54 protein-coding genes and 1 other RNA gene (2 of these 55 only partly in view) are annotated in these 55126 nt (G+C 67.6%); 31 read left to right on the plus strand and 24 right to left on the minus strand.

From position 1 onward, the window contains the following. The 6 genes from ACPEH8_RS02505 to ACPEH8_RS02530 form a co-directional block, all read left to right on the plus strand. Positions 1–444 carry the 3' portion of an SDR family NAD(P)-dependent oxidoreductase gene (locus tag ACPEH8_RS02505; RefSeq protein WP_423665929.1) on the plus strand. The gene continues 330 nt to the left of window position 1, outside the view, so the window shows 444 of its 774 coding nt (coding positions 331–774); the start codon falls outside the window, past its left edge; its stop codon occupies positions 442–444. A gap of 87 nt (positions 445–531) precedes the next feature. Further along, positions 532–1752: an efflux RND transporter periplasmic adaptor subunit gene (locus ACPEH8_RS02510; RefSeq protein WP_017356102.1), complete on the plus strand. Its 1221-nt coding sequence runs from the start codon at positions 532–534 to the stop codon at positions 1750–1752. A gap of 161 nt (positions 1753–1913) precedes the next feature. After that, positions 1914–5084 carry an efflux RND transporter permease subunit gene (locus ACPEH8_RS02515; RefSeq protein WP_017356103.1) on the plus strand — a complete coding sequence of 1057 codons (3171 nt, stop codon included), beginning with the start codon at positions 1914–1916 and terminating at the stop codon, positions 5082–5084. Positions 5085–5109: 25 nt separating this feature from the next. Beyond that, on the plus strand, positions 5110–5847 hold the full coding sequence (locus ACPEH8_RS02520; RefSeq protein ID WP_136005904.1) for an SDR family oxidoreductase: 738 nt from the start codon (positions 5110–5112) through the stop codon (positions 5845–5847). After that, a complete protein-coding gene (locus ACPEH8_RS02525) occupies positions 5841–7271 on the plus strand; it encodes an efflux transporter outer membrane subunit (RefSeq protein ID WP_017356105.1) in 1431 nt (476 codons plus the stop codon). The genes ACPEH8_RS02520 and ACPEH8_RS02525 overlap by 7 nt, the downstream gene beginning before the upstream one ends. A gap of 170 nt (positions 7272–7441) precedes the next feature. Further along, positions 7442–7708, plus strand: a complete 267-nt coding sequence (locus ACPEH8_RS02530) for a hypothetical protein (protein ID WP_017356106.1) — start codon at positions 7442–7444, stop codon at positions 7706–7708. A gap of 11 nt (positions 7709–7719) precedes the next feature. On the opposite strand, the gene ACPEH8_RS02535 is transcribed toward ACPEH8_RS02530, so the two are convergent. The 5 genes from ACPEH8_RS02535 to ACPEH8_RS02555 all read right to left on the minus strand — a co-directional run bounded on the left by ACPEH8_RS02535 (position 7720) and on the right by ACPEH8_RS02555 (position 11084). Further along, entirely contained in the window at positions 7720–8103 is a 384-nt protein-coding gene (locus ACPEH8_RS02535; RefSeq protein WP_136005906.1) for a VOC family protein, read from the minus strand. A 98-nt stretch (positions 8104–8201) separates the two neighbouring features. Then, complete coding sequence (locus ACPEH8_RS02540) at positions 8202–9077, minus strand: endonuclease/exonuclease/phosphatase family protein (protein WP_017356108.1); 876 nt, start codon at positions 9075–9077, stop codon at positions 8202–8204. A 148-nt stretch (positions 9078–9225) separates the two neighbouring features. Next, complete coding sequence (locus ACPEH8_RS02545) at positions 9226–9894, minus strand: hypothetical protein (protein ID WP_262071942.1); 669 nt, start codon at positions 9892–9894, stop codon at positions 9226–9228. A gap of 5 nt (positions 9895–9899) precedes the next feature. Beyond that, positions 9900–10310 carry a hypothetical protein gene (locus ACPEH8_RS02550; RefSeq protein ID WP_017356110.1) on the minus strand — a complete coding sequence of 137 codons (411 nt, stop codon included), beginning with the start codon at positions 10308–10310 and terminating at the stop codon, positions 9900–9902. 312 nt (positions 10311–10622) lie between these two features. After that, complete coding sequence (locus ACPEH8_RS02555) at positions 10623–11084, minus strand: hypothetical protein (RefSeq protein WP_262071941.1); 462 nt, start codon at positions 11082–11084, stop codon at positions 10623–10625. Between the two features lie 157 nt (positions 11085–11241). Between ACPEH8_RS02555 and ACPEH8_RS02560 the strand changes: the two genes are divergently transcribed. Beyond that, positions 11242–11448, plus strand: a complete 207-nt coding sequence (locus ACPEH8_RS02560) for a hypothetical protein (RefSeq protein WP_313217795.1) — start codon at positions 11242–11244, stop codon at positions 11446–11448. A 287-nt stretch (positions 11449–11735) separates the two neighbouring features. Here the strand turns inward: ACPEH8_RS02560 and ssrA are convergent. Next, positions 11736–12138: a transfer-messenger RNA gene (ssrA, locus tag ACPEH8_RS02565) on the minus strand. Positions 12139–12298: 160 nt separating this feature from the next. Here ssrA and ACPEH8_RS02570 point away from each other — a divergent pair. Next, positions 12299–12703, plus strand: a complete 405-nt coding sequence (locus ACPEH8_RS02570; RefSeq protein WP_136005922.1) for a hypothetical protein — start codon at positions 12299–12301, stop codon at positions 12701–12703. Between the two features lie 73 nt (positions 12704–12776). Here ACPEH8_RS02570 and ACPEH8_RS02575 read toward each other — a convergent pair whose 3' ends face one another. Continuing rightward, positions 12777–13688 (minus strand): LysR family transcriptional regulator, encoded by a 912-nt coding sequence (locus ACPEH8_RS02575; RefSeq protein ID WP_136005925.1) that lies wholly within the window; start codon positions 13686–13688, stop codon positions 12777–12779. Between the two features lie 132 nt (positions 13689–13820). On the opposite strand from ACPEH8_RS02575, the gene ACPEH8_RS02580 reads away from it, so the two are divergent. Further along, positions 13821–14501 carry an isochorismatase family protein gene (locus ACPEH8_RS02580; protein ID WP_423665931.1) on the plus strand — a complete coding sequence of 227 codons (681 nt, stop codon included), beginning with the start codon at positions 13821–13823 and terminating at the stop codon, positions 14499–14501. A gap of 48 nt (positions 14502–14549) precedes the next feature. On the opposite strand, the gene ACPEH8_RS02585 is transcribed toward ACPEH8_RS02580, so the two are convergent. The 3 genes from ACPEH8_RS02585 to smpB form a co-directional block, all read right to left on the minus strand. Then, positions 14550–14909: a hypothetical protein gene (locus ACPEH8_RS02585; protein WP_017356117.1), complete on the minus strand. Its 360-nt coding sequence runs from the start codon at positions 14907–14909 to the stop codon at positions 14550–14552. A gap of 90 nt (positions 14910–14999) precedes the next feature. Beyond that, the gene (locus tag ACPEH8_RS02590) at positions 15000–15134 is read right to left on the minus strand and encodes a DUF6691 family protein (protein ID WP_316044097.1); all 135 of its coding nucleotides are present in this window, start codon (positions 15132–15134) and stop codon (positions 15000–15002) included. A gap of 25 nt (positions 15135–15159) precedes the next feature. Then, positions 15160–15663, minus strand: a complete 504-nt coding sequence (gene smpB, locus ACPEH8_RS02595; RefSeq protein WP_017356119.1) for an SsrA-binding protein SmpB — start codon at positions 15661–15663, stop codon at positions 15160–15162. A 61-nt stretch (positions 15664–15724) separates the two neighbouring features. Here smpB and ACPEH8_RS02600 point away from each other — a divergent pair, with 61 nt between their 5' ends. Further along, a complete protein-coding gene (locus ACPEH8_RS02600; protein WP_026070781.1) occupies positions 15725–16153 on the plus strand; it encodes a type II toxin-antitoxin system RatA family toxin in 429 nt (142 codons plus the stop codon). 3 nt (positions 16154–16156) lie between these two features. After that, the gene (locus tag ACPEH8_RS02605) at positions 16157–16417 is read left to right on the plus strand and encodes an RnfH family protein (protein WP_262072368.1); all 261 of its coding nucleotides are present in this window, start codon (positions 16157–16159) and stop codon (positions 16415–16417) included. 18 nt (positions 16418–16435) lie between these two features. Here the strand turns inward: ACPEH8_RS02605 and ACPEH8_RS02610 are convergent, their stop codons facing one another. Further along, positions 16436–16831 (minus strand): outer membrane protein assembly factor BamE, encoded by a 396-nt coding sequence (locus tag ACPEH8_RS02610; protein ID WP_136005931.1) that lies wholly within the window; start codon positions 16829–16831, stop codon positions 16436–16438. Positions 16832–16934: 103 nt separating this feature from the next. On the opposite strand from ACPEH8_RS02610, the gene fur reads away from it, so the two are divergent. Next, on the plus strand, positions 16935–17342 hold the full coding sequence (fur, locus tag ACPEH8_RS02615) for a ferric iron uptake transcriptional regulator (protein ID WP_005409235.1): 408 nt from the start codon (positions 16935–16937) through the stop codon (positions 17340–17342). Between the two features lie 181 nt (positions 17343–17523). Here the strand turns inward: fur and recN are convergent, their stop codons facing one another. Next, entirely contained in the window at positions 17524–19185 is a 1662-nt protein-coding gene (gene recN, locus ACPEH8_RS02620) for a DNA repair protein RecN (protein WP_136005934.1), read from the minus strand. A gap of 111 nt (positions 19186–19296) precedes the next feature. On the opposite strand from recN, the gene hrcA reads away from it, so the two are divergent. The 7 genes from hrcA to ACPEH8_RS02655 all read left to right on the plus strand — a co-directional run bounded on the left by hrcA (position 19297) and on the right by ACPEH8_RS02655 (position 27536). After that, positions 19297–20364 carry a heat-inducible transcriptional repressor HrcA gene (gene hrcA / locus ACPEH8_RS02625; protein ID WP_017357112.1) on the plus strand — a complete coding sequence of 356 codons (1068 nt, stop codon included), beginning with the start codon at positions 19297–19299 and terminating at the stop codon, positions 20362–20364. A gap of 82 nt (positions 20365–20446) precedes the next feature. Further along, positions 20447–20965: a nucleotide exchange factor GrpE gene (gene grpE, locus ACPEH8_RS02630; RefSeq protein ID WP_017357111.1), complete on the plus strand. Its 519-nt coding sequence runs from the start codon at positions 20447–20449 to the stop codon at positions 20963–20965. Between the two features lie 184 nt (positions 20966–21149). Beyond that, complete coding sequence (dnaK, locus tag ACPEH8_RS02635; protein WP_017357110.1) at positions 21150–23084, plus strand: molecular chaperone DnaK; 1935 nt, start codon at positions 21150–21152, stop codon at positions 23082–23084. Between the two features lie 161 nt (positions 23085–23245). Beyond that, positions 23246–24379: a molecular chaperone DnaJ gene (gene dnaJ / locus ACPEH8_RS02640; RefSeq protein WP_153164246.1), complete on the plus strand. Its 1134-nt coding sequence runs from the start codon at positions 23246–23248 to the stop codon at positions 24377–24379. A gap of 233 nt (positions 24380–24612) precedes the next feature. After that, complete coding sequence (locus tag ACPEH8_RS02645) at positions 24613–25452, plus strand: hypothetical protein (protein ID WP_423665933.1); 840 nt, start codon at positions 24613–24615, stop codon at positions 25450–25452. Between the two features lie 66 nt (positions 25453–25518). Beyond that, entirely contained in the window at positions 25519–26427 is a 909-nt protein-coding gene (gene pdxY / locus ACPEH8_RS02650; RefSeq protein ID WP_423665935.1) for a pyridoxal kinase, read from the plus strand. Between the two features lie 5 nt (positions 26428–26432). Further along, entirely contained in the window at positions 26433–27536 is a 1104-nt protein-coding gene (locus tag ACPEH8_RS02655) for a prephenate dehydrogenase (RefSeq protein ID WP_423666150.1), read from the plus strand. Positions 27537–27660: 124 nt separating this feature from the next. Here ACPEH8_RS02655 and ACPEH8_RS02660 read toward each other — a convergent pair whose 3' ends face one another. From ACPEH8_RS02660 to ACPEH8_RS02680, 5 genes are all read right to left on the minus strand, one after another. Beyond that, positions 27661–27855, minus strand: coding sequence for a hypothetical protein (locus ACPEH8_RS02660; protein ID WP_017357106.1), 195 nt, complete (start codon positions 27853–27855; stop codon positions 27661–27663). Positions 27856–27925: 70 nt separating this feature from the next. Beyond that, positions 27926–29692, minus strand: coding sequence for an ABC transporter transmembrane domain-containing protein (locus tag ACPEH8_RS02665; RefSeq protein WP_017357105.1), 1767 nt, complete (start codon positions 29690–29692; stop codon positions 27926–27928). Continuing rightward, complete coding sequence (locus ACPEH8_RS02670; protein WP_136005940.1) at positions 29685–30293, minus strand: IMPACT family protein; 609 nt, start codon at positions 30291–30293, stop codon at positions 29685–29687. The genes ACPEH8_RS02665 and ACPEH8_RS02670 overlap by 8 nt, the downstream gene beginning before the upstream one ends. 45 nt (positions 30294–30338) lie before the next feature. Continuing rightward, the gene (locus ACPEH8_RS02675) at positions 30339–31268 is read right to left on the minus strand and encodes a hypothetical protein (protein WP_423665937.1); all 930 of its coding nucleotides are present in this window, start codon (positions 31266–31268) and stop codon (positions 30339–30341) included. Beyond that, positions 31265–31888 carry an RNA polymerase sigma factor gene (locus ACPEH8_RS02680; protein WP_423665939.1) on the minus strand — a complete coding sequence of 208 codons (624 nt, stop codon included), beginning with the start codon at positions 31886–31888 and terminating at the stop codon, positions 31265–31267. The genes ACPEH8_RS02675 and ACPEH8_RS02680 overlap by 4 nt, the downstream gene beginning before the upstream one ends. Positions 31889–32029: 141 nt before the next feature. On the opposite strand from ACPEH8_RS02680, the gene ACPEH8_RS02685 reads away from it, so the two are divergent. Beyond that, positions 32030–34891 carry a bifunctional diguanylate cyclase/phosphodiesterase gene (locus ACPEH8_RS02685; protein WP_051008627.1) on the plus strand — a complete coding sequence of 954 codons (2862 nt, stop codon included), beginning with the start codon at positions 32030–32032 and terminating at the stop codon, positions 34889–34891. A 71-nt stretch (positions 34892–34962) separates the two neighbouring features. Here the strand turns inward: ACPEH8_RS02685 and ACPEH8_RS02690 are convergent, their stop codons facing one another. Both ACPEH8_RS02690 and ACPEH8_RS02695 read right to left on the minus strand, forming a co-directional pair. Next, positions 34963–35556, minus strand: a complete 594-nt coding sequence (locus ACPEH8_RS02690) for a TIGR00730 family Rossman fold protein (RefSeq protein WP_017356416.1) — start codon at positions 35554–35556, stop codon at positions 34963–34965. Positions 35557–35727: 171 nt separating this feature from the next. After that, complete coding sequence (locus tag ACPEH8_RS02695) at positions 35728–37224, minus strand: aminotransferase class III-fold pyridoxal phosphate-dependent enzyme (protein ID WP_017356415.1); 1497 nt, start codon at positions 37222–37224, stop codon at positions 35728–35730. Positions 37225–37436: 212 nt separating this feature from the next. On the opposite strand from ACPEH8_RS02695, the gene queA reads away from it, so the two are divergent. The 6 genes from queA (at position 37437) to fabV (ending at position 44751) form a co-directional block, all read left to right on the plus strand. Next, on the plus strand, positions 37437–38504 hold the full coding sequence (queA, locus tag ACPEH8_RS02700; protein WP_423665941.1) for a tRNA preQ1(34) S-adenosylmethionine ribosyltransferase-isomerase QueA: 1068 nt from the start codon (positions 37437–37439) through the stop codon (positions 38502–38504). Between the two features lie 94 nt (positions 38505–38598). Beyond that, entirely contained in the window at positions 38599–39729 is a 1131-nt protein-coding gene (gene tgt, locus ACPEH8_RS02705; protein ID WP_017356413.1) for a tRNA guanosine(34) transglycosylase Tgt, read from the plus strand. Positions 39730–39884: 155 nt separating this feature from the next. Beyond that, on the plus strand, positions 39885–40229 hold the full coding sequence (gene yajC, locus ACPEH8_RS02710) for a preprotein translocase subunit YajC (RefSeq protein ID WP_017356412.1): 345 nt from the start codon (positions 39885–39887) through the stop codon (positions 40227–40229). A gap of 58 nt (positions 40230–40287) precedes the next feature. After that, positions 40288–42141 (plus strand): protein translocase subunit SecD, encoded by a 1854-nt coding sequence (gene secD, locus ACPEH8_RS02715; protein ID WP_136005950.1) that lies wholly within the window; start codon positions 40288–40290, stop codon positions 42139–42141. 19 nt (positions 42142–42160) lie between these two features. After that, entirely contained in the window at positions 42161–43135 is a 975-nt protein-coding gene (gene secF / locus ACPEH8_RS02720) for a protein translocase subunit SecF (RefSeq protein WP_017356410.1), read from the plus strand. Between the two features lie 359 nt (positions 43136–43494). Beyond that, positions 43495–44751 (plus strand): enoyl-ACP reductase FabV, encoded by a 1257-nt coding sequence (fabV, locus tag ACPEH8_RS02725; protein ID WP_026070825.1) that lies wholly within the window; start codon positions 43495–43497, stop codon positions 44749–44751. Positions 44752–45000: 249 nt separating this feature from the next. Here fabV and ACPEH8_RS02730 read toward each other — a convergent pair whose 3' ends face one another. The 3 genes from ACPEH8_RS02730 to ACPEH8_RS02740 all read right to left on the minus strand — a co-directional run bounded on the left by ACPEH8_RS02730 (position 45001) and on the right by ACPEH8_RS02740 (position 48899). Then, positions 45001–47070 carry a GGDEF/EAL domain-containing response regulator gene (locus tag ACPEH8_RS02730; RefSeq protein ID WP_017356408.1) on the minus strand — a complete coding sequence of 690 codons (2070 nt, stop codon included), beginning with the start codon at positions 47068–47070 and terminating at the stop codon, positions 45001–45003. A gap of 96 nt (positions 47071–47166) precedes the next feature. Then, a complete protein-coding gene (locus ACPEH8_RS02735) occupies positions 47167–48351 on the minus strand; it encodes an NAD(P)/FAD-dependent oxidoreductase (RefSeq protein WP_423665943.1) in 1185 nt (394 codons plus the stop codon). Next, positions 48348–48899 (minus strand): YaeQ family protein, encoded by a 552-nt coding sequence (locus ACPEH8_RS02740; RefSeq protein WP_017356406.1) that lies wholly within the window; start codon positions 48897–48899, stop codon positions 48348–48350. The genes ACPEH8_RS02735 and ACPEH8_RS02740 overlap by 4 nt, the downstream gene beginning before the upstream one ends. 42 nt (positions 48900–48941) lie before the next feature. Between ACPEH8_RS02740 and ACPEH8_RS02745 the strand changes: the two genes are divergently transcribed. Then, on the plus strand, positions 48942–49832 hold the full coding sequence (locus ACPEH8_RS02745) for a pseudouridine synthase (protein WP_017356405.1): 891 nt from the start codon (positions 48942–48944) through the stop codon (positions 49830–49832). Positions 49833–50748: 916 nt separating this feature from the next. Here ACPEH8_RS02745 and ACPEH8_RS02750 read toward each other — a convergent pair. Next, the gene (locus ACPEH8_RS02750) at positions 50749–51225 is read right to left on the minus strand and encodes a YaiI/YqxD family protein (protein WP_136003791.1); all 477 of its coding nucleotides are present in this window, start codon (positions 51223–51225) and stop codon (positions 50749–50751) included. A 300-nt stretch (positions 51226–51525) separates the two neighbouring features. On the opposite strand from ACPEH8_RS02750, the gene ACPEH8_RS02755 reads away from it, so the two are divergent. The 4 genes from ACPEH8_RS02755 (at position 51526) to ACPEH8_RS02770 (ending at position 54832) form a co-directional block, all read left to right on the plus strand. After that, positions 51526–51735: a cold-shock protein gene (locus ACPEH8_RS02755; protein WP_017356920.1), complete on the plus strand. Its 210-nt coding sequence runs from the start codon at positions 51526–51528 to the stop codon at positions 51733–51735. 162 nt (positions 51736–51897) lie between these two features. Next, positions 51898–52590, plus strand: a complete 693-nt coding sequence (locus ACPEH8_RS02760; RefSeq protein WP_017356919.1) for a glutathione S-transferase family protein — start codon at positions 51898–51900, stop codon at positions 52588–52590. A 37-nt stretch (positions 52591–52627) separates the two neighbouring features. Further along, positions 52628–54193: a protein adenylyltransferase SelO gene (locus ACPEH8_RS02765; protein WP_423665945.1), complete on the plus strand. Its 1566-nt coding sequence runs from the start codon at positions 52628–52630 to the stop codon at positions 54191–54193. 102 nt (positions 54194–54295) lie between these two features. Beyond that, positions 54296–54832: an adenine phosphoribosyltransferase gene (locus tag ACPEH8_RS02770; protein WP_423665947.1), complete on the plus strand. Its 537-nt coding sequence runs from the start codon at positions 54296–54298 to the stop codon at positions 54830–54832. 24 nt (positions 54833–54856) lie between these two features. On the opposite strand, the gene dbpA is transcribed toward ACPEH8_RS02770, so the two are convergent. After that, positions 54857–55126: the end of an ATP-dependent RNA helicase DbpA gene (gene dbpA, locus ACPEH8_RS02775; protein WP_287251519.1), read on the minus strand. Its footprint extends 1107 nt past the window's final position; 270 of the gene's 1377 nt are visible here — the last part of the coding sequence; the start codon falls outside the window, past its right edge; it ends in the stop codon at positions 54857–54859.

Here is a 55126-nt window from a genome sequence, read left to right on the forward strand (position 1 = left end):
ATCGAGCGCGACCTGGTCCCGCACGTCAACGCCGCCCATCACCTGGTGCCGCTGCTTGCGCAGCGCGCGCCGGGTGCGCGTTATGTGGTCATTGGCAGCCCGTGTGGGCTGCGCCCGTGGTCCGGTCACGGCGATGCCTCGGTGTCGTCCGCCGCCATCCGCATGTTCGTGCAGGTCCTGCACGAGGAAGCGCAGGGCGTCGGCGTACGCGCGCAGATGCTGGAAGTCACTCATCCGGTGTGCACGCCAGGCAATGCCGCCAACGCCTGCGTGGAATGGCCGAGCGCGCTGGCTGTTGGCCGCCGTGTGGTGTCGGTGCTGGATGGTTGCCGCGACATGCGCCCGTTCCTCCGCTGCGACAGCACCGATGACGCGCTGCCCAAGGGACTGCTGCGCATCGATGCGCCCGCCGTGCCGTGGCGCAACTCGCTGGATATGGCTTGACCTGAACATAAGTTGAGGTCGCAGGATGCCGCACCCCGTTTTTGAACACCTCTGTTTTCCTATCGTCACCACCCCCAGGACATCGTCATGACGCACTCCCCCTCTTCGAAGAACCTTGCCCGGCGCCTCGCGCTCGGGACTGTGACCGCTTTGGCCCTGGCGGTGATTGTCGGTTGCAGTGGTGGCCACGCCGAAACCGCCGGCCCGCCGCCGCCGTCGGTCAGTGCCGCGCCCGTGCTGGTCAAGCAGGTCAGCCAATGGGATGACTTCAGTGGCCGTGTCGAAGCGGTTGAAAGCGTGGAGTTGCGCCCGCGCGTTTCCGGCTACATCGACAAGGTCAACTATGTCGAAGGCCAGGAAGTAAAGAAGGGCGACGTGCTCTTCACCATCGACGCGCGCAGCTACCGCGCCGAACTGGCCCGCGCCGACGCCGAACTGGCCCGTGCGCGTACCCAGGCGCAGGTCAGCCGCAGCGAAGCCGAGCGCGCCCGCCGCCTGTCCGACCAGCAGGCCATCTCCACCGAAACCTGGGAACAGCGCCGTGCCACCGCCGAACAGGCGCAGGCGCAGGTGCAGGCCGCGCAGGCGGCCGTGGATGCGGCGCGCCTCAATGTCGAATTCACCCAGGTGCGTGCGCCGATCAATGGCCGTGCCGGCCGCGCGATGGTCACTGCCGGCAACCTGGTCACCGCCGGCGACAGCGCCAGCGTGCTGACCACGCTGGTCTCGCTGGACAAGGTGTTTGTCTACTTCGACGCCGATGAAGGCACCTTCCTGCGCTATGCGCAGATGGCCCGCAACGGCGAACGCCCCAGCGAGCGCGACAGCGAACTGCCGGTCCGGGTCGGTCTGTCGGGTGAGGAGGGCTATCCGCACAGCGGCAAGGTCGACTTCCTCGACAACCAGGTCACCCGCAGCACCGGCACCATCCGTGTCCGCGCGCTGCTGGACAACGCAGACCGTGCCTTCACCCCGGGCCTGTTCGCCCGCGTGCAGCTGCTCGGCAGCGGCCAGTTCCAGGCCATGCTGATCGATGAGAAGGCCGTGCTGACCGACCAGGACCGCAAGTACGTGTACGTGGTCGACAAGGACGGCAAGGCGCAGCGCCATGACATCCAGCTCGGCCGCACCGCCGATGGGCTGCGCATTGTCGAGCAGGGCCTCAAGGCCGGCGACCGCGTGATCATCGACGGCGTGCAGAAGGTCTTCATGCCCGGCATGCCGGTGCAGGCCAAGGCGGTTGCGATGCAGCCGGTCGCCGCGCCGGCGGCTTCCCCGGCGGTTGCACAGGCCACCGCACTGAAGTGAAGCGCCGCCGGCTGACCATCGTCTCCACATAGCAGCCGACCCACCCTCGGCTCTGCCGTTTCTGCCATCGCCCCATGCAGGGGCACCCTGCCACCGCTGTCGCCTTCGACAGCGGCCGGGGCCCTGCACGCCGGCGTTGGTGAACACCCAGGAATCCACCAATGGACTTTTCCCGTTTCTTCATCGACAGGCCGATTTTCGCGGCGGTGTTGTCGATCGTGATCTTCGCCGCCGGCCTGATCTCCATACCGATGCTGCCGATCGGCGAGTACCCCGAAGTGGTGCCGCCGTCGGTCGTGGTGCGCACCGTCTACCCGGGTGCGAACCCGAAGGTGATCGCTGAAACCGTCGCCACCCCGCTCGAAGAGGCCATCAACGGCGTCGAGGGCATGATGTACCTCAAGTCGGTGGCCGGCTCGGACGGTGTGCTGCAGATGACCGTCACCTTCCGCCCGGGTACCGACCCGGACGAGGCGGCGGTGAAGGTGCAGAACCGCGTCGCCCAGGCGCAGGCACGCCTGCCCGAGGACGTACGCCGGCAGGGTGTCACCACCCAGAAGCAGTCGCCGACGTTCCTGATGGTCGTGCACCTGACTTCGCCCAATGGCAAGTACGACACCCTGTACCTGCGCAACTACGCCCGCCTGCACGTCAAGGACGCGCTGGCCCGGATTCCCGGCGTCGGCGATGCGCAGATCTTCGGCGGTGGCGACTACGCCATGCGCGCCTGGCTGGACCCGGACAAGGTTGCCGCGCGCGGCCTGACCGCGTCGGATGTGGTCGGCGCGATGCGCGAGCAGAACGTGCAGGTCTCGGCCGGCCAGCTGGGCGCCGAGCCGATGCCCAACAGCCAGTTCCTGACCCTGATCAATGCCCAGGGCCGCCTGCGCAGCGAGCAGGAGTTCGGTGACATCGTGCTCAAGAGCGGCGCCGATGGCGAAGTGGTGCGCCTGTCGGACGTGGCCCGCGTCGAGCTGGGGGCGGGCGATTACACCCTGCGCTCGCAGCTGGACGGCAAGAACGCCGTGGGCATCGGTATCTTCCAGGCCCCCGGTGCCAACGCGCTGGAGATCCGTGATGCCGTGATCGGCACGATGGATGAAATGCAGAAGGCCTTCCCGGCCGACGTGAAGTACGAAGCGGTGTACGACACCACCATCTTCGTGCGCGATTCGATCAAGGCGGTGGTTTCGACCCTGCTGGAAGCCATCGCGCTGGTGGTGCTGGTGGTGATCCTGTTCCTGCAGACCTGGCGCGCCTCGATCATTCCGTTGATCGCGGTGCCGGTGTCGATCGTGGGTACGTTTGCCGCACTGTACGTGCTTGGCTTCTCGATCAATACGCTGAGCCTGTTTGGCCTGGTGTTGGCGATCGGCATCGTGGTCGATGACGCGATCGTGGTGGTGGAGAACGTCGAGCGCAACATCGAGGAGGGCCTGTCGCCCACCGCAGCGGCGCATCAGGCGATGAAGGAAGTGTCCGGCCCGATCATCGCGATCGCGCTGGTGCTGTGTGCGGTGTTCGTGCCGATGGCCTTCCTGTCCGGCGTGACCGGCCAGTTCTACAAGCAGTTCGCCGTCACCATCGCCATCTCCACGGTGATCTCCGCGATCAACTCGCTGACCCTCTCGCCGGCCCTGGCCGCGCGCCTGCTCAAGCCGCACGGTGCGCCCAAGGATGGCCCGAGCCGTCTGATCGACCGCCTGTTCGGGTGGGTGTTCCGTCCGTTCAACCGCTTCTTCAAGTCCAGCTCTGAAAAGTACGAGCGTGGCGTGTCCAAGATCCTCGGCCGTCGTGGCGCAGTGTTCGTGGTGTACGCGGTACTGCTGGTGGGTACCGGCTTCATCTTCAAGCTGGTGCCGCCGGGCTTCATCCCGACCCAGGACAAGCTGTACCTGATCGCCGGTGTGAAGCTGCCGGAAGGTTCCTCGATCGCGCGTACCGATGAAATGCTGCGCAAGGTCGCCAAGATCGCCCAGGAAACCGACGGCGTGGCCCACACCATTTCGTTCCCGGGCCTGAACGCGCTGCAGTTCACCAATACGCCCAACACCGGCGTGGCGTTCATTCCGCTCAAGCCCTTCAATGAGCGCCACGGACGCACTGCCGCGGAGATCAACGCCGAGATCAACCAGAAGATCGCCGGGCTGCAGGAAGGCTTCGCCTTCGCGATGATGCCGCCGCCGATCCTCGGGCTGGGCAACGGCAACGGCTACCAGATGTTCATCGAGGACCGTGGCAACCTGGGCTATGGCGCGCTGCAGAACGCCGTGCAGGCGATGCAGGGTGCGGTGGCGCAGACGCCGGGCATGGCCTTCCCGATCACCAGCTACCAGGCCAACGTGCCGCAGCTGGATGCCGAGGTGGACCGCGTCAAGGCCAAGGCCCAGGGCGTGCAGCTGACCCAGTTGTTCGACACGCTGCAGACCTACCTTGGTTCCTCCTACGTCAACGACTTCAACCAGTTCGGTCGCACCTGGCAGGTGATCGCCCAGGCCGACGGCCAGTTCCGTGACAGCGTGGAAGACATCGGCAAGCTGCGTACCCGCAATGACCGTGGCGAGATGGTGCCGATCGGTTCGATGGTGACGGTCAAGCAGACCTTCGGCCCGGACCCGGTGCTGCGCTTCAACGGCTATCCGGCTGCCGACCTGGCCGGCGAAGCCGACCCGCGGATGCTGTCTTCGGCCGAGGCGATGAACAAGCTGACCGAAATCGCCGGGCAGGTCCTGCCGGTGGGCATGACCACCGAGTGGACCGACCTGAGCTACCAGCAGGCCACGCAGGGCAAGGCCGCCTTCATCGTGTTCCCGGTGGCGATCCTGCTGGCGTTCCTGGTGCTGGCCGCGCTGTATGAGAGCTGGTCGCTGCCGCTGGCGGTGATCCTGATCGTGCCGATGACCCTGTTGTCCGCGTTGTTCGGCGTGTGGCTGACCGGCGGCGACAACAACGTGTTCGTGCAGGTTGGCCTGGTGGTGCTGATGGGCCTGGCGTGCAAGAACGCGATCCTGATCGTCGAGTTCGCCCGGGAGCTGGAGATGGGCGGCAAGGGCATCGTGGAAGCCGCGCTGGAAGCCTGCCGCCTGCGACTGCGCCCGATCGTGATGACGTCCATCGCCTTCATTGCCGGCACCATCCCGCTGGTGCTCTCGCACGGTGCCGGTGCGGAGGTACGCTCGGTAACCGGCATCACCGTGTTTGCCGGCATGCTGGGCGTGACCCTGTTCGGCCTGTTCCTGACCCCGGTGTTCTACGTGGCCCTGCGCAAGTTCGTCAGCCGCAACGGCGGCGGCAAGCTGGTGACCCACGGCGAACCCACTCTCCACCATTGATTCCCTACCCCGCGAGGTTGTTCACATGAATACCGCTACCCAACAGATCGCCCTGGTCACCGGTGCCACCCGCGGCATCGGTCTGGAAACCGTCCGTCAACTGGCCCAGGCCGGCGTGCACACGCTGCTGGCCGGGCGCAAGCGCGACGTCGCCGTGGCCGAGGCGCTCAAGCTGCAGGCCGAAGGCCTGCCGGTCGAAGCGATCCAGCTGGACGTCGGCGATGCCGCCAGCATCGCCGCGGCGGTGCAGACCGTGACCGAGCGTCACGGCCGCCTGGACATCCTGGTCAATAACGCCGGCATCCTGCTCGACGACATCAAACTGGCCCCGTCGGCGCAGACCCTGCAGACCTGGCGCGATACCTTCGACACCAACGTGTTCGCGGTCATCGCCGTCACCCAGGCGTTCCTGCCGCTGATCAACGCGTCGCCGGCCGGTCGCATCGTCAACGTGTCGAGCATCCTCGGCTCGCTGACCCTGCACAGCCAGCCGGGCTCGCCGATCTACGGCTTTGCGGTGCCGGCCTACAACGCCTCCAAGAGCGCGGTGAACGCCTGGACCGTGCAGTTGGCCTATGAGCTGCGCGACAGCACCACCAAGGTCAACACCGTGCACCCGGGCTATGTCAAAACCGACATGAACGGTGGCGAGGGCGAGATCGAGATCAGCGAAGGTGCGCGCTCCAGCGTCGGCATGGCGCTGATCGGTGCAGATGGTCCCAACGGCAGCTTCACCTACCTGGGCGAGGTGCTGCCGTGGTGATCCGCCTGTTGACCGCGGCCGTGACCAGCGCGCTGCTGGCCGGCTGCGTCAGCGTCGGCCCGAACTACAAGGCGCCACCGGCCGAGCCGGTGACCCTGCAGGGGGCCGCCGCGCCGGTGTTCAGCGCCACCTCCCCGGTCGCCAGCTGGTGGGCGCAGTTCGACGATCCGGTGCTGGAGCAGCTGGTGCATGACGCACTGGGTGCCAACCTGGACCTGCGCATCGCGATGTCGCGGGTCCGCGAGGCCCGTGCCGTGTTCGTCGAACAACGCCTGGACCAGCTGCCGCACGTGACCAGCGGTGGCAGCTATGACCGCCGCAAGCAGCCCGACGCCACCGTGGGTGGCGAGCGGGTCTTCAGCGAGACCTACCAGCTCGGCTTCGACGCCGGCTGGGAGCTGGACCTGTTCGGCCGCCAGCGGCGGGCCGCCGAAGCGGCGCGCGCCGATCTCGGCGCCGAGCAGGACAACCTCGCCGATGCGCAGGTCACCGTGGCCGCCGAGGTGGCGCGCAACTACTTCGAACTGCGCGGTACCCAGAAGCGCATCGACGTGGCCAAGCGCACCCTGGTCAACCTGCGCGACACCCAGAAGCTGACCGAAACCCGCTGGGAACTCGGCGCGGGCAGCGAGCTGGACGTGCAGAGCAGCCGGGCGCGCCTGAAGGCGATCGAAGCAGACATCCCGCTGCTGGAAGTGGCCGAGGTGCAGTCGCGCCACCGTCTGGCGGTGCTGCTGGGTCAGCGCCCGGATGCACTGGACAGCGTGCTGCAGCCGCGCGAGGTGCCGGCGTATGCCAAGGCATTGCCGCTCGGTGATACCACCGATCTGCTGCGTCAGCGTGCCGACGTGCGCGTGGCCGAACGTCGGCTCGCCGCAGCGACGGCGCGTGTCGGCGTGGCCACCGCCGACCTGTTCCCGCGGATCAGCCTGAGCGGCTTCGTCGGCTTCCTGTCCGGCGATGCCAGCGGCCTGGTCAACGGCAGCAACAAGGCATGGTCGGTGACGCCGTCGATCAGCTGGGCCGCGTTCGACTTCGGCACGGTCAAGGCCCGTCTGCGGGCCAGCAAGGCCCAAGCCGACGGCGCCGCCGCCGAGTACGAGAAGGCGGTGCTGCTGGCGCTGGAAGACACCGAGAACGCGTTGACCCGCTACGCCAAGCAGCAGGCGCGGTTGTCGATCGTCGCCGAGCAGGCGCAGGCCGCGCGGCGTGCCGAGCAGCTCGCGCAGATCCGCTACCGCGAAGGGTCCGAGGACTTCCTGACCCTGCTCGACGCGCAGCGCACCCAGCTGGCAGCCGATGACGCGCTCGCCGAGGCCGAATCCACGGTCAACGTCAGCGTCGTCGGTGTGTACAAGGCGCTGGGCGGGTGGGGTCAGCAGCAGGCAAGCGCGGCCGTGGCAGTGGTCCCGTCGAACCGCTGAGAAGACCACGACGACCGGGAGCCCCGATGGGCTCCCGGCCGTTGTCGGGCGTAGGAATATGCCGTGATCGTGCGTAGCGGGCGTGCCGATGGCGACAGATGACGGCATTGCCTCTGCCCGCCGTGGGGGCGCCGGTGCTACAAGCCGGTAACCCTTCAGGAGTCGCCGACATGCCGCAGCCGAAACCTTCCTTCTTACAACTGGCCTATGGCGATCCCGGCCTTGCCGACGCCGGGCTGTCTCTGGGTGTGGTGGTCCTGCTGGTGGTGGGTGCCCTGGTGGTGGCCGTGGCGTTCATCCGCATGAACGACGCGCTGCTGGACATGGGGCTGCTCGGCACGGGCGTCTTCCTGGCCATCGGTGCGCGCATCTACCAGGCACGCAACCAGCACCACGCACTGCATCGCCTGATCGAGCGCAGCCTGCAGCGCCGCTGAGCCTCAGGGCCTCAGGGCCACACGGTGGCCGGCGCCCGTCCATCATCGCCGCGCATGCGCACGATGCAGAACCGATGCCCGGTTGGCGCTTCCATCACCCACCAGCGTTTGACGAAACCGATGCGGCGCGCGCCCAGTTTCTCCAGGCGCTCGGCTTCGGCATCGATGTCGTCGCTTTCGATGTCCAGATGCACGCGCGAGGCGTGCGTTACCCGCTGTACCTCGACATTCAGACCGGCCGGTGCCCCTTCCAGGTCGGCATACTCCGCGCCGTCCTCGGCACGGGCGGGTGCGGCGCGGTAGCCCAGCGCCGCCGACCAGAAGGCGGCGGCGTCATCGGCAGGGCTGTCCTGGCAATCGATGATGAATCCGGCCAGACGGCTGCGATGGGGCATGGTCCTGTCCTCGTTGGAGAATGGGGACCTCTATCGCACCGTCGCCATCGACGCGATGTGATGCCGCTGGACCGCCCGTGGGCCGTCCGGCGGGGGCGTTACCTGCCCGCGGCAGCGGTGGGCGCGGCAGCACGCAGCTCCGCCTGCACCGGGTAGTGGTCCGAGGGCAGCACGCCGCCGGGCGTCTGGTCCAGCGTGCTGAAGCGGTCCACGGTGAAGCCGCGCACCAGGATCCAGTCCAGCTCCACCGTCGGCTTGCCGGTGAAGTCGTGGAAAGTCAGGCGCGGGCCATCGACCTTGCCGGCGAGTCTGCGTGCGTCGCCGAGTGCGGCGGTGAACGTCTTGTAGGTGTCGCTGCCGGGCTCGCTGTTGAAATCGCCGGTGACCACCACCGGGATGTCCTTGGGCAGCGACGCCAGCCGCGAAACGATCAGCTTCGCGCCGAGCACCCGGCGCGGCTCATCCTCATCGCGGTAGGGCAGGTGGGTGTTGAACAGATAGAAGCGCTGGCCGTCGGCCTGCCGCTGGAACAGCGCCCAGGTCACCATGCGCGGGAACAGGTTGCCCCAGGTGATGCTGCCCGGCACATCCGGGGTATCGGACAGCCAGAAGTCGCCGGATTCCAGCACCTTCAGGCGCGCCGTGTCGTACAGCACGCCCATGTGTTCGTCGCCGTTGCCGCCGCGGCGGTCCTTGCCGAACAGCGCGTAGCCCGGCAGGTGTGCGACCAGATACTCGCCCTGTTTCCGCACCAGTTCCTGCGTACCGATCACCTCGGGCTTCTGCTCGCGGATCAGCGTGACCATCGCATCGCGACGGTCCTCCCAGCGCTTGCCCGGGTCGGTATCGGCAGGCGTACGGACGTTGAACGACATGACCTTCAACGCGGCCGGGGCCTGCGCCCAGGCAGTGCCCAGCGGGGCGGCGACCATCATCAGCGCCAGCAGCGCGGGCCGACGGAAACGAGACAGCATGTGGAATCCCTCCATTCCATGAAAACGTTCTCAAAGGGTCGCATGGAAGCAGGGAGAAAGGCTATGCGGGACATGGCGGATCGCGGGCGAACCGACCCGGACAGCGCGCATGGCCTCTGCGCCGTATCGCCGCCCACCGCCGATGCGCTCAATTGGAGAGCAGGACCATCCCGATCGTGATGTTGATCAGCGAGCCCAGCACCAGCACCCACGCGGTGGACAGGATCGTGTTTACCCAGGAGCGCTGCAGCGCCACCTTCAGCCACACGGCCTGCACCGCCACATACCAGAGCGCGGCGATCACGCCGACGGTGACGCCGAGCGTGGTCGACAGCGCGCCAGGCAATCGCACGAATACCATGCTGGTGGACAGGGCCACCGCGAACGGTGCGGTCAGATAGCACTGCATGAAGAACGGACGGCGCAGCGACTCGCGGGTCATCGGCAAGTGCTTGCGCCGCAGCAGATGCGTGGTGGTTACCAAGGGCCAGATCGCGAAGGTGATCGAGCGGTACAGCAGCAGGCTTTCCTCATTGCCGAACACTGAGCGCGACAGTACCCCGGTCCCCACGATCTGCTGGTGCATCATCAGCTCCACCCCGTGCGCCACCAGCACTGACAGCATCAGGAACATCGGCGGACTGATCGCATCGTCGAACTGCCGGTCCAGCTTCTGCGTCAGCTCGGTGTTGACGTACTGCGCCATCCGGCGCGGATGCACGACCACCCGATACAGGGTGCGCGGAAAGAACAGAAACCAGGTGCACAGCTCGTACAGGAATTCTTCAAGCGACCGCAGGAGCTTGAGGAAGTCCATCGGCGTCAGCGCACGCCGACGGTCAGCGTGAACGGCACTGTCTCACCCCGACGCCCCGACGCACGCATCTGGTAGACCTGTACCGTGTAGCTGCCGCTGGCGGGCAGGGCGCCGCGCCAGGGCATCCCGACACTGCCCTGGCCCAGTGCTTCGGCGCTGCCGGGCTGTTTGCCGGGCGCGAACACATTGAAGTTGGCATTGCTGCTGCCGGCGATCGATACGGTCATGGTCTGCCCAGCCTTGGCGACCAGCGCGTAGCGCGCATCGTCGCGCCCTGTGAACCGTCCCTTCAACGTGGCGCTGGTGGCGCCCTTGGCGAAATGGATGGGCGTGGCGGTGGGCGCGGAAGTGGGCTGCGCGGACAGCGGGGCGGCGGCAAGCAGAGTGGCGAGGGCGAGCAGGCGAAGGGCGGTCATGGCGGTTCCGGGCAGGTGGCAGGCCGCACCAGCATCATGGGTGGGGCATCAACGGGCTGTGGAGATGCTGCAACGACTGGCCGGTGATGGCGGTCATGCAGGGCACCGCCCAGCCCCCAGCCTTGAGGCTGGCAATGAACACAGCCGCATTCTCCGTAATCGACATCCGCTGCGCTACGCCGCAGGACAAGGCCTAGCGCGGCGATTGATACAGTTGTCCAGCACGAACCTGCCCGCGCGGATCAGATCAACGTGTGGGTGCAGGCCACCGCATCCCACGTGCTGCACCACGTAACGGGGGCCCCGCGTCGTTCACCTGCATGGCCGAACCGACAGGACGCTGGCGGTCACGGCGTCGATGTCCACCCGGTAGTTTGCGTGGTCGCGCCTGCGGCTGCAGATGCAGATGAAGGTACCCGGCGACGCATGCGCCGGGTGCTCGAACCATAGATAGGTGACCGCCTCGGCGTTGCCGTTGATCATGAGTTCGCCCGGCACCCTGGTGAACTTCCGCTTGTCGCCGGCGACGACGTACAGCGTCGCGTCGAGCCCTTCGGCATCGTGGCTCCACAAGACGGCCAGGTGCTGGCGATCGGGAGCAACCATGACCAGAAGCCCGAGGTGGTTTGCAAGGCGCAGCAGCTCACCTTCCCAGCGCCAGCACACCTCAATGACCTTGCTGGGTTCCCAGCCCAAGCCGATCATCCGGTCCAGGGTCATGCGTGCATCGATGACCCTGCCGTCTGCCCGGATACGCGCAAGCTCGCTGATCACAACCATTTACTCCAACAGGTGGGGGATCCGGCGGAGATCGATGTCGCCAGGGTCGGCCGGGTGCTACGGTCCAGAACTTTCGTGAGCGCCTCTGCAGCCCCCGTCGTTCCGCGCGGGCAGGCCGCCGCCATAGGGTACGCATGGCGGCCTGTTCTCGATGAATGAGCGTCGTTGCGATGCGATGAGCGATCTCCTTCAACTCGACACGCTTACTCTTCAAGTCCATGAGGTGCCGCTGCGCAGGATGCCGCATGGTCCAGGCAGGATGTTCGTGCAGACGCATGGCTCCGGCAAGCTGCTGATGAACTTTGCCGACGGTGTGAATGAGTGGGGCAAATCTCTGGCACTCACCGAAGCGCAATAGGAAGATTTGGGTCGGCAAGCGTTTCACAACGCACTGCCGGACCTGGAGCGCATCTCAACGGGACGGCTCTCATCCTGGACCAGATGGAAGGCCAATACCCCACAGTACATAGGGCAGCGTCGCTCAGCGGCATAGGGGTATCGGGTTTTGGGGTAGGGCGGACACCCTTTGGATATACCCCCAAGCATCTCATGGGGTGCAACGTACAACCCCGGACAACAAAAAAGCCGGAACCCCTTGTTTGATGAGGGATTCCGGCCTTCTGTGGCCCTTGCGGGGCCATCTGATGGTGGAGGTGGGCGGAATTGAACCGCCGTCCGAAGGCACTCCATCCCCGGTACTACATGCTTAGCTCACCGTTGGATCTCATCCTGTGGCAGCACGGTGTGCAAAGCGCACCCCAGGACCAGCCTGCTTTAGTTAAGTCGTGACTGACAGGCAGCCATCACAACCGGTTCCGTGATAATGACCCTACACCTACGAGCACGGGCACAAGTAGGTTCGGGGGTTCGCCTTAGGCGGCTGTAGAACTAAACGCTAAAGCTGTTTTTAGGCAGCGATTGCGAAGTCGTTCGAACCGTAGTTGTCGTCGTTGGCAACTAGAAGTTTGCTGCTGGATTAACGAGGAAAGCGGCCCCCTCGGCATGCACCAAGTAACTTCACAACCCCCGTCGAAACCAATGCACCCCCGGTTTCTTCAAGAACAGTAAGGTTTTCAAACCTTCGACCTTGTCCGAAGACAGCGCCGCAGGTTCACCTGACACCGCGAATCCTACGCCTATTTGGCTGAACAGTCACGTTGGGCCGTTTCCTTCTACCATGCCCCCAGCTCTTCTCCACTGGACCTCCCATGCTGCTGCCAGGACGCCGGCCCCCCTTCGACGCACGTATCAGCGCGCCGCGTGTGCCTGCCCCGTTGAGTGTGTCCCACCTGGAGCCGGGCGGCATTGTGCTGTCCGAGGGGCTGGCGCGGCAGACGATACCGTTCGATGACCACGGGCCGCGCTGCGACAACCCGGCCTTGTTCGATGCGCTGCGGAAGCTGAACGCAGACGGGATTCCGTTCCAGTACCAGCCGCAGGTGGTGGATGCGCCGGCACGGCTGATGGCTTGGTGGCAGGAGACCGGCCGGCTGGCGGACACCTTCTCGGAAATCGCCTGGCTGTCGCCGGAGCAGTGGCGCATCACCTCCATCCCGGTGCCGGTGCAAGGGGTGATGGGCTGGGACGGACGCGCAGGTCCCTTCGCGGGCTGAGTCAACAGCCGCAGCGCGGGCAGGGGCGTCCCGATGGGCGCACCGCGCGGGGGACCGCCGCGCACGCGCGCGCTCAGTCTTCCTGCAACTGCTCGAAGCGCATGGCGAGGTAGTCGATCAGTGCACGCACTGCCGGCAGCAGGCCCCGGCGTGAGGGGAATACCGCGTGCACGATGCCGTGGTGCGGCTGCCAGTCGGGCAGCAGGCGGACCAAGCGGCCATCGGCCAGTTCGTCGCAGATCATCATCGTGGGCAGCATCAGGATGCCCACGCCGGCGACGGCGGCTGCGCGCAGCGCGACCATGTCGTCGCTGACCATGCGCGGTACGTGGTGGACCAGCGCCACGGCGCCGTCGGCGGCGGTCAACTGCCAGGCATGGACCTGGTGCGCGGCGCTGAGGTCAACGCTGGGGAAGTGCGCAAGGTCGGCCGGTACGGTGGGCACCGGCGTGTGGGCGAACAGCGACGGGCTGGCCGCCACGCACCAGTTGCGGGTGGCCAGTACGCGCACGATCAGGTCGCTGTCAGCCAGCGGCGGCGGCCGGACCCGGATGGCGATGTCCAGGCCTTCGCCGATCACATCCACGCGCCGGTTGGTGGCGTCCAGGTGCAGCGAGACTTTCGGGTGTTCGGCCAGGAAGTCGGCCAGCATCACCCCCATGCGCGCATGCAGGATGGCGACCGGCACCGCGATGCGTACCGTGCCACGCGGCTCGGCGCGCGACAGGGCGATCGCCTCTTCCGCCGCTTCGGCTTCGACCAGCATCGCCTTGCAGTGCGCATAGTACTGCTGGCCCACCTCGGTGACAGAGAAGCGGCGGGTGGAGCGGTGGATCAGGCGGACACCGAGCCGTTCCTCAAGCAGGGCGATGCGACGGCTGAGTTTGGACTTGGGAATGCCCAGCGCCCGCCCGGCCGGGGCGAAGCCGCCATGCTCGACCACATGCGCGTAGTAGGAGAGGTCGTTGAGGTCGAGGGTGCTCATGTCGAGCATCGTTCATCTGGTGGGACGCTGAGGATAGAACCTGCTGGCTACCGGGTCCATCGTTCCGTGAATAGTCTGGATCGCATGGTTCGGCAGCCTGCCGGCCAGCCCCAGACACCCGAGGACCGCCAGATGAGCACCCCCGCCAACTTCAACAACGCCGCCCCCGTGATCGACCCGGCCAATGCGGCCATGCTGTTGATCGACCACCAGAGCGGCCTGTTCCAGACCGTGCACGATATGCCGATGCCAACGTTGCGCGCCCATGCCACCGCGCTGGCGCAGATGGCGACGCTGACGAAGATGCCCGTGATCACCACCGCATCGGTGCCGCAGGGGCCGAACGGGCCGTTGATTCCGGAGATCCACGCCGCCGCGCCGTATGCGCAGTACGTGGCGCGGCGCGGCGAAATCAACGCCTGGGACAATCCCGACTTCGTTGCTGCGGTGAAGGCGACCGGTCGCCGCCAGCTGATCATCGCCGGCACCATCACCAGTGTCTGCATGGCGTTCCCGTCTATCGCCGCGGTTGCCGACGGGTACCAGGTATTCGCCGTGATCGACGCCTCCGGCACCTATTCCAAGATGGCGCAGGAAATCACCCTGGCACGGGTGGTGCAGGCCGGCGTGGTGCCGATGGACACTGCCGCGGTCGCCTCGGAACTGCAGAAGACCTGGCACCGCGAGGATGCGGCGCAGTGGGCGCAGATCTACACGCAGATCTTCCCGGCCTACCAGCTGTTGATCGAGAGCCATGCCAAGGCGCAGGACGTGGCGTTGCGCCAGGAAGTGCTGGATTCGCAGCGCGGGTAGGACCCCGCGCCTGGGTGGGCCTGCCGAACACGGCCGGCCCCGACCGGCTCAGCCGCGCGGGCCGTGCTCGCGCAGGCGGCGGCTGTCCGCCTGGTGACGGGCCTTTTCCTTGCGCACGCGGTTGTGCTCGTTGCGCAGCGCCGATGCCTGCTTGCGGACTTCCGGCTCGGTCTGCTGCATCAGCGTCTGCAGTCGCGCGATCAGGACGGCCTGTTCGCGGCTGGGGGCGGCGTCGCCCAGATCGCGTCGCACGTTGCGCAGCAGGTAGGTCAGCACCTTCAGCAGGGCGGCGGGGTCCATCGTGCGGGTGAGTTCGGAAAACACGAACTCCAGGGCAGCCACATCGGCCGTGAGGTCGGCGACTGCGTCTGCCGGGTGCGCCGAAGCCTGGGTTTGTTCGAGGGTCACGCGCCGTTCCTGTGCTGTATTGAGGATGGATTCTGACACTTGTAAGGCCCGCGCAGGGGATCGGCCTGCACGGTCTCCTGCAACGCCGCCTCAACGGCGCGATTGCCAGCGCTGCACGGCCACGCCGGCCAGCATCACGGGGACGAACCACAGCGCCTCCAGCGCGCCGATGCCCAGCCGGACCAGGGCCGGTCCCGGACAGCAGCCGGTCAGGCCCCGGCCCACGCCGAACAGGGCGGCGCCGGCGGGGTCAGGCGTCGCGGTTGTGGCGGCGCATGGTGCGCGACTTTTCGCGGGCCCAGTCGCGGTCCTTTTCGGCATCGCGCTTGTCGTGGGTCTGCTTGCCCTTGGCCAGGGCGATTTCCAGTTTGATCTTGTTCTTGCTCCAGTACATCGCGGTGGGCACGATGGTGTAGCCGTCGCGCTGGACCTTGCCGATCAGCTTGTCGATCTCGCTGCGGTGCAGAAGCAGCTTGCGCTCGCGCCGGTCGTTGGCCACCACGTGGGTGGAGGCCTGGATCAACGGGGTGATCTGCGCACCGATCAGGTAGATTTCGCCGTCACGCACGTAGGCGTAGGCATCGATGATGTTGCCGCGCCCGGCACGGATCGACTTGACCTCCCAGCCCTGCAGGGCCAGGCCGGCTTCGAAACGGTCCTCGATGTGGTACTCGTGGCGGGCACGCTTGTTGAGCGCGATGGTTTTGTTGGCCGTCGCGTTCTTTGCTTTATCCTTGCCGCTGTTCTTGCTCATGTCCGTATTGTCTCCGATTCGGGCCTCCCCGGTCGATTCATCAGCACACCAGTACCGCCGCATGCCAACTATCCGCCGTAGTGCCCTGGTCGAACATTCGGCTGCCCGTATGTTCGACCTGGTCAATGATATTGACGCCTATCCGCGCCGCTTCCGCTGGTGCTCGGCCTCGCAGATCCTGGAATCCGCTCCGGATCGCCTGGTGGCGCGCCTGGACCTGGGTCTGGGTTCGTTCTCGACCTGGTTCATGACCGAGAACGCGTTGCAGCGACCGTGCAGCATCGACATGCAGCTGCGCGATGGTCCGTTCAAGCGCCTGCATGGGCGCTGGGAATTCCATGCACTTGCCGAGGATGCCTGCAAGGTGACCCTCACGCTGGAGTTCGAACCGAACTCCCGCCTGCTCGGGCCGGCGCTCGCGCTGGGCTTCCAGGGCCTGGCAGACCGCATGGTCAATGATTTCGTTCGTGTCGCCGACGAGCAGGACTGAACGATGATCCGGGTGGAGGTGGTGCTGGCCTGGCCGGACCGTGCCGAGGTCCGCGTGCTGTCCCTGTGCGAAGGGGCCACCGTCGGCGATGCGATCCAGGCGGCGGCCATCGAGGGCAGTGCGCAGTGCCCGGCGGTGGCCGTGCATGGCCTGCTGGCGACCGCCACGCAGGTGCTGCACGACGGCGACCGGGTCGAGCTGCTGCGCCCCCTGCTGGCCGACCCCAAGGACAACCGCCGCCGGCGCGCGGGCGCCGGCCGCTGATTGCCGTGCCGCGGGGCCTCAGCGGCCGCGCTGCTTCTTCTTGTCCTTGGCCAGGTTGCGGCCGAACTGGCGGATGCTGGTGCGGGCGAGTTCGGCGTCCTGGTTCGGGAAGTAGTCGCCCTCCCAGCGGGTCACCAGGTCGTTCTCGAAGAACACCGTGAAGTTCTTCACTTCAGTGTTGCCCAGCCGGTTGATGCGCTGGCTGGCGGTGTAGTCCCAGCGCTGGGCGTGGAACGGGTCGGGAATGGAGGGAGTGCCGAGCAGGGCATTGACCTGCTGCTTGCTCTGACCCACCTGCAGCTGACCGACGGCCTGCTCCCGGATCAGGTTGCCCTGATAGATGGGTTGCTTATAGATGATGCCGCAGCCCGTGGTGGACAGGGCAACGGCGGCGACCAGCAGGAGATTGCGCATCGGGAATGGCGTTTGGGGAAATCGAGTCGATGATACACTCCCGACGTGTCGCCGCGACCCAATCCGAGGCAGCTGGCGCTAAATCGCCAATGAACGGAGAATTATGGAAACCCACGACCTGCGCAAAGTCGGCCTGAAGGTGACCCATCCGCGGATGCGGATCCTTGCCCTGCTTGAGCAGCGCAACGCCCAGCACCACATGACCGCCGAGGACATCTACCGCCAGCTGCTCGAGCACGGCGACGAGATCGGCCTGGCGACGGTGTACCGGGTGCTGACCCAGTTCGAGGCCGCCGGCCTGGTCCTGAAGCACAATTTCGAGGGCGGCCAGGCCGTCTATGAACTCGATCGCGGCGGCCACCACGACCATATGGTCGACGTGGACAGCGGCAAGATCATCGAGTTCGAAAGCCACGAGATCGAGGAGCTGCAGCGCAAGATCGCGGCCGACCACGGTTACGAGCTGGAAGAGCACTCGCTGGTGCTCTACGTGCGCAAGAAGCGCAAGTAACCGCCAGACGGCTGTTACGCGGGTAGCTCCCGCAAGTAGCTCCCGCAAGGCACGGCGCAGGCGTTCCCAACGCCGCTTGCCGGCCGCCCGACCGTCGGCGGCCGTTACGGTGGCCATGCCGTCGGTCGGGGTGCAACGCAGCGACGACCGGGGGTCGTCGCCTGCCGGTTGTCAGGGCCGGTCAGGCCTGCAACAGTTTCCGCGCCGCGGCGCGGGCTTCCTTGGTGACTTCCACCCCGCCCAGCATGCGCGCCAGCTCTTCCTCGCGCGCCCGGGTGTCCAGCTTCTCGACCGCGCTCTGGGTCATGCCGTCCACCGGTGCCTTGCTGACCCGGTAATGGGCATGGCCTTTGGAGGCCACCTGCGGCAGATGGGTCACGCACAGCACCTGGCGCTTTTCGCCCAAGGCGCGCAGCTTCTGCCCCACGATGTCGGCCACGGCGCCGCCGATGCCCGAATCCACTTCGTCGAAGACCATCGTCGGCACCGCGTCCAGGCCCAGGGCAGCCACCTCGATCGCCAGCGAGATCCGGGACAGTTCGCCGCCGGAGGCGACCTTGCGCAGGGCGCGGGGAGGCTGGCCGGCATTGGCCGCGACCAGAAACTCGACGCGCTCGGCGCCGTTGGGGTCCGGCTTGGCCACGGCCTGGGGCTCGATGTCGATCAGGAACTGGCCCCCGCCCATGCCCAGCTCGCCGATCAGGTCGGTGGTGGTCTGCGACAGGGCGGCTGCGGCCTGCTGGCGGCTGGCGCTGAGCGCGGCCGCCACGGCCTGCCATTGCCCGCTCGCGCGCTGGATCTCGCCTGCCAGGGCCTGCAGGCGCTCGTCCGCGCCCCGCAGCTGTTCGACCTCGGCGTCCAGTGCGTCACGGTGTTCGCCCAGGGCTTCCATCGGCACCCGATGCTTGCGCGCCAGATCGTGCAGGCGGCCCAGCCGGCGTTCGATGTCCTCGAACTGCTCCGGATCGGCGTCGAGGTCGTCATGGACCCGGTCCAGCAGCGACAGGGCTTCATGCAGCTGGATGGACGCGCTGTCCAGCAGCGCGTCCACCTCGCCCAGGCGGGTGTCGTGTTCGGCCACCCGGGCGAGATCATGCCGGGTCTGCTGCAGCAACTGCAGGACGGACACGTCGTCGTCGCCGTTGAGGCGGCCGGCGGCCACATCGCAGGCGCTTATCAGCGCGCTGGCGTGCGCCTGCCGGCGATGGCTGCTGCCCAGCGCCACGATCGAGGCGGGGTCCAGGTCTTCGCGCTGCAGTTCGCCCAGCTGGTGTTCAAGGAATCCGATGCGGTCGCTCACGTCTCCCTGTTTGGACAGGGCCTCGGCCTCGTCCACCAGTGCCTGCCAGCGGGCCGCCGCCTGGCGGACCTGGCTGCGTTCGGCCTCGTTGCGGGCGTAGGCATCCAGCAGGGCCAGCTGCGAGGGCCGCGACAGCAGGGCCTGCTGTTCGTGCTGGCCGTGGATCTCCACCAGGGTGGCGGCCAGTTCGGTGAGCTGTGACAGGGTGACCGGCCGGCCGTTGATCCAGGCCCGCGAGCCGCCGTCGGCACGGATGATCCGGCGCAGCTGGCACTGGTCCTCGTCGTCGAGCTCGTTGTCGCGCAGCCACTGCCGCGCCGGCGCATCGGCCGGCGGGGCGAATTCGGCCGACAGCTCGGCGCGGGCGGCGCCGTGGCGGACCACGCCGCTGTCGGCGCGCAGCCCGGACAGGAAGCCCAGCGCGTCCACCATCAGCGACTTGCCCGCGCCGGTTTCGCCGCTGACCACGGTCATGCCCGGCCCGAATTCGAGTTCGGTAGCGCGGACGACTGCAAAATCCTTGATCGATAGATGTCTAAGCATGGTCTGAGGTTCGTGAGCCGCGCAAAGCTAGCATGGGCGAGGGGCGGCTCCAATGACTTGCCAACGCCGGGTCCAGCCATTATCTAAGGGGGCGTCTCACAGGCTGATTCCATGCACCCTTCCTCTCCCCATCTTGCGCCCCGTGCCCGCCATCTGCTGCGGACGCTGATCGCGCGCCATATCCAGGATGGCGAGCCGGTGGGGTCGCAGACCCTGGCGCGGCATGCGGGGCTGGATGTCAGCCCGGCCACCATCCGCAACATCCTGGCCGATCTGGAAGACCTGGGCCTGCTCAGTTCGCCGCACACCTCGGCAGGCCGGGTGCCGACCGCGAACGGCTACCGGGTGTTCGTGGACAGCCTGGTCAAGATGCAACCGCCAGGCGAGGGCGAACTGACCCGCCTGCGCAGCGAACTGGCCACCGGTACCGGCACCCAGGCACTGCTGGGCAGCGCCTCGGAGCTGTTGTCGGCGATGAGCCATTTCGTGGGCGTGGTGAGTGCGCCGCGCCGGGAGCAGTTCGCGTTCCGCCACATCGATTTCGTGGCGCTGGACGCGCGCCGGGTGCTGGCGATCCTGGTGTTCGCCGACAACGAGGTGCAGAACCGGGTGATCGAGCCGCGCCGCAGCTGGGAGCCGGGCGAGCTGGAGCAGGTGGCCAATTACCTCAATGCGCAGTGCGCGGGCCGGCCGCTGTCGGAGATCCGCGCGCGGCTGCTGCTGGAGCTGCGCGACGCGCAGTCGGAGATGGAGCAGCTGCTGGCGCACAGCATCGAGCTGGCCGAGCAGGCGCTGGTGCCGCCGGCCGATGACATGGTGCTGGCCGGACAGACCCGGCTGATGGGGGTGCAGGACCTGTCGGACCTGGAGCGCCTGCGCGAGCTGTTCGACGTGTTCGCCAGCAAGCGCGAGATCCTGCAGCTGCTGGAGCGCACCATCCAGGCCCCGGGCGTGCGCATCTTCATCGGCGAGGAGACCGGCGTGATGCCGCTGGAGAGCGTCTCGCTGGTGACCGCCCCGTACTCGGCCGGTGGCCGGGTGCTGGGCGTGCTGGGGGTGATCGGCCCCAAGCGGATGGCCTACGACCGCATGATTCCGCTGGTGCAGGCGACGGCCGAGGTGCTGGGGGCGGCGTTGGAACCGGGTGGACCGGGCGGATTGTCCCGTGAGCGGGCCTGATCGACGGTTCAGCTCTTGAAACCGGTCGGCGCGCCCACATAGGGGTGGGTGGAGGCGGGGAGTCACCGCCAGGGAAACGGAAATGAACCAAGATCAGTCAGATATCGCATCCCAGACGTCGACCGGCGAGCAGGCCCCGGCCGATGCGCTGCAGCAGCAGGTCGAGAGCCTGCACAACGAGCTGGCGCTGCTGAAGGCCGAGTCGCTGCGCGAGCGCGCCGACCTGGACAACCAGCGCAAGCGCGTGGCCCGCGACGTCGAGCAGGCGCGCCGCTTCGCCAATGAAAAGCTGCTGGGCGAGCTGCTGCCGGTGTTCGACAGCCTCGACGCCGGCCTGGCAGCCGCCGGCACCGACCCCAGCCCGCTGCGCGAAGGCCTGGAGCTGACGTACAAGCAGCTGCTCAAGGTCGCCGCGGACAACGGCCTGACCCTGCTGGACCCGACCGGCCAGCCGTTCAACCCGGACCACCACCAGGCGATCAGCCAGGTCGACGCGCCCGGTGCGGCACCCGGCAGCGTGGTCCAGGTGTTCCAGAAGGGCTATCAGCTCAATGATCGCCTGCTGCGCCCGGCCCTCGTCGTGGTCGCACGCGACGCGTGACGCCGGGCGCTCCCCGGCGGACGGGGCCGGTTCCGCCCGGCCCCATCACCGGACGCTGAACGCGTTTGGCAGCCATCGGACACTGTGTTCGGTGGATGGCTTGAAAGTCTTCCCGGCGTCCCACACATCCCATTCATAACCCGGCAGCAGCCGGATGTTCCCAGAACTTTCAGGAGTCTCCCTCATGGGCAAGATCATTGGTATCGACCTCGGCACCACCAACTCGTGTGTGGCGATCATGGACGGCGGTAAGGCCCGCGTCATCGAGAATGCGGAGGGTGACCGCACCACGCCTTCCATCGTCGCCTACACCAAGGACGGCGAAGTGCTGGTGGGCGCCTCGGCCAAGCGCCAGGCCGTCACCAACCCGAAGAACACCTTCTACGCCGTCAAGCGCCTGATCGGCCGCAAGTTCACCGACGCTGAAGTCCAGAAGGACATCGCGCACGTGCCCTACGGCATCCTGGCCCACGACAACGGCGACGCCTGGGTGCAGACCAGCGACGCCAAGAAGATGGCGCCGCAGGAAATCTCCGCCCGCGTGCTGGAGAAGATGAAGAAGACGGCCGAAGCCTTCCTGGGCGAGACCGTGACCGAAGCGGTGATCACCGTGCCGGCCTACTTCAACGACAGCCAGCGCCAGGCGACCAAGGACGCCGGCCGCATTGCCGGTCTGGACGTCAAGCGCATCATCAACGAGCCGACCGCGGCCGCACTGGCCTATGGCCTGGACAAGGGCGACAACAAGGATCGCAAGATCGTGGTGTACGACCTGGGCGGCGGCACCTTCGACGTGTCGGTGATCGAAATCGCCAACGTCGACGGTGAAAAGCAGTTCGAAGTGCTGGCCACCAACGGCGACACCTTCCTGGGCGGCGAAGACTTCGACAACCGTGTCATCGAGTACCTCGTCGACGAGTTCAACAAGGACCAGGGCATCGACCTGCGCAAGGATCCGCTGGCCCTGCAGCGCCTGAAGGACGCCGCCGAGCGCGCCAAGATCGAACTGTCCAGCGCGCAGCAGACCGAAGTGAACCTGCCGTACGTCACCGCCGACGCCTCGGGTCCGAAGCACCTGAACATCAAGCTGACCCGCGCCAAGCTGGAAGCGCTGGTGGAAGAGCTGATCAAGAAGTCGATCGAACCGTGCCGCGTGGCGCTGAATGACGCCGGCCTGCGCTCGAGCGACATCAGCGAAGTGATCCTGGTCGGCGGCCAGACCCGCATGCCGAAGGTACAGCAGGCCGTGACCGAGTTCTTCGGCAAGGAACCGCGCAAGGACGTCAACCCGGACGAAGCCGTGGCACTGGGTGCGGCCATCCAGGGTGGCGTGCTCGGCGGCGACGTCAAGGACGTGCTGCTGCTGGACGTGACCCCGCTGTCGCTGGGCATCGAGACGATGGGTGGCGTGTTCACCAAGATCATCGAGAAGAACACCACCATCCCGACCAAGGCCTCGCAGGTGTTCTCCACCGCCGAGGACAACCAGTCGGCCGTGACCGTGCACGTGCTGCAGGGTGAGCGCGAACAGGCCCGCTTCAACAAGTCGCTGGCCAAGTTCGACCTGTCCGGCATCGAGCCGGCCCCGCGCGGCATGCCGCAGGTGGAAGTGTCCTTCGACATCGACGCCAACGGCATCCTGCACGTGTCGGCCAAGGACAAGAAGACCAACAAGGAACAGAAGGTCGAGATCAAGGCCGGTTCGGGTCTGTCCGAGGACGAGATCGCGCGCATGGTCGCCGACGCGGAAGCCAACCGCGAGGAAGACAAGAAGTTCCACGAGCTGGTCCAGGCCCGCAACCAGGCCGACGCGCTGATCCACGGTACCCGTACTGCGATCAACGAGCACGGCAGCAAGGTCGGTGGTGATGTGATCGGCAAGGTCGAGTCGGCCCTGTCCGACCTGGAAACGGCGATGAAGGGCGACGACAAGGCGCAGATCGAAGCCAAGTCGAAGGTGCTGGAAGAGGCCGGCCAGTCGCTGTTCGCCGCGGCGGCCGCCGCCGAGCAGGGCGGTGCCGCTGCGGGTGCCGATGCCGGTGCCGGCAACACCAACGGCGCGCATGACGACGTGGTGGACGCCGAGTTCACCGAAGTCAAGGACGACAAGAAGTCCTGATCCGGACAAGACGCGGGACGTTGCGCAGGCAGCGTCCCGTTGTCGTTTCCCCCAGGTCCTGACAGCCGTATCCCGGCCTGTCGGGGCGCCCGACGCAAGAGCGGACCTGGTTCCGCTCTTGCGCGTTGACGAATCCCGACTTCCGGAACCCGATCCAAGTTATGAGCAAGCGCGATTACTACGAAGTGCTGGGTGTGTCCCGCACCGCCAGCGAAGAAGAGCTGAAGAAGTCCTATCGCCGTTGCGCGATGAAGTTCCACCCGGACCGCAATCCGGGTGATGCGGCTGCCGAAGCATCCTTCAAGGAATGCAAGGAAGCCTACGAAGTCCTGTCCGACGCCAACAAGCGCCGCATGTACGACGCCCACGGCCACGCCGCGTTCGAGCATGGCATGGGCGGTGGCGGTGGCGGTGGTCCGGGTGGCCCGGACATGAACGACATTTTCGGCGACATTTTCGGCAACATCTTCGGCGGCGGTGGCGGTGGTCCGCGCCAGGCCCGTCGCGGTGCCGACATCGGCTACGTGATGGAGCTGGACCTGGAAGAAGCGGTGATGGGCGTGGAGCGCCGCATCGAGATTCCGACCCTGGCCGAATGCGGTGACTGCCACGGCAACGGCTCGGAAGACGGCAAGGTGGACACCTGCACCGTCTGCCAGGGGCGCGGCCAGGTGCGCGTGCAGCGCGGCATCTTTGCCATGCAGCAGGCCTGCCACAACTGCGGTGGCCGTGGCCAGATCATTCCCAATCCCTGCAAGACCTGCCACGGCAACGGCCGTGTCGAGGAAGACAAGGTGTTGTCGGTGAAGGTGCCTGCGGGCGTCGATACCGGTGACCGCATCCGCCTGTCCGGCGAAGGCGAGGCCGGTCCGGCCGGTACGCCGGCGGGCGATCTGTATGTGGAAGTGCGGGTGCGCGAGCACGCGATCTTCCAGCGCGACGGTGACGACCTGCACTGCGAAGTGCCGATCCGCATCTCGCAGGCGGCGCTCGGCGACACCGTGCGCGTAGCCACGCTGGGCGGGTACGCCGAGATCCGCATTCCGGCCGAAACCCAGACCGGCAAGCTGTTCCGCCTGCGCGGCAAGGGTGTACGGTCGGTGCGCAGCCGCAGCGAAGGCGATCTGTATTGCCGCGTGGTGGTGGAGACCCCGGTCAACCTCACCACCGAGCAGCGCAAGCTGCTGGAGCAGTTTGAAACCACCTTCACCGGCGAAGAAGCGCGCAAGCACTCGCCGAAGTCGGCCACGTTCATCGATGGCGTGAAGGGGTTCTGGGATCGGATGACGTCATAAGCGGCGTTGGTTCCTGCCTTGTACCGAAGGCCCCCTGGAGACAGGGGGCTTTTTTTTTGTTCCCGTCGCGGTCCGGTGCAGGTCGTCTGCCTTTGGTGTTGATCGCGACAGGCGTGGGTGACTGTGCCTGCAGCGATTACTACCATGCCGCGATGAACACGCTTGCCCGCAACGTCCACGCCGCTGTTCGATCCCTGTCTTGCGCTGTACGCCGCGCATGGCCGGTGGCCGTGGTGACTGCCTCCCTCGCTGCAGGCGCGGTGTCCGCCGCGCCGTTGGAGGCATGCAGGCTGGATGCGATCGACGGGACGATCGAGCGTCCTCTGCAGTTGGCGCCTGGCACGCGATGGACGTACTCGATGGGTCCCGACCATCCTGTGTCGTCCCTTCGCCTGGATGGGATGTCGGAGCGCCTGACGCGGCTGGCGGTGGGGGACGGTGTGGCGCGGGTTGAACACACCGACACCTATGCGGACGTCAATCCGCTTCGCCAGGGGCGCAAGGAAATCCTGCGGTTCCCACTTGCGGTGGGTGCGGCGTGGAACGATGCCTTCGCCGAACCCGGTGCAGTCGTGGGGGCCAACGGGACCTACCGCTACGACTACGAAGAGGAGGCCAGCAGTCGTGTGGTGGGCATGGAGACAATCAACATTGGGATTGGCAGCGTCCGTGCGTACCGCATCGAACGGCGTGCACGCTGGCGAAAGTCCAATCCCACCTCCGATGACATGACCGGCAGGCGCTGGCAGGGGCGATCGGCCGTCGAGGGGCTGGAGCACAGCGTCAGCTGGTACGCGCCTGCCGTGGGACGGGTAGTGCTCAAACGCAGCATTACCGCGCATCCGTCGTATGCGCCCCATCTCCAGGAAGCGGGCAGCTCCCGCCACGCCATTGTCACCGAGCTGGTCGCCTTCGAATCGCCGGGCGGCTGTCGCGTGGAAGGGGAGCCCGTCCACGCGCAACGGTTCGCCGATCGCCGGCCGCTGCATTACCCACTGGTCTTCAGCGATACCTGGGAGTTCCTGCTGCAGCGTGACCCCCACATCCCGGAACGGGCAGATCCGGCTGCGTAGACGGGCAGGATGCGGCATAGCGGTTGGGGGATAATGGCCATAGAGCCCCCCCACCGTGCCGATCCCATGAACGAATCCCTCGAAAGCCACCTGGTCCACGGCCGCCGCCAGCGCCCGGACGGTCCGTCGCCGGTCGATGTCATCTCCGTGCAGTCCCAGCTCGTCTACGGCCATGCCGGCAACAGCGCTGCGGTACCGCCGCTGCGTGCGCTGGGCGTGCGCGTGGCGGAGATCCCGACCACGCTGCTCAGCAACGCGCCGTTCTACGCCACCACGCGTGGCCGCGTGCTGCCGTCGGAGTGGTTCTCGGACCTGCTGCTGGGCACCGCTGAGCGCGGGCTGCCGCAGCGTGCACGGATGCTGGTCTCGGGCTACTTCGGCAGCGTCGGCAACGGCACCGCGTTCGCCGACTGGCTGGACGAGGTGCTGCCGGCATCGCCGCAGCTGAGCTACTGCCTGGACCCGGTGATCGGCGATACCCACACCGGTCCGTATGTGGAGCCTGGTCTGGAAACCGTGTTCGCCGAGCGCCTGCTGCCGCACGCGTGGCTGGTGACGCCCAATGCGTTCGAGCTGGGGCGGTTGACCGGGATGCCGAGCCTGGCCCAGGACGAAGCCATCGCCGCGTCGCAGGCCCTGCTGGCACGCGGGCCCGAGTGGGTGCTGGCGCACAGCGTGGGCGGCGAGCCGGGGCAGCTGGTGACGCTGGCGGTGAGTCGCGATGCGATCTGGCGCTGGACCTCGCCGCACCTGCCGGTGGACGTGGCCGGCACCGGCGACGTGCTGATGTCGCTGCTGGTTGCCTTCCTGCTGCGCGGCGAAGCCTTCGAGCAGGCCATCTCGCGCGCGATCGCCGGTGTGCACGTGGCGTTGGAGACCACGCTGGCCAACGGGCATGAAGAGTTCGACGTACTGGCTGCCGCACCGGCGGCCCTGTCGTTGCCGCAGCGCTTCGTGCCCGAGCGCCTGGCGTGACCTGGATGCCGGTGGTTGGCATCGTCGGCAGTGCCGGGGCCTACGGGCGCTGGCTGCGGCGGTTCCTCCAGCAACGGATGGGCCTGGAGGTACTGGGACACGATCCGGCTGATCCCCGATCGGACAGCCCCGAGGTTCTGGTCGCGCGCGCGGAGGTGCTGATCTTCTCCGCGCCGATCCGCCATACCCCGGCGTTGATCGGCGAGTACGTCGCGCGCTCGGCCGGGCGCGAGGCAGGGCGGCTGTGGCTGGACGTCACGTCGGTGAAGTCCGCGCCGGTGGCGGCGATGCTCGCCTCGCAGGCCGACGTGGTGGGCCTGCATCCGATGACCGCGCCGCCGAAGGCGCCGACCCTGAAAGGCCGCGTCATGGTGGTCTGCGAGGCGCGCCTGTCGCAGTGGAAGCCGTGGGTGCAGGGCCTGTGCGATGCACTGGAGGCCGAGTGCGTGCGCGCCACGCCCGAGCACCACGACCAGGTGATGGCGCTGGTGCAGGCAATGGTTCACGCCACGCACCTGGCCCAGGCCGGCGTGCTGCGCGAGTACGCACCGCTGCTCGGCCCCCTCCCGGCGCTGATGCCGTACCGGTCGGCGTCATTCGAGCTGGATACGGCGATCATCGCGCGCATCCTGTCGTTGAACCCGGCCATCTACGAAGACATCCAGTTCGGCAATCCGCACGTTGGGCCGATGCTCGACCGCCTGCTTGCGCACCTGCAGACGCTGCGTAGCCAGGTCGGGCAGGGCGACGACGATGCGCGGGCGGCGTTCCGCCAGCAGCTGCTGCTGGACAATCGTGACAGCCAGGGCGAGGCCGTGCTGGCCGAAGGCAACTATACCTTCGAGCGGGTGGGCTACCTGCTGGCCGACCTGACCGAGCGCAATGCGATCAGCGTGCATCTGCCCGAGGATCGCCCCGGTTCGCTGCGTGAACTGCTGCATGTGTTCGAGCGCCACGCGGTGAGCCTGGCTTCCATCCACTCGTCGCGCACGCCGGCCGGCGACGTGCATTTCCGCGTGGGATTCGTTGCCGGCAGCGACGCACGCGCGCTGCAGCAGGCGGCCGCGGAAATCGACGCGTCCGGCATCGGTCGGGTGCTGTCACGCTGACCTGCTGCACTGCCGCATTCATCCACAGGGGGTGTGGATGAATTGCGGACAACCATGTGGATAACCGCGTTCATCCCTTGCGACAGAACGGTGTCAAGATGGCTGGCGAAAAAATGACCAGCGGTCAGGTCGTCAGGGTAAGTTCGCCGCCCGAGGTGCGGAACTGGCGGCCGTCGCGGACCAGATGACGACCATCGGCCAGCTCGTAACGCGTGGCAGGCGCGGACGACGCGGTGTCGCTGGCAGCCTCCTCCCTGAACTCGATGATGACGTAGTTTTCGCCATTGGCGTCAGTGGCGGGGAACTGTCGGAACGACATGGAACACCTCCTGCAGCGGCACGGACCACGGTCCGTGCACCATGCATCGCGACGCGTTAGGCGTGTGTCGTCAATCGATGAACTGCAGCTTCGCCAGCTCCGCATACAGGCCACCTTCGGCCAGCAGCTGCGCATGTGTGCCCTGTGCGACGATCCTGCCGTGGTCCATCACGACGATGCGGTCGGCCTTCAGCACGGTGGCCAGGCGATGCGCGATGACCAGCGTGGTGCGGCCGGCCATCAGCCGCTCCAGTGCCTGCTGCACGGCGCGTTCGCTCTGCGCGTCCAGAGCGCTGGTGGCCTCGTCGAGCAGCAGGATCGGTGCATCCTTGAGCAGGGCGCGTGCGATGGCGATGCGCTGCTGCTGCCCGCCGGACAGGCGTGCGCCACGCTCTCCCAGCTCGCTCATATAGCCCTCCGGAAGGGCCTGCAGGAACTCGTCGGCTTCGGCAGCCGCAGCAGCGCGCTGCACCTCCTCGTCACTGGCCTCCAGTCGGCCGTAACGGATGTTGTCCAGTGCGGTGCTCGCAAACAGGGTGGGCTGCTGCGGCACCAGCGCCATCTGCGCGCGCAGCTGGGCCGGATCGACCTGGCGCACATCCACGCCATCGACCTGGATGCGGCCGGCGGCGGGATCGTGGAAGCGCAGCAGCATCGACAGCACGGTGCTCTTGCCCGCGCCGGAGGGACCGACCAGAGCCACGGTCTCGCCCGGGCGCACGTGCAGGTCGAAATGATCCAGCGCGGCGGTGTCCGGGCGCTGCGGATAATGGAACACCACGTCGTCGAAGCGGATCTCGCCACGCAGCGGCTGGGGCAGCGGCTGCGGATCGGCGGGGCTGGTGATCTCGATGTCTTCCTGCAGCAGTTCGGCGATCCGGCCCATGCCGCCGGAGGCGCGCTGCAGCTCATTCCAGACTTCTGCGAGCGCGCCGACCGACCCGCCGCCGATCAACGCATACAGCACGAACTGGCCCAGCGTGCCGGCGCTCATGCGGCCGTCGATGACATCGTGCGCCCCCAGCCACAGCACCCCGACGATCGCGCCGAACACCAGGACGATGGCGGTGGCGGTGACGATGGACTGAGCGCCGATGCGCCGGCGCGCGGCCTTGATCGATTCGCCCAGCGCCGCGTTGAAGCGGCTGCGCTCGTAAGGCTCGCGTGCATGCGCCTGCACCGTGCGGACCGCGCCCAGGGTCTCGGCGGCGAGGCTGTTGGCGTCGGCGATGCGGTCCTGGCTGGCGCGCGAAATGTGGCGCAGACGACGCGCGCCGATGATGATCGGCAGCACGGCCAGCGGAATGCCGACCAGCGTCCACGCCGCCAGTGCCGGGCTGGTGACGAACAGCATGACCAGGCTGCCCACTACAGTGACGCTGCTGCGCAATGCCACCGACATCGTCGAGCCGATGACGCTGCGCAGCAGTTCGCTGTCGGCCGTGAGGCGCGAGACCAGCTCGCCGCTGCGGCTGCGGTCGTGGAAGCCGGCACCCAGCGCAATCAGGTGGGCATACAGGCGGCTGCGCAGGTCGGCGACGACCTTTTCGCCGAGCAGGGAGACGAAGAAGAAGCGGGCAGCGGTGGCCAGGGCCAGTACCACCGCGACCAGGAACAGCAGCGCGAAGGCGCGGTTGATCTGGCCGTTGTCGCTGAAGCCATGATCGATCATCAGCTTGACTGCCGGCGGCAGGCTCAGCGTGGCTACCGAGGACACCGCGAGCGCCACCAGCCAGGCGCTGAACAGCCCCGCATGGCGGCGCACGAACGGCCACAGCGTGCGCAGGCTGCCAAGGCGGCGCAGCGCCGGGGCGGGCGCGGGAGGGGTGTCAGTCATTCGGTTGGCCTGGTTCGGTGCGTGTTTCCACGCGGATACGATCACGGGTGGCGTCGCGCAGCCGGTTTTTCAACGGGTCGACCTGATCGGCCGGTAGACGAAGGTGCAGCGATACGCCCGACGGGGTGAAGGTTTCGGCCTGCTTTTCGGCCAGGTGGGCGGCCAGTGCCGCATGCAGCGTGCCCAGATCGTCGAACGGGGCGTGCACGTCCAGCTCGGCCAGCGCGATCAGCGGTTGCCGTGGCGCCAGCCGCAGGCATTCGGCAGCGGTGCCGCCGTAGGCACGGACCAGGCCGCCCGCGCCGAGTTTGATGCCGCCGTACCAGCGGATGACCACCACCATGACGCGATCAAACCCCTGCCCATCGATCGCCGCCAGGATCGGTCTGCCGGCGGTCCCGGCCGGTTCGCCGTCATCGCTGGAGCGGTAATCGTTGCCATGCCGGTAGGCCCAGCAGTTGTGCGTCGCATCGGGCACGGCCACCTGCTGCAGGAACTGCAGCGCCGCGCCGGCGTCGGTGATGGGGGCGGCATGGGCGATGAAGCGGCTGTGCTTGATCTCCAGGCTGTGACTGACGGCGGTGGCAAGCGTATCGGGCATCCGCGCCATTCTAGAGCTTTGCCCGCGAGACGCGGCGTACGCGGCTCAGGTGTCGAGCAGTTGGCGCAGGTCGCGCGGGATGCGCACTTCCGGGTACTGCTGCAGGTAGCGCTCCAGGCTGGCGCGCGCGGTATCCAGATCACCGGCATCGCGCCGCTCGCGGATACGCTTGAGCCACTGCTTGCGCGGCAGGCTGGCATCGGCGGACACCGCGGCATCGACGGCGCTGGCCGAGAGGACGGCCTCGCTGGACGGTGCCATCGCCGAACGGCGCTGCATGACGCCTGCGGCGCTCGGGGCCGGGCGTGGCGCCGCGAGCGGCGCGGTGGCGCGCTCCGGGCTCACGGCCTTCTGCGCGGGGGCCGGCGCCGGTGGCGGTGGCGGTGCCATCGCCGGCGCGGTGTCGGCGGCGGCGCTGTCGGCCGGTTCGATCGAGAAGGTCTGCGGCGCTGCGGCCGGTGCCGGCGGAGCAGGCGGCGGCGCCATTCTGGGCGGGGTGAGCGGTGCCGGTTCCGCCACCACCGGTGATGGCGGGGGGGTGACGCGCGCCTGGGGCAGTGGGGCGGCCGGGGGCGTGATGGCGCCCGCCGGTTCGGCCGCAGCGGGCGCTGTCGCCGGGCTGGCCGCGACATCTGCCGCTTCGGCGGCCACGGGTGCCGCAGCCGGGGCATCTGCCGCCGGCACCTCGAGAGCGGGTATGGGCGGGTCCTGCAGCCGCAGTTGCCAGGCGATCCCGACGGCGAACACCACCGAGGCGGCGATCCCCATCACGGCCGGCAGGCGCGAGCGCCGACGCCGTGGCGGCGCGTGCGGGGCGGCCGCGGCTGCGGGGGCGACCGGGGGCGCCTGCACCGCCGCGCGCGCAGCGGCGAGCACGGCGTCGTCGAGCGCCGGCGGCGGCGGGGTCGGCGCAGACCGTCCCAGCAGGCGGGCCAGTTCGCGTTCTTCGGGTGTCAGTGGCGTGCGGTCGTTCATGCGTTCATCCCCGCGCGCAGCTTGTCCATCGCATAGCGCAGCCGCGACTTGACGGTCTCGCGGCCCACGCCGGTGATCTCGGCGATCTCCTCCAGGCTGAGCTCCTGTTCCAGCCGCAGCTGCAGCACGTTGCGCTGGTCGGCGGGAAGCTGCTCCATCGCCAGTTGCAGGCGACGGCGCTGCTCGAACTCGGACAGCTGGGTTTCCGGCGTGCGGCTGTCGGTCATGCGCGCCACGCGTTCGTCGGCATCGCCGGGCGGCGGCGGCCGGTGCCGCGCCGCACGCCAGTGATCGTTCAGCCGGTTGTGCGCGATCCGGAACAGCCACGTGGTGAAGGCGGCCTCGGGCTGCCAGCCGGTGCGGGCAGCGATCACCCGCTGCCAGACGTCCTGGAACAGTTCGTCGGCGAGCGCGGCGTCGCGCAGCTGTCGCAGCAGGAAGCTGTACAGCCGGGCACGATGGCGCCCGTAGAGAACCTCGAACGCAGGCAGGTCCCCGCCGGCCCAGGCCAGCATCAGCGCTTCATCGGTTGGCAGGGCCACGGCGTCCACGGCGCACAGAGTAAGCGGTGCGGGTGCGTCCGCAAAGCGTGGCGGTGGCAGGGAGGTGGCCGGCGGCATGGGGAGAGCGGTTCCAGGTGACGTTCCAATAACGTCCATCTGCAACAATCGGGGTTGCCACCCTTCCATTGCCCCCCGGTCCCCGCGTTATGCTCGGGGGACAGGGGAGGTGCCGGGCATCCGGTGCCAGTAGAGACGAACATGCTGTCCAGTCAGGTAGTGACGCCTTCAGTGGACCCGGACCGTGACGCGCAGGTGTCCGCCGATCTGGCGCGCACCCTCTGCGCGGTGCTGCCTGTCGGCAGCAGCCTGCATCTGGCCTGGCGCGACCCGGTGCTTGGCGACGGGCTGCAGTCCGAACCCTTCGATCGCTCGATGACCGCCGGTCACCTGCTCGACGCGGCGCTTCCCGCGCCGGGGCAGCTGCAGCGATGGCAGTTCGGGGACACCCGGCTGGCGATGCGGGTGCTGAGCCAAGGGGAGCCGGTGCCCCTGGACGCAGGGTGGTGGGGGCTGGCGCGGCGTGCCGTGCAGGACGCCATTGCGCTGACCCGACAGCGCCGCGAGATCCACTCGCTGGAAATCTCCAAACGCCTGCAGCAGGCGCTGTATGAAATCGCCGACCTTGCCGGCGCGGACCTGGAAATGTCCGAGATGCTGCGTCACGTGCACAGCGTGCTCAACTCCCTGATGTACGCGCAGAACTGCTTTATTGTCGAGTACGACGATGTGCGGCGCCGGGTCCGGTTCCTGTACTTCGCCGACCAGCAGGACAGCTTTGTCGCCGATCCTGACCGCAGCTACGAAGAGCACGAGATGCCGCGCAGCCTGACCTTCGCGCTGCTGCGTCACGGACAGCCGTTGAGCGGTCCGTCGCGCGAGCTGCTCGCTGCCGACAACGACGAACCCGATCCGGATCGGGGGCCGGAAAGCCTGGACTGGCTGGGCGTACCGATGCTGCGCGAAGGCCGCGTGTGTGGCGCCATCGTGGTGCAGAGCTATGAACACCGCGCGCGTTACGGCGAAGCCGACCGCGCACTGCTGGGCTACGTCGCCCAGCACATCCAGACCGCGATGGACCGCCGCCAGGCACAGGTGCAGCTGGAGCGCCAGGTGGAGCGGCGCACGCTGGAACTGCAGCGCGCCAACCGCAGCCTGCAGGACGAAGTGGTGGAGCGGCGCCGCGCCGAGAAACTGCAGCTGGCGCTGTTCAACATCTCCGAGATGGCGATGAGCGCCTCCAGCCTGACCGAGTTCTATGTCCAGGTGCATGGGGTGGTGGGCACGCTGCTGGATGCGCGCAACTTCTACATTGCGCTGGTCAACGAAGGGGGCGACGGGTTGGAATTCGTCTACTCGGTGGACGAGTACAACGCCTCCCGCGCACCGCGCCCCTTCAGCGAGGGTCTCACCGAGTACATCGTGCGCAACCGCCAGCCGCTGCTGGCCACGCGCGACAACATCGATGCACTGCGCGCGGCCGGCGCGGTGCGCGAGTTCGGTGCGCGTTCGCATTGCTGGCTGGGCGTGCCGTTGCTGAGCGACGACGACGTGGTCGGCGTGATCGTGGTGCAGAGCTACTCGCCGGACGTCAGCTTCACCGCCCACGACCAGCGCCTGCTGACGTTCGTGGCGCAGAACATCGGCAACGGCCTGGCCCGCCAGCGCGACCAGGAGCGGCTGCGCAACGCGCACGCCGAGCTGGAACTGCGGGTGGAGGAGCGCACCCGTGAACTGGCCGATGTGAACGAAAAACTGCTGGGCCAGATCGGCGAGCGCCTGCGCGCGGAGCAGCGGCTCACCCACCAGGCCATGCACGACGCGTTGACCGGTCTGCCCAACCGGCTGCACCTGCTGGACCGGCTGGAGGATGCGATCGCCCAGGCGCGTCAGCCCGACGGATCGGCCTTCGCGGTGCTGTTCCTGGATCTGGACCGCTTCAAGCTGGTCAATGACAGCATTGGCCACGCCGCCGGCGACCAGATGCTGGTCGAGGTGGCCAAGCGGATCGTCTCGATGGTCTCCAGCGAGGACGTGGTGGCGCGGCTGGGCGGCGACGAGTTTGCGATCCTGCTGCAGTGCCGTCACGGGTTGTCCTCGGCGGTGGAGTTCGCGCAGCGGATGCTGATGGCGCTGGAAGAGTCGATGTGGGTCAAGGGGCGCGAGCTGTTTCCGTCCGGCAGCCTCGGCATTGCCATGTGGCATCCGCGCTACCGCAATGGCGAGGAACTGGTGCGCGACGCCGATGCGGCGATGTACCGTGCCAAGGCGCAGGGCAAGGACCGCTGCGCGGTGTTCGATGAAGCCATGCGCGAAGAGGCGCTGCGCAGCCTGGACCTGGAAGCGGACCTGCGCCGGGCCATCATCAACCGCGATTTTCTTCCCTATTACCAGCCGATCGTGCGCCTGTCCGACGGGGAGGTGGTGGGGCACGAAGCGCTGCTGCGCTGGCAGCACGAGCGGCGCGGTCTGCTGCTGCCGAGCGCGTTTCTCGACCTGGGCGAAGAGAGCGGCCTGATCGAACAGGCGGACTGGCTGCTCTACGAGCAGGTGATCGGGCAGCTGGCACGCGGCGGACGCGGCTATCTGTCGGTGAACGTGTCGCCGCGTCATTTCCGGTCGGCCGATTTCAGTTCGCGTCTGTTTGGCCTGATCGAGGCAGTCGGCGCCGACCCGCACCGGTTGCGGCTGGAGATCACCGAGGTGGCGCTGCTCGATGACGGCCCGCGCACGCTGCGCATCCTGCAGACGCTGCGCGAGCGGGGTGTGCTGGTGCAGCTGGACGATTTCGGGACCGGCTTTTCAGCGCTGTCCTATCTGCACCGGTTCCCGATCTCCACGCTCAAGATCGACCAGAGTTTCATCGCAGGTCTGCACGGCCAGGACATCCAGAGTACCTATGCGCTGGTCCAAGGCGTGCTGTCGCTGGCCCGCACGCTGGGCATCGAAACGGTGGGCGAGGGTATCGAGAACGCCGCCCAGCGCGACACGCTGCTGCAACTCGGCTGCGACTATGGCCAGGGTTACCTGCTGGGCCGCCCCGCACCGATGGAAACGGCGTAGCGCCGGGGTCTCCCCGGCACGTTCACCAGGCACGACGGAGATCCAGCGGGGCAGCGCCCCGCGCCACGGTGTCACCGCAAGGCGTTGCGGCGCTTCTCGTCGATCCACTTGGAGGCCTGCGCCGGTTCGTACCCGCGCATCCACTCCAGCATCGCGTCGATGTCCGACCCGTACCAGAGGTCGGCGCGCTGCTCGGGATGCAGGAAGCGCTCTTCCACCATGCGGTCGATCATGCCGATCAGCGGGGCGTAGAAACCGTCCACGTCCAGGAAGGCGCACGGCTTGTTGCCGATGCCGAGCTGGCGCCAGGTGAGCATCTCGAAGATCTCTTCCATCGTGCCGAAGCCGCCGGGCAGGGCAACGAACGCGTCGGACAGGTCGAACATGCGCGACTTGCGCTCGTGCATCGAACCGACGATTTCCAGCTCGGTCAGGCCGCGGTGGGCCACTTCCCAGTCGGCCAGCTGCTGCGGAATCACACCGGTGACCTCACCGCCGCCAGCCAGCACGGCGTTGGCCACCGTGCCCATCAGGCCGACGTTGCCGCCGCCGTACACCAGGCGCAGGCCGTCGCGGGCGATGCGGTCGCCCAGCGCGATGGCGCGCTCGGTGTAGATCGGCTTGCTGCCGGGGTTGGAGCCACAGTAAACGCAAATCGACTTCATTGGATCTTCCTGTGTTCGGAGGTGACGCGGCGGAAACGAAAAAGCCCCGCCGATGACCGATGTTCCGGTCTCGTGACGGGGTTCGTTCCGCAGATGCGATCGGCGATTTTAGCGCGTTCGCCGGGCCGGGGCCAAACCGGACCTGACCGGGTGGTCAGGTCCGCTGCCGGCTTACGCCGCCTGCGACTGCTCCCTGCGCGGGCCTTCCTTCAGCGCCCGTCCCACCAGGCCCACCAGCAGGTCCAGCTCGTCGCTGTCCATGCCGAAGTGCGGGGTGAAGCGCAGCGAGTTCTCGCCGCCGTGAATCACATTGATGCCGTGGTTGCGCAGCCACTCTTCGGTGGAGCCGGCGCCGTAACACTTGAACTGCGGGGCCAGCTCGCAGGAGAACAGCAGGCCGGTGCCCTGCACCTTGGTGATCAGCCCGCCCAGCTCGCTCCTGAGTTGTTCCAGCTTGCGCACGGCTTCCTCGCCGCGCACGCGGATGTTCTCACGCACCTGCGGCGTCAGCAGCGACAGGGTGGCGCAGGCGACGTCCAGCGCACGCGGGTTGGAGGTCATGGTGTTGCCGTAGATGCCCTTGCGGTACAGCTGGGCGGCGTGGTCGGTCACGGCCAGCACCGACAGCGGGAACTGGGCGGCGTTGAGTGCCTTGGAGTAGGTCTCCATGTCCGGCGCGTCCAGCCCTTCGAAACCGGGGTAGTCCACGATCGACAGCACGCCATGCGCACGCAGGCCGGCCTGGATCGAATCGAGCAGCAGCAGGCTGCCGTGCTGGCGGGTCAGCTCGCGGGCCAGGGCGTAGAACGATGGCGGCACCGAACGGCCCGGATCGCCTTCGCCCATCACCGGCTCCAGGAACACCGCTTCGACGAACCAGTGGTTCTGTTCGGCCTCGGCGAACACCCGCTTGAGCGCGTCTTCGTCATAGGGCGCGATCGCGATCACCGAGTCCTCGCCACGATAGCTGGCCAGGTGCTGCATGTAGGTTTTGCGGCTGGAGTCCGAGTACAGGCCGGGGCGGTCGGTGCGGCCGTGGAAGCTGCCCTTGACCACGACACGCTTGATGGTGGCCCCGGCGTGGCGGGCGCCTGGATCGGTCTGCAGCTTGGCGTTGACGTCGGCGATGCGTGCGGCCAGGCCGACCGCTTCGGAACCCGAATTCAGGCACATGAAACGGCTGTACGGGCAGCCACCGCGACGGTGACCGATCTCCTGGCGCAGCGCGGCGATGAAGCGCTGCTGGGACAGGCTCGGGGTCATCACGTTGGCCATCACCTGCGGGGCTGACATGGCCTCCATCACGGCCGCAGGCGTATGTCCGAAGCCGAGCATGCCGTAGCCGCCAGCGTCATACAGCACCGCGCCCTTGAGCGTGACCACCCAGGCGCCGCGGGCGGCCAGGGCCACGTACGGCGTCACCGCGTCATCGGCATAGAAATTGACGAAGCCGTCCTGCATGGCGTCGATCTGGGCGCGCTCGTCCAGCGGCAGCAGGGCACCCAGGTCGGCGCGCACGCGCTCGAACTCGGCGGCGGCGGCGTCGATGGCGGCGACCAGGTCCGGGTGGCCGGCGGCCAGGCGTTCGAGGGTGGCGTCATCCAGGCCGGTGGTCAGGCGGGCGCCCGGCTGGGCGCGAAGGGGGGCGAGACGGTCGATGAAGCTCATTGCAGATCTCCTGAAACGATTGGCGGCACGGCGGAAAAGCAAAACGCGCGTCTATTCGCGCGCGCTTCGGGCATTCCTGCTCGTGCATCAGACTTCCAACTCGATGCTAGCACGCGGTTTTTCGCGCGATAACCCCGCAAAACGCTGCTGCATAGCAGCATTTTGCGCGACGTTTGGCCAATCCTGCGTTGCCATCGAGGGCCAGTCGTACAATGGACGACATTGCCTACACGTTGCCGTGCGCTGCCTTGAAGAAGTCCGATTTCAACTACGAACTGCCGCCTGAACTGATTGCCCAGGCTCCGCTTGCGGAGCGCTCGGCCAGCCGCCTGATGGTGGTGCCGCCGGCCCCGGCCGCGTTCGAGCATCGCCATGTGCGCGACCTGCCCGATCTGCTGCGCGCCGGCGACCTGCTGGTCTTCAACGATACCCGGGTGATTCCGGCGCGTCTGTTTGGCCAGAAGGCCAGCGGCGGGCGGGTCGAGATCCTGATCGAGCGCCTGCTCGGCGCCCAGCAGGCCCGCGCCCAGGTCGGCGCCAGCAAGTCGCCCAAGGCCGGCAGCCGGATTGCGCTGGACGCCGGGGGCGAGGCCGAGGTGCTCGGCCGCGACGGCGAGTTCTACGTCCTGCAGTTCCACATCCCCGAAGCACTGGAGCAATGGCTCCTTCACGCCGGGCGCCTGCCGTTGCCGCCCTACATCCAGCGCGAGCCCGGGCTGGACGACCGCGAGCGCTACCAGACCGTGTTCGCCCGCGAGGTCGGTGCGGTGGCCGCACCCACCGCCGGGCTGCATTTCGACGAGGCGCTGCTGGCCGCCCTGGCGGCGCAGGGAGTGGCCTTCGGCCATGTGACCCTGCATGTGGGCGCCGGCACGTTCCAGCCGGTGCGCGTGGATGACCTGAACGAACATGTCATGCACCGGGAATGGCTCAATGTCGGTGCCGAACTGGTCCAGCAGGTGCGTCGCACGCGCGCGGCCGGGGGCCGGGTGATCGGCGTGGGTACCACCGTGGTGCGTGCCCTGGAAAGCGCGATGCGTGATGGCGAACTGCTGCCGTATGCCGGGGAGACCCAGATTTTCATCACGCCGGGCTACCGGATCCGCAGCGTCGACGCGATGGTGACCAACTTCCACCTGCCTGAAAGCACGCTGCTGATGATGATTTCGGCCTTCGTCGGGCAGGCGCGGGTGTTCGATGCATATCGGGCGGCCATCGAAGAGAAATACCGGTTCTTCAGCTACGGCGATGCCATGCTGCTGTTCCCGCAGGGGGAATGACCGGGCCGGGGCAGGGCAGGGCGGCCGTGCCCCCGCCGACGCGGCAGCACGTTTTCGGCGACAATGGGCAATTATTTGCCCGAACGCCTGCTCCATGTCCCGACTCCAGTTCCAGCTCCAGACCACCGACGGCCGCGCCCGCCGCGGCCGCCTGACCTTCCCGCGCGGAACCGTCGAAACCCCGGCCTTCATGCCGGTGGGCACCTATGGCACGGTCAAGGGCATCCTGCCGGAGCAGATCCGTGCGCTGGGCGCGGAGATCATCCTCGGCAACACCTTCCATCTGTACCTGCGCCCGGGCCTGGACGTGATCGCCGACCACGGCGGACTGCATGGCTTCGCGCGCTGGAACGGGCCGATCCTGACCGACTCCGGCGGCTTCCAGGTGTTCTCGCTGGCGCACCGCCGCAAGATCACCGAGCAGGGCGTGACCTTCGCTTCGCCCACCGACGGTGCACGCGTCTTCCTCGGGCCGGAGGAGAGCATGAAGATCCAGAAGGTGCTCGATTCGGACATCGTGATGATCTTCGACGAATGCACCCCGTACCCGGCGACCGAACCGGTGGCGCGCACTTCGATGGAACTGAGCCTGCGCTGGGCCCAGCGCAGCCGCAATGCGCACGATGCGCTCGGCAACGATGCGGCCCTGTTCGGCATCGTCCAGGGCGGCGTGCACCACGACCTGCGCACCCGCTCGGCCGAGGGCCTGCAGCAGATCGGCTTCGACGGTTACGCCATCGGTGGGCTGGCGGTGGGCGAGCCCGAGCACGAGCGCAACGCCATGCTGGACCACATGCACCCGATCCTGCCGGCCGACCGCCCGCGCTACCTGATGGGCGTGGGGCGCCCGGAAGACCTGGTGGAAGGCGTGGCGCGGGGCGTGGACATGTTTGATTGCGTCATGCCCACCCGCAACGCCCGCAACGGCCATTACTTCACATCGTTCGGCACCGTGCGCATCCGCAATGCCCGTTACGAGCGCGACATGGACACCATCGAGCCGGGCTGCGGCTGCCACGCCTGCAGCAGCGGCTACACCCGGTCCTACCTGCGCCATCTGGACCGCTGCAATGAGATGCTGGCGCCGATGCTGGGCACCCTGCACAACCTGTATTACTACGAAAAGCTGATGGCCGACATGCGCGCGGCCATCGCGGCGGGAACCTTTTCAGCCTTCCGCGAGTCCTTCTATGCGGCCCGGGGTGCCGCCACGCCGCCGCTGTAAGCGGCAGCGGCGTCCCCGAATCCGCGCGCATACCCTGCCAAACGGCCCAAGGACGAACTCCCGGGGCCGTGGCATACTTCGCGGCTGACCCCTGTTTCGCGGCGACACCCCGCTCCCCCTCGGAACGGGGCGCCTCCAACCCAAGGACACACTGTATGAACCTGATCGCCTTCCTGATCCCCGCCGCACACGCCCAGTCCGCTGCCGGCCAGCCGCCGGGTGCCTCCTGGACGACGTTCCTGGTCCCGATCGTCCTGATCGCGGTCATGTACTTCCTGATGATCCGCCCGCAGATGAAGCGCCAGAAGGAACACAAGGCGATGCTGGAGAAGATCAAGCGCGGCGATGAAGTGCTGACCAACGGCGGCATCGCCGGCGTGGTGACCGACATCGGCGACAACTTCATCACCATCGAAGTGGCCGACAACGTGCGCATCCGCGTGCAGAAGGGCGCCGTGGGCAACGTGCTGCCGACCGGCACGCTGAAGTCGGCCAACTGATCCACTCCCTTTCCGTTCAACCGCGGTGCCGGGACGGGCACCGCGCGGGACCCAAGCAATGCTCGAATTTCCACGCTGGAAGTACTTCCTCATCCTGATCGTACTGGCGGTCAGCGCGCTGTATGCGCTGCCGAACATCTACCAGAAGGACCCTGCCGTGCAGATCACCGCCAACCGTGGCGGGCAGATCGACGACGCCCTGCGCGACCGCGTGCTGGGCGACCTCAAGCAGGCCGGCGTGGAACCGCTGTCGGTGGCCAAGGAGGGCGACAGCCTGATCGTGCGCCTGCCCAGTCTGCAGGCGCAGACGGCCGCCAACGACGCGCTTCGGGATGAAATGGGCGAGGACTACGTGGTCGCCCTGAACCTGGCCTCCACCGTGCCCACCTGGCTGAGCGATCTCGGCGCCAAGCCGATGGTGTTGGGCCTGGATCTCCAGGGCGGCGTGCACTTCGTGCTGCAGGTCGACCAGAAGGCCGCGCTGGACAAGCGCCTGGATGCCTACGCCGAAGACGTGCGCACCAGCCTGCGCGACGCCCGTATCGCCTACCAGTCGGTGGAGCGTCGCCCGGACAACACCATCGTGGCCAGCATCAGCCCGTCCGCCGGTGCCGATGCTGCCGCCCGCGCCCGTGACGTGATGTACAAGGCGCAGCCGGCCCTGGGCTACGACGTGGCCGGCAACCGCGTCACCGTGAGCGTGCCGGAAACCGAGCTGACGTCGATCGCCAACGGGGCCATCGAGCAGAACGTCAACACCCTGCGCAACCGCGTCAACCAGCTGGGCGTGGCCGAGCCGATCATCCAGCGCCAGGGCGCCGACCGCGTGGTCGTGCAGCTGCCGGGCGTGCAGGACACCGCCGAAGCCAAGCGCATGATCGGCGCCACCGCGACGCTGGAATACCGCGCCGTGGTTGAAGGCAACGCACAGGACGCCATCACCAGCGGCCGCATTCCGCCGGAGGCCAAGGTTTACCAGCAGCGCGACAATCGCGGCCCGATCCTGCTGAACAAGCGCGTGATCGTCACCGGTGACCAGATGGTTGCCGCGCAGGCCACCACCGACCAGAACGGCCTGGCCGCGGTCAGCGTGACCCTGAACAACGTCGGCGGCCAGCGCATGTTCGACTTCACCGCGGCCAACGTGAACAAGCCGATGGCGGTGGTGTACACCGAGCGCATCCCGACCGTCAACGTGGTCGACGGCAAGGAAGTGCGCAGCTTCCGCGTCAAGGAGGAGGTGATTTCGGTCGCCAACATCAACGGCGTGTTCGGCAAGAACTTCCAGACCACCGGCCTGGACAAGGCGGAAGCGGAAAACCTGGCCAAGCTCCTGAAGTCCGGCTCGCTGGCCGCACCGATGGACTTCGTCGAAGAGCGCATCGTCGGTCCCAGCCTGGGTGCGGAGAACGTCGAGCGCGGCGTGACCGCCGTGGGCTTCGCCTTCCTGTTCACGCTGGTCTTCTTCACCGTGTACTACCGCATGTTCGGCGTGATCACCTCGGTGGCCATGCTGTTCAACCTGCTGATCGTGGTGGCGGTGATGTCGCTGTTCGGCGCCACGATGACGCTTCCCGGCTTCGCCGGCCTGGCGCTGTCGATCGGCCTGTCGGTCGACGCCAACGTGCTGATCAACGAACGTATCCGCGAAGAACTGCGCGCCGGCGTCCCGCCGAAGGCGTCGATCGTCGCCGGTTACGAAAAGGCCTCGGGCACGATCCTGGACGCCAACCTCACCGGCATGCTGGCCGGCGTGGCGCTGTACGCCTTCGGTACCGGTCCGCTGAAGGGCTTCGCGGTCACGATGATCGTCGGCATCCTGGCCTCGATGTTCACCGCAATCACCGTCTCGCGTGCGCTGGCCGTTCTGGTCTACAGCCGCCGCAAGAAGCTCAAGTCCCTGGCCATCTGACGGGAAGAGAATCGAAACCATGAAACTGTTCCCGTTGCATCTGATTCCGAACGACACCAAGTTCGACTTCATGCGTACCCGCTGGGTGGCGATCACGCTGGCCGCGCTGGTGTTCATCGCCGCCGTGGGCTGCATTGCCTTCAAGGGCTTCAACTACGCGTTGGACTTCACGGGCGGCACGGTGGTCGAAGTGCGCTTCGACAAGCCGGCCGACGTCGATGCCGTGCGTGAGCACCTGGAGGGGGCCGGTTACGGTGGCGCCCAGGTGCAGAACTTCGGCAGCGGCAGCAACCTGCTGATCCGTCTGCAGCCGCAGGCGATGGGCGAGGGCGAGAACGCCGGCGAAGCCAACAACCGTACCGCCCAGGCCGTCCAGAAGGCGATCTCGGTGGAAGGCAACCGGGCCACCATCGTCGGCGCCGAGTTCGTCGGCCCGCAGGTCGGCAAGGAGCTGGCGCTGAACGGCCTGTACGCCGCGCTGTTCGTGCTCGTCGGCTTCCTGATCTACATCGGCTTCCGCTTCGAGTGGAAGTTCGCGATGGTCGCCATCATTACCACCCTGTTCGACGTACTGGTGGTCGCCGGCTACTTCTCGCTCAGCGGTCGCGAGTTCGACCTGACCGTGCTGGCGGGCCTGCTGTCGGTGATGGGCTTCTCGATCAACGACACCATCGTGGTCTTCGACCGTGTCCGCGAGAACTTCCGCAGCCTGCGCGTGGAGCCGCTGGAAGTGATGAACCGCTCGATCAACCAGACCCTGTCGCGCACCATCATCACCTCGCTGGTGTTCTTCCTGTCGGTGCTGGCGCTGTACCTGTACGGTGGCGGTTCGCTGGAAGGGCTGGCGCTGAGCCAGATGATCGGCGCGGTGATCGGTACGCTGTCCTCGATCTTCATCGCCTGCCCGCTGCTGACGATGGGCGTGCTGGCCGTGACCAAGCAGGACCTCCTGCCCAAGGCCAAGGACGTCGAAGCCCTCGCACGCCGCCCGTAAGCGGCCTGCACCGCAACACCGGAAAAGCCGCGCCCTGCGCGGCTTTTTCGTTGGGGACTGGCTCTTCGGCTCTTCCCTTCCGGCCCGACCCACTTCGGGGCGGGTGAGGTCATGCCAGTGGCAGGACCGTAGGCGGCATGGATGCCGCCTACGAGCCCCCAAGGATGGGTTCACGGCGTGTCCTGACACTGGCATGGCCTTACCCGCGCTCCCTGACAGGGGCCTGCCATACACCCCCGTCGGTTGTGCAACGCGCCCCCGCGCACTACGATCCCATGCGTTCCGCGCAGCCGTTCCGATGGCGCGCCGCCCTTTTCATCGCGCAGGCCGTGCCTGCGCCTGTTCCCATCGAGGTCTTCATGGTCATCAAACCGCGTGTGCGCGGCTTCATCTGCGTCACCACCCATCCGGTCGGCTGCGACGCCGCTGTCAAGCAGCAGATCGACTACATCCAGTCCAAGCCGAAGATCGTCAACGGCCCGAAGAAGGTGCTGGTGCTCGGCGCGTCCACCGGCTACGGCCTGGCTGCACGCATCACCGCCGCCTTCGGCAGCGATGCCGCCACCCTGGGTGTGTTCTTCGAGCGACCCGGCACCGACACCAAGCCCGGCACCGCTGGCTGGTACAACTCGGCCGCGTTCCACAAGTATGCCGGGCAGGCCGGTCTGTACGCCAAGAGCATCAACGGCGATGCGTTCTCCGACGAGGTCAAGGCCAAGGTCATTGAGCTGATCCGGCAGGACCTGGGCCAGGTCGACCAGGTCGTCTACAGCCTGGCCGCGCCGCGCCGCAAACACCCCAGGACGGGTGAAGTGATCAGCTCCACGCTCAAGCCGATCGGTGCGCCGATCACCCTGCGTGGTCTGGATACCGACAAGGAAGTCATCACCGAAACCACGATCGAACCGGCCACGCCGGAAGAGATCGCCGGTACCGTGGCCGTGATGGGTGGCGAAGACTGGCAGATGTGGATCGATGCGCTGCTGGAAGCCGGCGTGCTGGCCGAGGGTGCCACCACCACCGCGTTCACCTATGTGGGTGAGGAGATCACCCAGGCGATCTACTGGAACGGTTCCATCGGCGCAGCCAAGAAGGATCTGGACCAGAAGGTGCTGGGCCTGCGCGCGAAGCTGGAGACGATCGGCGGCGACGCGCGCGTGTCGGTGCTCAAGGCGGTGGTGACCCAGGCCAGCTCCGCGATCCCGACCATGCCGCTGTACCTGTCGCTGCTGTTCAAGGTGATGAAGGCCAAGGGCACCCACGAAGGCTGCATCGAGCAGCTCGATACGCTGTACGACATCCTCTACGGTGGCAAGGACACCGGCACCGCCACCGAGCGCCTGCGCCACCAGCTGCTTGCCGACGGACACCCGGTGGAGCTGGTCGATGAAGCCGGCCGCCTGCGCGCGGACTACAAGGAAATGGCGCCGGACGTGCAGGGTGAAGTGGTTGCGCTGTGGCCGCAGGTGACCAATGAAAACCTCTACGAGATCAGCGACCTGGCCGGCTACAAGGCCGATTTCCTGCGTCTGTTCGGTTTCGGCGTGGAAGGCGTGGACTATGAGGCGGACGTCGCCACCGACGTGGCCATCCCCAACCTGGTCGACATGACCTGATAGCGCACGCCGACCCTTGGTCGGCTGTGATGCGATACGACATGCCGCCTTCGGGCGGCATTGTCGTTGTCGGCGTTGCGTTGACGCACGCGTCTGCTTCTTCCGTGCGAGGCGGGCGGATACTCCCACTCTCGATGCTCACGTCGTCACGGCAGCCAACGGCAGCCTGGCCGTTTCATCTGCGGCCACCGCGGCACTGTGGAAGGCCCCCGCGCGCGGCCGACCCGCACTCCGGCGACAGCGCCCGCCTCAGGCGAAGTCGAAGTTCATCAATGGACCGGCAGGCCCCACGAACTCACCCTGCACGTAATCCACGCCGGCACTGAACAGCAGGCTCATCGAATTCGCATCGGCCACGAACTCGGCGATGGTTCGGATGTTGGCCGACTGCGCGCGGGCGGTGATTTCGCTGATCTTCTCGCTGTGCTCGCGCGTGCGTGCGAAATCGCTGGTGAAGTCGCGGTCCAGCTTCAGGAACTGCGGCTGGAAATGCGCCAGCAGCTGGAACGAATCCAAGCCCGAGCCAAACTGCTCCAGTCCGATCCGGCAGCCCAGCGGCGCCACCTCGGCCAGGAACTGCTGCGCATTGCGCAGGTGCGTGAACACCTTCGCTTCCGGCGCGTGCAGCCACAGCCGCTCGCCGGGTACCCCGTTGGCCAGCAGCTCGCGGCGCAGGGTGGCGATCATCTGCGGATCGTTGAACGATTCCGGTGTCACCTTCACCATCATGTGTGTTGGATGGCCGGCGCGTTCGCGCTCGCCCAGCACCCCGATCGCATGGGCCACCACCCAGCGGTTGATGTCGGCCAGCAGCCCGTGCTCCTCGGCGATACCCAGGAAGGCCGTCGGGCTCAGCAGCTCACCGTTGTTCTCCAGGCGCAGGTAGGCCTCGTACAGCTCCAGCGCCTCGCCCTGCAGGTTCAGCACCGGCTGGTAGTGCAGCTGGAACCCGTCGCCGGCCAGGGCTTCACGGATACGCGCCACCCAGCGCTGGATGCGTTCTTCCTCGACCCGGTCGACTGCGGCGGGGTCGAAGATGCGCGTGGTGTTGCCCAGCTCCGACGCTGCGTGCGTGCACTCGGTTGCCCGCGCGAGCACCTGGCCGATGCTGGCAATCTTCTCGCCGACCTGTACCCCGCCGATGCTCACCGTCACCGTGGCCGAGCGGTCGCCGATGCTGAACACCTTGGCGGCGTAAGCCTCGCGGATCTGGTCGGCCAGCGCCACGGTGTGCGCGTAGGGGCCCTCGGTCAGCACGGCGAAGCTGTGCTCGCCGAAGCGCGCCAGGCGCGCGTCATCGCCGACGGTGTCGGCCAGCACCTGGCCCAGCGCGCCGATCAGCACATCGGCCGAATCCAGGCCGATGTCCGGCAGCAGGCGCGCGTAGTGGTCCGGCTCGATCAGCAGCAGGCCAAACTGGCCTTCGCTGCGACCGGCCTGGGCCACCGCATTCTCCACGTGCAGCATGAACGTCGGGCGGTTGAGCAGGCCCGTCACCTGGTCGCGCTGGCGCAGGTCCTCGACCTCGCGGGCCAGCTCCGGGTCGAACTCCATGCGGCGGCGGAACACCACCTGCAGGCACGACTCGCCCTCATAGCTGGCCTGGGTGAACTCCATCGTCGCCGGAAACACGGCGCCGTCCTGGTTGCGCGCGTCCACCTGGTACTGCGGCGGCGGCGCGTCGCCCCTGCTCAGCGACTTGAGCAGCTGTTTGAAGCCGTCCACGTGCTGCGGCGCCACCATGTCCAGCAGCGAGATGCCTTCCACGTCGTCGAACGCCTCGTAGCCGAACATCTCCAGATAGGCTTCGTTGGCGCGGATGTGCATGCCTTCGTGGATGTAGGCGATGGGATCGCGCGAGGACGAGATCAGCGCGTCGCAGCGTCGCTCGGTCTCACGCATCTGCGCCTCGATCCGGCGCAGCCCGCGGCGCGCCTGCAGGTCGGTCCACTCGTTGCGGACCACTGCCAGCAGGTGCTCGGGGCGGTGGCGCAACGCGATGGCCCGGATGCCGTTGGCACCGGCTTCCACCCATTCGTTCTCGTCCAGGCGTTCGGCCAGCAGGATCATCGGGATGTCCTTGCCGCTCGCCGCGATCTGCTGGGTTACCTGCAGGAGCGGAATGCTCTGTCCAGGGGCGGCCAGGATCAGGTCGATCGGCTGGCTGCCCAGCACCTGCGCCAGCTCCTCGCTGTTCTGCGGGCGCGCCGGGCGCACCGCGATGCCGCTGTTGCGCAACGTGCTGACGATGGTCTCAGCGTTCTCCCCGCTGTCGTCCACGATCAGCAGGCGGACGGTCATGTCATTCGCGTTCTGCATTCACTACTCCCCAGACTGCAAACTTGATACACGATGCGTGGGATTACGTCCATGCTGACGGCGGTACTCGCGGTACCCGATCACGGAATCGTCGGCCTAGACCACCTGGCCGGCGGCATGGCCGCAGGCCCACGCCCATTGGAAGTTGTATCCGCCCAGCCAGCCGGTCACGTCCAGCACTTCGCCAATGAAGTGCAGGCCCGGCACCAGCTGCGATTCGAATGTGCTGGAGGACACCTTGCGCGTGTCCACCCCGCCCAGGGTGACCTCGGCGGTCCGATAGCCCTCCGTGCCGCTGGCCACCAGCGGGAAGTCCTTCAGCAGGGCGGCCGCCTCGCGCAGCTGGCGCTCGTCGATCTGGCGCACCGGACGGTCCGGCAGCCAGTGCTCGCACAGACGCAGTGCCAGCCGGCGTGGCACCACCTCCGACAGCACGGTGCGCAGCTCGGCGGCGCCGCGGTCGCGCTTCATGTCGCGCAGCCAGGTCTCGGCATCGCGGTCGGGCAGCAGGTCCAGGCGCAGGTCGTCGCCGGGCTGCCAGAACGAGGAGATCTGCAGGATCGCCGGGCCGCTGACGCCGCGGTGGGTGATCAGCATGGAATTGCGGAACGCGACGTCGCCGCAGCGCGCTGCGACCGGCAGGGCGACCCCGCTCAGGTCGTGGAAGCGTTCCTGATGCGTGCCACTCAGGGTCAACGGCACCAGGCCGGCGCGCGTGGGCAGCACGGTGTGGCCGAACTGGCGGGCCAGCTCGTAACCGAAACCGGTGGCGCCCAGGCTGGGGATCGACAGGCCGCCGGTCGCCACCACCAGCGATGCGGCGTGGAAATGGCCCTGCGCGGTGTGGACGTGGAAGCCGTCGGCGCCGCGCTCCACCTTGTCCACGCCGCAGTCAGTGCGGATCTGCACGCCTGCCGCCTGGCACTCCTCCACCAGCATGCGCACGATCTGCTTGGACGAGACGTCGCAGAACAGCTGGCCCAGTTCCTTTTCGTGATAGGCGATGCCGTGGCGTTCGACCATCTCGATGAAGTCGCCGGGCGTATAGCGTGCCAGCGCGGACTTGCAGAAATGCGGGTTGGCCGACAGGAAGTTGGCCGGGGTGGTGCCGGTGTTGGTGAAGTTGCAGCGCCCGCCACCGGACATCAGGATCTTCTTGCCGACCTTGTTGGCATGGTCGATCACCTGCACGATGCGACCGCGCTGGCCCGCCGTGAGCGCGCACATCAGCCCGGCCGCACCGGCCCCGATGACCAGCACGTCGCAGCGGATCACGCTCATGCCTGCGGTTTGCGCTTGCGCCAGACCGGCGTCACGGCCAGTTGCGCCTTGTCCGAGAGCAGCTGCACCTCGCCGTCCTGGATCAGCACGTCCCAGCGCATGGTGCGCTCGACCTGTGCACCCCATTCGGCGACGAAGTCGGCCGGCAGATCCATCACCTCCAGCACTGACAGCTTGTTGGCCGCTGCGGCGTTGCGCTCCCACCAGATATCGGTGGCGCGCCCGCCGTAGGTGATCAGCTGCACCGCGCGAGAACGGCCGGCGGCCTTGCGCAGGCGCGATTCGTCCGGCTGGCCCAGTTCGATCCACAGCTCGATGTCGCCGGTGTAATCGCGGCGCCACAGATCCGGCTCGTCGTCCACGCTCAGCCCGCGGCCGAATTCCAGGCGGTCATCGGCATTCAGGGCGAAGGCCAGCAGCCGCACCATCAGGCGGTCGTCGGTCTCCGACGGGTGCTGGGCCAGGGTGAGCGTGTGGGTAGCGTAGTAGCCACGATCCATGTCGCTGATCTGGAGTTCGGCCTTGCGGATGGTGGCGGTGAGGGCCATGGGGGTACCGTAAACAAAGAGCGCCATGATAATGCGTGGGCCATGACCCCGTCCGATCCCGTTTCCGCCGATGTTGCCGCCAGCCGCCTGCAGTTGCCCCCGGGCGATTGGGGCTGCCTGCTCGACGGGCTGTGCGCGCGCTTCCCGCGCATCGACCGCGCCCAGTGGGTTGACCGTTTCGCGCGTGGACGGGTGCTCGATGTGCAGGGCAGGGCGCTGGCGGCGGAGCAGCCCTGGCAGGTCGGTCTGGAGATCCGTTACTTCCGTGAGGTGGAGGATGAACCGGCGATCCCGTTCGTCGAGTCGATCCTGCATCAGGACGACGACCTGCTGGTGGCCGACAAGCCGCATTTCCTGCCGGTCACGCCGGCCGGCGGGCACGTTCGCGAGACGCTGCTGGCGCGGCTGGTGGCGCGTACGGGCAATCCGCACCTGGTGCCATTGCACCGCCTGGACCGGCTGACGGCGGGGCTGGTGCTGTTCTCGACCCGCCCGGCCACGCGCGATGCCTACCAGCGGCTGTTCCGCGAGCGTCGTATCGACAAGACCTACCAGGCCCTGGCCCCGGCCCTGCCGGCGTTGCAGTTCCCGCTGGAGCGGCACAGCCGGCTGGTGCCGGGCGAGCCATTCTTCCGCATGGCCGAAGCGGCTGGCGTGCCCAACGCACGCACCCGGATCGAGGTGATCGACGCCGGCGGCCCGGTGTGGCGCTATCGGCTGGACCCCGAATCCGGGCGCAAGCATCAGTTGCGCGTGCACATGGCCGCACTGGGAGCCCCGATTCTCGGCGACGACCTGTACCCGGTGCTGCGCACAGAGGGGCAGCGGGATCCCGGTGAACCGCTGCAGCTCCTCGCCCAGGCGCTGGCGTTCGTCGACCCCCTCAGCGGTCAACGCCGCAGCTTCACCAGCGGCCGCCAGCTGATCGTGTAGCGCCCGGCTGGCGCGCGCAGCGCGGGCGTTGCGGTGGCGGACCGGAGAGCAGCCGGGCAGAGCCCGGCTCTACGGTGAGGCATTGGGAGCAGACGTAGAGCCGGGCTCTGCCCGGCTGGCTGGCGCGCGCAGCGCGGGCGTTGCGGCGACGGACCGGAGAGCAGCCGGGCAGAGCCCGGCGCAACGGTGAAGCGTTGGGAGCAGACGTAGAGCCGGGCTCTGCCCGGCTATCGCGCGCAGCGCGGGCGTTGCGGTGGCGGATCGAGAGCAGCCGGGCAGAGCCCGGCGCAACGGTGAGGCATTGGGAGCGGACGTAGAGCCGGGCTCTGCCCGGCTATCGCGCGCAGCGCGGGCGTTGCGGCGACGGACCGGAGAGCAGCCGCGCAGAGCCCGGCTCAACGGTGAGGCGTTGGGAGCAGACGTAGAGCCGGGCTCTGCCCGGCTGGCTGGCGCGCGCAGCGCGGGCGTTGCGGCGACGGACCGGAGAGCAGCCGGGCAGAGCCCGGCGCAACGGTGAGGCATTGGGAGCGGACGTAGAGCCGGGCTCTGCCCGGCTATCGCGCGCAGCGCGGGCGTTGCGGCGACGGACCGGAGAGCAGCCGGGCAGAGCCCGGCGCAACGGTGAGGCGTTGGGAGCAGACGTAGAGCCGGGCTCTGCCCGGCTGGCTGGCGCGCGCAGCGCGGGCGTTGCGGTGGCGGATCGGAGAGCAGCCGGGCAGAGCCCGGCGCAACGGTGAAGCGTTGGGAGCAGACGTAGAGCCGGGCTCTGCCCGGCTGGCTGGCGCGCGCAGCGCGGGCGTTGCGGTGGAGGATCGGAGAGCAGCCGGGCAGAGCCCGGCGCAACGGTGAAGCGTTGGGAGCAGACGTACAGCCGGGCTCTGCCCGGCTGGCGCGCGCAGCGCGGCCCGCAATAGAGTCAGCTTCCTGAACGATGGGCGAGCCAGCGGTCCAGCGCTGCGGCGAAGCGCTGGCGATCGCGCGCGTCCAGCGGGGGTGGGCCGCCGGTCTGGATACCGGCGCCGCGCAGCTCCTCCATGAAATTGCGCATGGACAGCCGCTCGGCCATGTTGTCCGGGGTGTACAGCTGCCCCCGCGGATTCAGGGCCACGCCGCCCTTTTCCAGTACCAGCGCGGCGAGCGGGATGTCCTGGGTAACCACCAGGTCGCCGGCTGCCATGCGCTCTACGATCACGTTGTCGGCCACATCCAGCCCCGGCGGGACCTGGATGGCGGTGATGCAGCGCGAGGGCGGGGTGCGCAGCCACTGGTTGGCGACCAGTGTCAGCGGAATCCTGACGCGTTCAGCCGCGCGGAAAAGGATCTCCTTGATCACGCCAGGACAGGCATCGGCATCCACCCAGATGCGGGAAACGGCAGAACTTGAATCGGGCATTTGGCTGATCTTAAGGTAGGAAAAGTCTGAATGGGGACTCAGATTTCGTGTAGAATTGGTCAATCCCTTGTCCTGTCAGGCGGGACGGGGGGATGGCTGAATAAATCAGCTATCGCTTTTTCGGTAAAACACGAGTATCGTCCCCCACACTGTGTTTGCTAGGGTCACCGTGAATCGTGGCCTGGTGCAGTTGATCTCACGATCTGCTCATCGATCCGCTTTACCAACGCCTGCAACTCAGTCTCGGCTCCGATATCCGGCGGCCGCGATTATTTCAACTTTTGTTTCAGGAGTTAGTACATGTCTGATCGTCAGCAGGGCACCGTGAAGTGGTTCAACGACGCCAAGGGCTTCGGCTTCATCACCCCGGAAAGCGGCCCGGACCTCTTCGTCCACTTCCGCGCCATCCAGGGCACCGGCTTCAAGTCGCTGCAGGAAGGCCAGAAGGTCACCTTCGTCGCCGTCCAGGGCCAGAAGGGTATGCAGGCTGACCAGGTGCAGGCGGTCTAATCGACCCCTGCTACCGTAAGGTCGCCATGAACGCCGGAAGCGAAAGCTTCCGGCGTTTTTTATTGTCTTCTCCACGGCGCGGTGTACGCGACGGCGCACGCTCGTGACGTCACCGCGGCAGGCGCGCGGTTACGATGCGGGTTTGAACGCGCGGAACGATCGATGATCAAAGTGCACCATCTGGACCACTCGCGCTCGCAGCGCGTGCTGTGGATGCTTGAAGAGCTGGGCCTGCCATACCAGGTCGTGACCTATCAGCGCGATCGGAAGACCTGGCTGGCGCCGCAGGCGCTGCGCGATGTCCATCCGTTGGGTAAATCGCCGGTGCTGCAGGACGACGCGCTGGTCCTGGCCGAATCCGGTGCGATCCTGGAGTACCTGGCCGACCGCTACGACAGCGCCCGCCAGTTGTCCCCCGAACTGCTGCCTGCACAGGCCCCCGAGCGCATCCGCTATCGCTACTGGATGCACTACGCCGAGGGCTCGGCGATGCCGCCGCTGCTGCTCAGCCTGGTGTTCGCGCGGGTGCGCAAGGCGCCGATGCCGTTCTTCGCGCGACCGATCGCCCGCGGCATCGCCGACAAGGTGATGAAGGGATTCGTCGGTCCACAGCTGACCCTGCACCTGGACTGGATGGAGCGTGAGCTGGGCAGTGCGCCGTGGTTTGCCGGCGAGCGATTCACCGCCGCCGACATCCAGATGAGCTTCCCGATCCAGGCCGCCGCCTCGCGTGCGGGCAGCATGGCGGCCTACCCGAAACTGCGCAGCTTCCTGCAGCGCATCGAGCAGCGCCCGGCGTACCAGCGTGCGGTGGAGCGTGGGGGGGCGCTGGACCTCGGCGCCGGCGCCGGTTGAGCTTGCGGGGGGGCGCCTGTGCCCCCATCTGCTGGTCATGAGCACTGAGCCGCTGCGTTTCGACAACCGTTTCATCCGTGATCTGCCCGGCGACGAGGAGACTGGCCCGCGGGTGCGCGAGGTGCGCGGCGCGGCCTGGTCGTCGGTGCTGCCGACGCCGGTGACGGCACCGCGCCTGTTGGCGTATGCGGAGGAGGTCGCCGCGCTGCTGGGCATCGGTGCCGAGCTGCTGGACAGCGCGGATTTCCCGCGCGTGTTTGGCGGCAATGCGCTGTATGCCGGGATGCAGCCGTGGGCAGCCAACTACGGTGGCCATCAGTTCGGACATTGGGCCGGCCAGCTCGGCGACGGCCGTGCGATCTCGCTGGGCGAACTGATCGCACCCGACGGCGCGCGCTGGGAGCTGCAGCTCAAGGGGGCCGGACGCACCCCGTATTCGCGCGGTGCCGATGGGCGCGCGGTGCTTCGCTCGTCCATCCGCGAATTCCTGTGCAGCGAGGCGATGCACCATCTCGGCGTGCCGACCACACGCGCTCTGAGCCTGGTGGGCAGTGGCGACGCCGTAGTGCGCGACATGTTCTACGACGGTCATCCGGCGCCCGAACCGGGTGCGATCGTCTGCCGGGTGGCCCCCTCGTTCATGCGATTCGGAACCTTCGAACTGCCGGCCTCGCGCGGCGATACCGCGTTGCTGCGGCAGCTGGCCGATGTGTGCATCGCCCGCGATTTCCCGGCGCTGGCCGATGCCGGCGCCGCGCGTTACGCGGCATGGTTCACCCAGGTCTGCGAGCGCACGGCGAGGATGGTGGCGCACTGGATGCGGGTGGGCTTCGTGCACGGGGTAATGAACACCGACAACATGTCCATCCTGGGGCTGACCATCGACTATGGCCCGTACGGCTGGGTCGAGGATTACGATCCCGACTGGACCCCCAACACCACCGACGCACAGGGCCGGCGCTACCGCTTCGGCACCCAGCCGCAGGTGGCGTACTGGAACCTGACCCGCCTGGCGCAGGCGCTGTCGCCGCTGTTTGACGACGTCGCGCCATTGCATGCAGGGCTGGCCCGGTTCCAGGACGTGCATGCGCAGTGCGAGCGCGACGACATTGCCGCCAAATTGGGTCTGGACCAGTGTCACGACGACGACGTGGCGATGATGGCCGCGTGGCTGCAGATCCTGCAGGACGGCGGGATGGACATGACGCTGGCGTTCCGCGGCCTGATCGGGCTGGACCCGCAGGCGCCGTCGGTGGACGTTCTGGAGGATGCGTTCTACAGCGCCGAACGCCGCACGGCGGTGCTTCCGGCGCTGCAGGCATGGCTGCAGCAGTACGCCGCGCGGCTGCGCGCCGACCCGCTGGACCGCGCGGCGCGCGAGCAGGCGATGGCGCGCGCCAATCCGCTCTATGTGCTGCGCAACTGGCTGGCGCAGGAGGCGATCGAGCAGGCGGAGCAGGGCGACCTCAGCGGCGTGCACACGCTGCTGGAGGTGCTGCGGCATCCGTACGACGTCCAGCCGGGGCGCGCGCACTATGCGGGCAAGCGCCCCGAGTGGGCGCGCGACAAGGCGGGCTGTTCGATGCTCTCCTGCAGTTCCTGACGCCCCCTGCAACGCTGGGTCCCACCGGCGGCGGAGGCAGGTGAGCGGCCCGGTGGGCGGGTCGGGTTACCCTATGCCGCCCACCTGCTTTACCCGATCCCCATGACCGATTCTCCCACCACGCCCGCCTGGGCCGGCCGCCTGCGCGATATCGCCGATTTCCCCAAGCCCGGCATCCTGTTCAAGGACATCATGCCGCTGCTGGCCAACGGCGAGGATTTCGCTTCGGCCGTCGATGCAATGGTCGCCCCCTGGCGCGACGCGCGCCTGGCGGCGGTGATGGGCATCGAATCACGTGGTTTCATCCTGGGCGCGGCGATGGCGCGGGTGCTGGGCGTGGGCTTCGTGCCGGTGCGCAAGCCGGGCAAGCTGCCCGGCCGGACGTTGAAACAGGACTACACGCTGGAATACCGCACCGACAGCATCGAGGTGCATGCCGACGCGCTGCCGGCCGGTGCGCGGGTGCTGGTGGTCGACGACGTGCTTGCCACGGGAGGCACGCTGCTGGCGGCGTTGTCGCTCGCGCAGCAGTTGCAGGTCGAGGTGGTCGGTGCAGCGGTGCTGGTCGAACTGGCCGGACTCGGCGGCCGCGAGCGTTGGACCAGCAACGTGCCGCTGCTGGCCAACCTGGTCTACTGACCCCGTCCCGCGGCGGCCGCTCCCTTACATCTTCCGCACGCGGAAGCGACGGCCCTTGATTTTGCCCGCTTCCAGCCGTGCGATCGCACGGCCGACGTGCTCGCGCGCGATGGCCACGTACGACCGCGTCGCGTAGATGTCGATCTTGCCGATCACCTTGGCGGACAGCCCGGCCTCGCCGGTCAGCGCGCCGAGGATGTCGCCGGGGCGCAGCTTGTCGGTCTTGCCGCCGTCGATCCGCAGCGTCTCCATCGCCGCCTGCGGCAGTACGGCCGGACGCGCGGTCGCCAGCGG

It is taken from the genome of Stenotrophomonas sp. NPDC077461 (assembly GCF_049545475.1).
GTDB lineage: Bacteria > Pseudomonadota > Gammaproteobacteria > Xanthomonadales > Xanthomonadaceae > Stenotrophomonas > Stenotrophomonas nematodicola.

Bases quoted from the DNA above. Each gene is read 5' to 3' on its own strand.
- dnaJ (WP_153164246.1), top strand. From the start codon at position 23,246: ATGAGCAAGCGCGATTACTACGAAGTGCTGGGTGTGTCCCGCACCGCC.
- ACPEH8_RS02770 (WP_423665947.1), top strand. From the start codon at position 54,296: ATGACCGATTCTCCCACCACGCCCGCCTGGGCCGGCCGCCTGCGCGAT.
- ACPEH8_RS02740 (WP_017356406.1), bottom strand. From the start codon at position 48,899: ATGGCCCTCACCGCCACCATCCGCAAGGCCGAACTCCAGATCAGCGAC.
- ACPEH8_RS02750 (WP_136003791.1), bottom strand. From the start codon at position 51,225: ATGCCCGATTCAAGTTCTGCCGTTTCCCGCATCTGGGTGGATGCCGAT.
- ACPEH8_RS02755 (WP_017356920.1), top strand. From the start codon at position 51,526: ATGTCTGATCGTCAGCAGGGCACCGTGAAGTGGTTCAACGACGCCAAG.
- smpB (WP_017356119.1), bottom strand. From the start codon at position 15,663: ATGAGCAAGAACAGCGGCAAGGATAAAGCAAAGAACGCGACGGCCAAC.
- queA (WP_423665941.1), top strand. From the start codon at position 37,437: ATGGACGACATTGCCTACACGTTGCCGTGCGCTGCCTTGAAGAAGTCC.
- ACPEH8_RS02610 (WP_136005931.1), bottom strand. From the start codon at position 16,831: ATGCGCAATCTCCTGCTGGTCGCCGCCGTTGCCCTGTCCACCACGGGC.
- grpE (WP_017357111.1), top strand. From the start codon at position 20,447: ATGAACCAAGATCAGTCAGATATCGCATCCCAGACGTCGACCGGCGAG.
- ACPEH8_RS02685 (WP_051008627.1), top strand. From the start codon at position 32,030: ATGCTGTCCAGTCAGGTAGTGACGCCTTCAGTGGACCCGGACCGTGAC.
- ACPEH8_RS02745 (WP_017356405.1), top strand. From the start codon at position 48,942: ATGACCCCGTCCGATCCCGTTTCCGCCGATGTTGCCGCCAGCCGCCTG.
- ACPEH8_RS02605 (WP_262072368.1), top strand. From the start codon at position 16,157: ATGATCCGGGTGGAGGTGGTGCTGGCCTGGCCGGACCGTGCCGAGGTC.
- ACPEH8_RS02690 (WP_017356416.1), bottom strand. From the start codon at position 35,556: ATGAAGTCGATTTGCGTTTACTGTGGCTCCAACCCCGGCAGCAAGCCG.
- ACPEH8_RS02570 (WP_136005922.1), top strand. From the start codon at position 12,299: ATGCTGCTGCCAGGACGCCGGCCCCCCTTCGACGCACGTATCAGCGCG.
- ACPEH8_RS02545 (WP_262071942.1), bottom strand. From the start codon at position 9,894: ATGGACTTCCTCAAGCTCCTGCGGTCGCTTGAAGAATTCCTGTACGAG.
- ACPEH8_RS02695 (WP_017356415.1), bottom strand. From the start codon at position 37,224: ATGAGCTTCATCGACCGTCTCGCCCCCCTTCGCGCCCAGCCGGGCGCC.
- pdxY (WP_423665935.1), top strand. From the start codon at position 25,519: ATGAACGAATCCCTCGAAAGCCACCTGGTCCACGGCCGCCGCCAGCGC.
- recN (WP_136005934.1), bottom strand. From the start codon at position 19,185: ATGCTTAGACATCTATCGATCAAGGATTTTGCAGTCGTCCGCGCTACC.
- ACPEH8_RS02510 (WP_017356102.1), top strand. From the start codon at position 532: ATGACGCACTCCCCCTCTTCGAAGAACCTTGCCCGGCGCCTCGCGCTC.
- ACPEH8_RS02600 (WP_026070781.1), top strand. From the start codon at position 15,725: ATGCCAACTATCCGCCGTAGTGCCCTGGTCGAACATTCGGCTGCCCGT.
- ACPEH8_RS02530 (WP_017356106.1), top strand. From the start codon at position 7,442: ATGCCGCAGCCGAAACCTTCCTTCTTACAACTGGCCTATGGCGATCCC.
- ACPEH8_RS02665 (WP_017357105.1), bottom strand. From the start codon at position 29,692: ATGACTGACACCCCTCCCGCGCCCGCCCCGGCGCTGCGCCGCCTTGGC.
- fur (WP_005409235.1), top strand. From the start codon at position 16,935: ATGGAAACCCACGACCTGCGCAAAGTCGGCCTGAAGGTGACCCATCCG.
- ACPEH8_RS02520 (WP_136005904.1), top strand. From the start codon at position 5,110: ATGAATACCGCTACCCAACAGATCGCCCTGGTCACCGGTGCCACCCGC.
- ACPEH8_RS02655 (WP_423666150.1), top strand. From the start codon at position 26,433: ATGCCGGTGGTTGGCATCGTCGGCAGTGCCGGGGCCTACGGGCGCTGG.
- ACPEH8_RS02580 (WP_423665931.1), top strand. From the start codon at position 13,821: ATGAGCACCCCCGCCAACTTCAACAACGCCGCCCCCGTGATCGACCCG.
- ACPEH8_RS02675 (WP_423665937.1), bottom strand. From the start codon at position 31,268: ATGAACGACCGCACGCCACTGACACCCGAAGAACGCGAACTGGCCCGC.
- ACPEH8_RS02560 (WP_313217795.1), top strand. From the start codon at position 11,242: ATGAATGAGCGTCGTTGCGATGCGATGAGCGATCTCCTTCAACTCGAC.
- ACPEH8_RS02765 (WP_423665945.1), top strand. From the start codon at position 52,628: ATGAGCACTGAGCCGCTGCGTTTCGACAACCGTTTCATCCGTGATCTG.
- hrcA (WP_017357112.1), top strand. From the start codon at position 19,297: ATGCACCCTTCCTCTCCCCATCTTGCGCCCCGTGCCCGCCATCTGCTG.
- tgt (WP_017356413.1), top strand. From the start codon at position 38,599: ATGTCCCGACTCCAGTTCCAGCTCCAGACCACCGACGGCCGCGCCCGC.
- dnaK (WP_017357110.1), top strand. From the start codon at position 21,150: ATGGGCAAGATCATTGGTATCGACCTCGGCACCACCAACTCGTGTGTG.
- ACPEH8_RS02760 (WP_017356919.1), top strand. From the start codon at position 51,898: ATGATCAAAGTGCACCATCTGGACCACTCGCGCTCGCAGCGCGTGCTG.
- ACPEH8_RS02515 (WP_017356103.1), top strand. From the start codon at position 1,914: ATGGACTTTTCCCGTTTCTTCATCGACAGGCCGATTTTCGCGGCGGTG.
- ACPEH8_RS02535 (WP_136005906.1), bottom strand. From the start codon at position 8,103: ATGCCCCATCGCAGCCGTCTGGCCGGATTCATCATCGATTGCCAGGAC.
- ACPEH8_RS02735 (WP_423665943.1), bottom strand. From the start codon at position 48,351: ATGAGCGTGATCCGCTGCGACGTGCTGGTCATCGGGGCCGGTGCGGCC.
- ACPEH8_RS02540 (WP_017356108.1), bottom strand. From the start codon at position 9,077: ATGCTGTCTCGTTTCCGTCGGCCCGCGCTGCTGGCGCTGATGATGGTC.
- secF (WP_017356410.1), top strand. From the start codon at position 42,161: ATGAAACTGTTCCCGTTGCATCTGATTCCGAACGACACCAAGTTCGAC.
- ACPEH8_RS02575 (WP_136005925.1), bottom strand. From the start codon at position 13,688: ATGAGCACCCTCGACCTCAACGACCTCTCCTACTACGCGCATGTGGTC.
- ACPEH8_RS02730 (WP_017356408.1), bottom strand. From the start codon at position 47,070: ATGCAGAACGCGAATGACATGACCGTCCGCCTGCTGATCGTGGACGAC.
- yajC (WP_017356412.1), top strand. From the start codon at position 39,885: ATGAACCTGATCGCCTTCCTGATCCCCGCCGCACACGCCCAGTCCGCT.
- ACPEH8_RS02660 (WP_017357106.1), bottom strand. From the start codon at position 27,855: ATGTCGTTCCGACAGTTCCCCGCCACTGACGCCAATGGCGAAAACTAC.
- fabV (WP_026070825.1), top strand. From the start codon at position 43,495: ATGGTCATCAAACCGCGTGTGCGCGGCTTCATCTGCGTCACCACCCAT.
- secD (WP_136005950.1), top strand. From the start codon at position 40,288: ATGCTCGAATTTCCACGCTGGAAGTACTTCCTCATCCTGATCGTACTG.
- ACPEH8_RS02550 (WP_017356110.1), bottom strand. From the start codon at position 10,310: ATGACCGCCCTTCGCCTGCTCGCCCTCGCCACTCTGCTTGCCGCCGCC.
- ACPEH8_RS02680 (WP_423665939.1), bottom strand. From the start codon at position 31,888: ATGCCGCCGGCCACCTCCCTGCCACCGCCACGCTTTGCGGACGCACCC.
- ACPEH8_RS02670 (WP_136005940.1), bottom strand. From the start codon at position 30,293: ATGCCCGATACGCTTGCCACCGCCGTCAGTCACAGCCTGGAGATCAAG.